The organism is Oscillatoria sp. CS-180, from assembly GCF_028330965.1.
Classification (GTDB): domain Bacteria; phylum Cyanobacteriota; class Cyanobacteriia; order Phormidesmidales; family Phormidesmidaceae; genus Halomicronema.
The window spans coordinates 1-57,671 of sequence record NZ_JAQMUB010000056.1 but is presented as its reverse complement, the minus strand read 5'-3'; the positions used below and the strand labels follow the sequence as shown (position 1 = coordinate 57,671).

Here is a 57,671-nt window from a genome sequence, read left to right as displayed (position 1 = left end):
ATGGCAAGTTAGTATCTGCCCTCAAAAATAAAGAAGTTGATGCTAGAGAGATCATTACTCCTTACAGTTTTGAGCATCCGAGATTGAAACATCCCTTGGGTTTCGATGTAATTCTGGCTGATGAAGAATTAGTAAGTGATCTTGACGAAGTGAAGCTAAAGCAACAGATAAAGATCAGTGCCTTGCATCGGCTACTAGAGAGTGTTAAAAGTAGCTACGATTACATATTGATTGATGCGCCTCCCAACTGGAGGATTTTTGCACAGAAAGCGCTTTATGCAGCGGATGTGGTTTTGATACCAGCTCGACATGATAATCTGCATTCTCTACAGAACGCTGGCATGGCAATTTCTCGCTTTCTCCCAGAGGTTAGAACAGAGCGCCAGAGGGCTGGAGAGTATGGGCCTATACCTCTACCTATTCTCATGAATAATGCGTTTAAGGTATCGGAAGCACAATTGCAGCTTATGCATCAAGCGATCGCCGAAATAATAAAGAATACGAGAAAAAACTCTGACGGACTTGATTTAACACCGTATTTTTATCCAAGACTGCGGCGAGGTCACAAGGACTTACGAACAAACCGTATACCCTACATGGCCTACATATCAAAGGCTGATTTCTTACATGTTCCAGCAGTATTTGCCTTCAAGACTGCGAGAGAGCAATATTTGAAGCTTGCTAAGGAGTATTTCATCTGATGAGCCTTTCTGATACTGGAAACTTAATGTGTTTGCCTTTTGAAGAAATTGAACCTGGGATACCAACTGAAGTTCATGCTTATTTAATTCAAGAAACAGCAAAATACCTTGAGGAACAGAGTCGTAACTGGGTACCGCTCATTGTTAAAGAAGTTGGCTTAGACCAGTATCAAGTTATCGGTAATTCATTTATCTATGCAGTGGCTTCAGAGGCAGGCTTGGAAGAAGTTTGGTGCATCATTGCTGATAGCACACCAGAGACAGAATCACTTACTCAAGCCTTGTGTCGAGAAATTATCCCCAAGGTTAATTTGTCTACAGCTAATCGAGATGAAATTTCAAGCGCTTTGGATTTCTTGATGCTTTTACCCAATAGCCCGTTAAAGGGTGTTAATCATGCCTCAGCTGTAGCCAGAATTGATGAAGCTCCTCGCCAATACTGGAAGAGTCTAACTCCAATTACAAAGCTCGGATGCCGCATCACAGTAGGGAAGAAACTGAAGTTTCTTGAGCAAGTGTTTTATCTGACGCCGCAGCCAATCCCTAAAGTTATTACAGACCGAAGATTGCTTGACTCATTTAGTACAAAAGAGTTAAAAGTTTTAGCTAAAAAACGAGAGATTCGAGGCTACTCAAAAAAGAAAAAGGCTGAGTTGATTGAGCTATTAGCCAATTTTAATGAAGAGAAAAGTTCTGATAAGCAGGTAGCTTAGGAATAGCTCAAGGCGTATCAAACTATTTATTTTTATGAATCTTAAAAACAAAATTGATGATGGCAGGTCGTGCCATTGAGGATCAATTGATAGGTCAATAAACATAAGTCAAACAAGGAATCCAGATTTGTCTCTGTTTGAGGTGACAGCAACGAGCAGGTTTTGAACATGACGACGGTAATGTTTGGGAACGGTGTGCTGGATTGGACCTGATGGACCCAGTATTATCAGTACTGACGCGATCGCAATCTCATGCTGACTTCTACCAAAGAACTGTTAGAGAAAGCTCAGAAGTATTCCTACGCTGTTGGTGCGTTCAATCTATATAACCTTGAAGGTGTCAAAGCCGTGGTCAATGCGGCTGAAGCTGACAAGAGTCCGGCAATCATTCAAATTTTGCCTCAGATACTGAAGTACGGGGGGCCTCCTTTAATTGCACTCTTTTTAGAAGCGGCGGACTCGGCCAGTGTTCCGATGTCAGTTCACCTAGATCACTGCGAAGACGAGGCAATCATTGAGCTGGCTCTGAAAGCAGGCGTGCAATCGGTTTTGGCGGATGGCTCGAAGTTTTCCTTTCAAGAGAACTTAGCTTTCACCCGTGAAATGACTGTTTTGGCCCATGCGAAGGGGGCGACTGTGGAAGCAGAGATTGGCAGAATCAGTGGCACTGAAGACGGTATGACGGTTGCTGCCAAAGAAGCCAAGATGACCGACCCTGACCAGGCGCAGGAATTCGTAGCCAAGTCGGGAGTTGATTTTCTTGCGGTCACCATTGGGAATGTTCATGGTCAGTATTACAGCGAACCCCGATTAGATTTCGAGCGTCTGATCAAGGTTCGTCAACGCCTCAAAATCCCCCTAGTGCTACACGGCGCGTCTGGTTTACCGGCCCTCATGATTCAGCGATCGATTGAACTAGGGGTCTGCAAGTTCAATGTCAACACTGAAGTCCGACAAAAATACCTCCAGTTTTGGCGAGAGTATGGAGAAACGAACTCGCAACGCGACCTCTTAGACTGCCAGAAAGCAGCCACGGGGGCAATGCAGGAAATCATTGCTCAAAAAATCAGGTTGTTCGGCAGTGCTGGCAAAGCTTGATGAGAGCCGATGTGAGACAGGGCGATCGCATCCGTTGGTTAACAGTTTTAGCCACTTGCGTTTGCCTGATTTATTACCACCCGTTTTCGTCCCCCTGCCAACTCTGTCACTGTAGATCAGAGACTGTCAGAAGTCTTCATCGGTCTGAGTCATCATCTCTTGCTGAACCGCCAACCCAATGTCTAGGGCTTCTTGCAAAAACTGCTGATATTCTGTTGCCTGATTGCTGACTTGCAGAGCCTGTAGGGCGGCTAGGTTTGTTTCGATGCTGCCCATGAGGTCACGTCCTTGCTGAAGTACGGTTTGGTGATAGCGCAGAATTCGCTCCGTCATCAATGCTGAGATCAGACTATCGCGGGTCGCGGCCAATGCTGACAGAATTTCGGCTCGGTTGGATATTTGGGCTGGTGCTGACGATTGTGCCCTTTGCAGTTCGTCCATCACCTGGATTGCCTGCACAATGTCGTTATGTCGATCAACTTCATCCAGTAGTCGTGACAGTGTCTTGAGGGCTTTGTAGCGCTGCCATTGATAGCCATTCCAGGCGATCGCCCCTGCGATCGTGATCCCTATTGCTACCGCAATCAGTCCAAATACATTGTTGAAACTGTCCCAACTTCGGACGATGACTAACCCAAAGCCTAAGCAAACAATAAAAACAACTGCCAGAACAGAAAACTCTGACACTAAAAACGACAGTAATTGACCCGGTGATCTAAGCGCCGAGGGTCGTACAACGCCGCCCATAAAGACTTTTCCGATTTCTAACTCGGTTAGCTTTTCAAGCTGATCTTGACTAATTCTTAAATCCTCTAAATCAGATTTCATATGCTGATTGAGTTGGCAAACCTAAATCCGACAAACCTGTTCTCTCTGCCACCAGTCTTTGTGAACAGCAATTTCTGCTTGAGCACACTCAATTTCCACCCAAAAGCGAGATCAGACTTCTAATCACTTGAGCGTAGAAATTGCTTTCAATTGGCCTAAACAACTGAAACGGCTCTCCAGGCGCACCAAAAAAAGGTCTTAGCGTCCAGCCGAGTTGACTGCCGACGAGACCATACAGAACAAGCCAAAACAGAAGCAGCCTTTGGCGAATCTGAGGCGTCTTTTCGTCAAATTTCATGACGGTTTTAACCCCTCGATAAAAGAGCTGAACGCCTACAAACCCGGTCAGAGCGAAAATTGACACATTCAGCAGCAAGAAGAAGTGATAATCCCGAATTGAAATTAGGAAGAAGAGAGTGATGGGCGCAAAGCTGAAGAGCAGAACGCTAATGACCGAAACGGTTGTCAAGCTCAGAACAGTGTATTGCTTGAAGTTGGCCTGTGAGCCAAAGAGAATATCGAAGAAGTAGAGCGTGGGCAGACAAATCAGCAGCGTCAGCAGATATAAAGCAGGTAGCTTGACGGTTGAAAGTAGCATCTGTTGCCAACCGCTTGAGGCTCCGACGATCGCGCCATAAATGGCAAAGAATAGCGAGCTAGCAACAATCAGTGAGACAATTTTCGATTCAAGTTTGGTTCCATTGCGAACTTCTTCTAAAAAGACTGGGCGATCGCGCAGTAGGGTAATCAGCGTTGAAAAATAATTCATAGTAGTCTGAGTTAGCTCCATAGTTATAGATTCATTCGGACGATAGCAATTTCCGTAGTCGGATTAAGTTGGATTTCGGTAGGCGATCGCATGAATGCTTTGCATAGCGTTTGAAAGCCACAACAGCATTGTGCATTGAGCGAAGAAGAGCAAAGGAGCACTTTCGAGTAACCTTTGTGACATTGAAGTAGTTGTATTGATGCAGTTGATCCCATCAGAGTGATGCAAAAGAAAACGCAAGAGTTCTCGCTGCGTGACGAAATCGATCTAACGACTGTCTGTGTAGCAGGTAATCGTGTCTGGCTTCGATCTATCAGTGACTATTTTGCCGAGGCAATCTTTAAAGAGTTCTCTGATGAAATTACCGAGTTCATGATTCCCAAACCAGCCGAGACCATTGATGACACTCTTGCGTTCATTCACTCCTCCATTCAGGGAATGAAAGAGAAGTATGAAGTGATCTTCGTGATTTTAGATAAGTCCAGCGAAGAGTTTATCGGGTGTTGTGGAGTTCACGGACAGGCGAATGCTAGAACGCCAGAATTGGGTATTTGGATCAAGAAAAGCGCTCATGGTTCGAAGCTGGGACGGGAAGCAATACACTTGACCTGTCAGTGGGCTTTGGAAACCATCGATTTCGATTATCTGACCTATCCGGTAGATCGGGCCAATATCCCGAGCCGTCGAATCCCTGAATCAATGGGAGGAATCATTTTTGAAGAGAAACAAGTCGAGACTAGGCGAGGAACCCAGCTTGACGAAGTCGTGTATAAAATTTCTCCTGACTTAATCACATCGTGTCAACTCAACCCTTAAGAAGGAGCCGCTAAGCTCGGGCTACAGTAGTATTGCAGGAAATCCATCTGCTTAAATCATCTATCCGGTTGGAACGGGAAGCGGTTAGAAGCTTCGAGGGTAAGACCGACATGACCATTGCAGAGATCGAACTACCGATAGAGAAAATCGTCAAATTTTGTCATAAGTGGCAGGTGACAGAATTGTCTTTATTTGGTTCTGTTCTACGCGATGACTTTCGCTCTGATAGCGATATTGATGTGATGGTGCAATTTCATCCCAGTGCCCACCCTACCTTCCGAGCGTTGGATCAAATGGAAGCAGAGTTACAAACCGTGTTCCATCGAGAAGTTGACTTGATTACCCGTCAGGGTATTGAAAGTAGCCGCAACTACTTACGCCGTCATGAAATCCTCTCCTCGGCCCAGGTAATTTATAGATGTGGTGCAGTTTGAAATACCGCCTTTGATTGAGGAATTAAAATCGCAGATTCCTCCAGAACCTCGACAATAACTAGCAGCGGCAGCAATCAAGGCAATATGATTCTAGTACGCTCGCTATGAGCAAACACCCTTCACTCTTGAATACCAAATTAATGGCATCACTCACTTTGCTGCTCCTCAAAGGTTCGGGTAATATCAGATTCAACAACTTTTATCGCTCTGTTTTTCTAACACTTTGTCGGACCGTTGCCTGATATTGCTGAGCCGGATGTAGTTTTGCAGTTTCGCCCGATCGCAACTGAGTCATCACGGTGTGACTAACCTCAACTTGAACTTCATAAGCAGTCATTTCAGAACTGCGATCGCTATGAGCTTGAATTTCAACAGTTGCCCAGGTGCGCTTTTGGTCTAGCTTTTTGAGGAGGACTTGCGCTCGAATCGTCGGTACCCAGCGCAGCAGCCAGCGCAAAATACGGTGAGTGAATTTTCCACCATCTTGAGCGATCAAGCGTTCACCTTTGGCGCACTGTAGCCATGACCAGCCGACCTGCATCCACAGTTCGCGTTCGGCCACTTGTCCCCAACGTGACAGCCCTCCCCAGCCTCGGTAGTGAGATCTGAGTCGGGTTACATCACCCCGGCGATACACCAATGCATCCAAAATCTCTGCGTTTAAATGTCCCCAGAAGTGCCCTTGGGGAAAATCGATGAGGGTTGGGGCGAAGTTATGCCCGCCAAAATGACCCACTTGCCACACCTGCATCTCGCTACTTTCGGCATAGTCTCGTCTCAAGGTCTCGAACAGTGGAGTGCCAAATCGCCCGCAGGCAACGTCGTAGTGGGTATGGGTGCAAACAAATAGGCTGCGAGTGGGAGTGCGGCGATCGCCCTCAAATTGTCCTAACCGCGATGGCCGAAATAAGAGTGCGTCGACAAGCTGAGACAGCGTTTCGGTGGGCACACAGTAGTGGCTAGCCTCATACTGAGCAAACAAGCGACTCGGACGGCGATAGCTGATGATGTGCCGATGTCCAGGCTGAGAATAGTCACGGTCAGGAGCGATCGCTAAAATCCTTACCTTTTGCCATAGATGCGGGCGCTTTTCTACCGCCTGAAATAACTTCAGCAGTTCAGCAGATTCATTGTGCCAAGGGTCCTTAGCCCACGGACGTGGCACTTCGATCATGATCCATAAATCGGCTGTGATCGCTGTGCCAATGGGATTTTCGCCATTCGACTGCGAGGTGACTGAGCAATAGCGGCAGGGCAAAGATACCTTGTTTTCGGGGGCCAAAGAAGTCATCACGAACTAACACTAGGGAGTTGAACTGGGTTGGACGCTAACGGTCGGAGCACAGGGAACGGAGCTGAGCGCGATCGCAGATCGTAATTAAGCCGCCTCGTCGATAGATAGCAGCAGGTTTGAGCTGCCGAAAAAGCCGTACGCACTCTTCATAGGTAATGCCGATGCTGCGGGCAATCTGGTAATACGTGAGGCGCGATCGCAACTGCTCTCCATTGGCAACCGGATCGGTGCCGCCATAGTCTGCTACTGATTCAAGATAATTGACGAGACGAGTGATCGCCCGTTGAGATACCAGCCCATGCACTCGTTGATGCAGCTGTTGCAGCCTTTGATTGAGGACAGTCAATAGATGCAGTGCCAGCTCAGGCGCTTGAGCGAAACTTTCTAGCAGGACCTGACGATTGAGGGTGAGTACGGTGGCTGGGGCGATCGCAACCACCGTTGCCGGAGCAATGCCATTACCAAATAGAGCCGGAGCCGCAAACATCTCTCCAGCTGGCAAAATCCGCAAAATGGTTTCTTTCCCCGACACTGCGATTTTGCTCATTCGCAACCGTCCCGAAACCAGTACGTGCAAACGGGCAGGCAGCAGATCGCCCTCATAAAATATCACCTCATCCGTCAGATATGACCTCAGATGACTCTGCTGGCTCAAATACCGAAGTAAAGACTCATTGAGATCAGCAAATAGCGAGATTTCCTGAAGCTGATTGACATCAATTTGAGAAGCCAAGGCTCAAACCACACGAAATGATAGAGTAAACCGTCTATTGATGAGAATAGTTTCTAACTGAAGGATTGTACAACTCAGTCCCTCTGTCCTCTATTTATAGCCCTGTGTAGCTTGGTCAAGTACATCTCAGTCTCAAGGGAGCAGGAGAGAACGGGGTGTGCTTGACTCACATACGCGCCGCTATATTACTCGTTCCTCTTTCAAACCGTTGCCAACAGTTCTGTCATTCATGAGCTATCTCATAGAACGTCTTGAGAATCTTTGCCAAACTCAAGTCAACTTTCTGAGGTGAATAAGGTGACTCAGACCCCAAGCAAGCCCAACTTCAAGACTGCTCCTGGCCACCAAGTTTTAGCCGCTGCTGGAAAAAAAGCGCTCCGTCCCGGTGGCTACACTGCAACGGAAAAGCTCTTTGCCTGGGCTAACTTTCAGCCTGGCGAAACCGTTTTGGAACTGGCAGCTAGTTTCGGCTACAGCGCGATCGCCCTAGCCCAGCGCTATGGTGTACGGGTCGTTGGCGTTGAGAAAAATCTGGATAGCGTAGCCCGGGCCCGGGCCAACATCGCTGCGGCTAGATTGACCGATCAGGTTGACATTGTCGAAGGCGACATTTTTCACCTAGACCGAATTACCGAACAGTTTGACTATGTGCTGGCAGAAGCAATTTTGACCATGCAGTCTGAGGCAGGCAAGGCCAAGATCTTGGCAGGGATTTGCGATCGCCTGAAGCCGAACGGTCAATTCCTGAGCCATGAACTTCGGGCTGAAGGTACTGACGCTAAGGCCATTCGTCAAGATTTATCGACCACCATTCGAGTCAACGCGGCGCCCCTCTCAGCCGACGGTTGGCTTGCCGCCTGTCAGCAAGCAGGACTGACCGTAGAGCAGCAGGACGCTGGCCCCATGTCCTTACTCAATCCCAGTCGTATCGCTCAAGAAGAGGGCGTTTCCACACTCCTCACCATTGGCTGGAACATGCTCACCCGCCCCATCCTACGTCAGCGCATCCTCGCTATGCGAGAGACCTTCATCCGTCATGGCAATGACCTGGGCTATGTTGCATTGATGGCAAGGAAGGCAAGTTAGGTTTGTTATGAGTTATTGGTTGCTGGTTCTTCGTTGTTGGTGTTTTTCTCAGTCGGTTTGAATGAGCAATGCGAAAAGGGTTTAGAGAATTAGAGGTCTATCAATTGGCAGAAGAGTTGTCTGATGAAATCTGGAAAATTGTCGTCAACTGGGATTTTTTTGCCAAGGATACGGTTGGAAAACAACTGGTTCGCTCCGCTGATAGTGTAGGTGCCAACCTAGCTGAGGGGGCTGGACGAGGTAGTTACAGAGACAATCGTCGCTTTATTACCATCGCCCGAGGCTCTCTAATCGAAACTCAACATTGGCTACGCCGAGCCCAAGCACGCAACCTACTCACCCCCGACCAAACTCAGAGACTTAAACCCCTCATCAACAAACTGGCCCCAAAACTCAACGCCTACCGCAACGCCATCACAAAAATGGCAAACAACCAACAACCAACAACCAATAACCAATAACCAATAACCAACAACCACTTCCCTCAATTTCCCAACAACCATGACTACCCTAATTTCTCCAGAAACCCTCTCCCTCCAACTCAAAGACAACATTGCCTATCCCGAATCCGGTGTGCTCAGTAAAGTACTCTGGAAAGATGAGATCTGTCAGTACAGCCTATTTTGCCTAGCCGCCAGCACTGAGATTTCTGAACACACCTCCACCCGCAATGCCACTGTGCAAGTCGTGGAGGGCAGCGGATTGCTGACACTCAATGGCGAGCAAATCTCATTGACTCCAGGCGTCTTCATCTTTATGGAGGCCAATGCGCCTCATGCGCTAGAAGCCACCTCGAATCTGGCTTTTGTTCTCACGTTGTCTAGTGCAGGTTAGTGTGATGACGATCGCTTCTGAAACAGTCTCCCGCTCAGGCAGACCGTGGTATCACCCCACATTTTCTCCCGAACATGGAGTATATGTGATGCTGGTGGTGTCTTTTCTGACGGGGGCTGCCGCTGCACAGCAGTGGACCTGGGCAACCACGCTGGCGTTGGTGTGTGCCTACTGCGGCTTTCAGGCCGAACATCCGTTTAGCTTACAGATCAAACAGCGGCGCAGTTGGAAACCGCGATTTTTAGTCTGGCTAGGGCTATATGGTGGAGGGGCGATCGCGATCGCCCTATGGCTCCTATGGCGCAGTTCTCATCCCTGGTCTTTAGCCACCATCTACATCGCTGCCGGAATCGCCACGATCATTGATGGCCTCTCAGTCCGGCAGCGGCAGCAAAAATCCGTTTGGAATGAGCTGATCACCTTTGCGGCCACCTGTGGGGCGGCTCCGTTGGCCTATGTTGCGACTATTGACACCCTTTCAACGAGCGCGATCGCCCTCTGGCTGCTGAATACGTTCTTTTTCTCCAGTGCCATTTTTACCGTGAAGCTGCGGAAAGAGCGCACCGCATCTGTGCTCGGAGGAATAGGGTTTCACGCGATCGCCACGGGATTTGTCATCCTTTTCTGGCAGCTTCACTGGCTTGCTCCCGTCACCGCAGCCGCCTTCAGCATCGCCCTCTTCAAGTTTGGACTGATTCTCTTGAATCAGGAGTGGTACCGCAACACCAAGATTCAGTATGTGGCGATGATAGAAACGCTTACCAGCACGCTGTTTCTAGCAACGACCGCTTTGTCGCTATTACCCGCCCACCTCAATTAGACTAGCGATCGCTCATGACAGTCAGCACACTGGCGAGAACTAGCCCACTGCCTTATCGAAGGACCGTTAGGTTAGTCTCATTGGGGTTGAAAAGCTGCCGTTGAGAGGCATTTAGAAACTCGATGCTGATCGGTTCGGAATTCTCGTCATAGCTAACAACGATGCTCCCTGGCTCTGCAATAGCATTGCTGGGAGAGACGTCTTTCATAACGAAAATCAGCACATCGGCTTCGGCATCGTAAACTTTAGAAGTAAGCTTGAAGGTAAGCGACATTTTGTCTCAACCCAATAAACGGTAGGGTTGGAGGTATCGCTGTAGCCATCATGACCAGGACGGTTGACAACGCTAGAACCTGGCAAGGTTTAATTCCCTTCCTACCCACTGCCCTGCATAAGCAAGCTATACTTTTTGCCTTGTGCCATAACTTCATGAAGTCCATGGAAACTCGTTCGTCAGAGACGTTGAACAGAGCCAACATACTTGCTCAGCTACAGGCTCTTAAGCCTGATCTAAACAAGCGATATGCGGTTAGTCAGATTGGTGTCTTTGGCTCGGTTGCGCGGGACGATATCGGCATAGAAAGTGATATTGATGTCGTCGTTCATATGCAGCCGGACATTCTTAAACGAGCTTGTCTCAAGGCTGAGTTAGAGACTGTTTTTTCCTGCAAAGTGGATGTCGTTCGCTACTGGCACGGCATGAATACATATCTTAAAACACGTATTGATCGCGAGGTCATCTATGTATGAGCGATCTTTGCTGCCAGAACTTTTTCTTGAGACCGAAGAAGCTATTCGGCGAATTGAGCGACGATTTTCTGACATTAACTCGCCTGCGGATTTCCTGGCAAATAACGCTGGTTTGGATCGTTCAGATGCGATCGCAATGATGCTCATCGCAATTGGAGAAAATATTCAACGCATCACCAAACGTATCGATCCAGGATTCTTTACTGAACATCCTGAAATCAACTGGGAAGGCATCAAGAGTATCCGAAACTTGCTAGCTCATGACTATTTCAACATTGATGCTGAAGAGATATATCACATCTGCGATCACGAGATTGGACTGCTCAAACAAGCGATTCAACAGATTCGTAGTGCCCTTTTCTAGCTCTAAAAAGAGCACTGGCGCAGCAAACTCCCGGCACTACAAGACAGTCTAAAAGTCCTGCAAATGTTTATATGGGGTTGATCGCGATCAGCGGCAGAATGCAAATAATGCATCGAACCATTGCAACAAGCCAATATTGCTGGCAAAAATCGTAAGTTTGGTTACCGTTTTTCTCCCAAGATCTCGCGATTCTGGTGGGGACGTTGTGAGCGGCTTGTGGAATGAGATTGTCCGAAGTTTTGGTAGTACCCGCTTTTCTGGGGTTGCTTGCTGGCGTCGCCCACGGCGTAATCACCCACCAAGCAGGGTTACCCATCGGTTTTGTTGAGCAAATCCACCAGATTGTTGAAGGTGAGAGTATTTCTTTGAAATAAGTCTGACAAAGATTAAAAAAGACTAAACTGTAATCGTCTATACAAAAAGCCTGACATCATAGACATGTCTACTCTAAGAAGAGGTGTTCTATGTATCAGTCCAATGCATCTAGTCTGTCTGCGGGCGATCGCTGGGTCATCGGTCTTATGGCTGCTGGTTTAACCTTTGTTGTCGGATATACGGTCACTCGCGTGTCTTTAGCATCTGCCACCTCCACTTCAGAGGGTGATGTTCAGCAAAACGTCATTCCCCACGAAGGTGAGCTTTGGAATCACTTCGGCGGATAGTTTTCAGAGAGCGGCGCTGTATCGTTTCTGCTTAACAGCGCCTAAGTTGAATCTTTTTAGCGGCCTCTCGATCAGGAATCACGCAAATGGGCTGCTTTACCGCTACAGCAAGCATAAAGTTAGGCACTGCGCACCTGTCACCACTTCTCTACGCTCCTCGGTGATAGTTCAAAAGGTGCTCAGGGATAGGAATATCAGCGGCGAGTTGGGGATCTGGGATAGGACTGCCCGGAGTGAGTTTGAGGGGTAACTGTCCTGCCCAAATGGGTAATGAGTGATCGGCAGCGTCATCTTTTGGATCACCTGTGCGAACTTTGGCAGAGCCTTCCTCAATGGGAAAGGCTAATACTGTTGTGGCGTTGACCTCTTGGGGCTTGGGCTTACGAGCCTGCTCCCAACTGCCAGGTACCATGTGTTCGGCCAGCACTTTAAGGGCGTGGGTCTTTGCTGCTTCTCCTTCAACCAGCGTGGCCCGACCGAACAATACGACGGATCGATAATTCATGGAGTAGTGAAAGAGCGATCGCGCAACCACAATGCCATCCAACAAGGTGGCGGTGACACAAACATCAATCCCCTGCTGCAAATTCTGGAGCATCCGGCTAGCGGTTGAACCGTGGATATAGAGGCGATCGCCCTCTCTGCCATATCCCATCGGAATGACAAAAGGCTGATTGTTGGCAATAAAGCCAACGTGAATCACCAGAGCCTCATCCAAAATTTGGTTGATGAGCGCGCGATCGTACTGTCCCCTTTTAGGAAGACGTTTGACCTTGCTGCGATCGGTGACTGGCAGCGTTTCTGAGGAAGTCATAGGAGATTCTCTCGATGAAGGGAACGGCTATAGAGGTAAGATAAACCTCGAATTGGTCTGACTCAATAGCCAATTTCATAGTTTTGAATAGATCCAATTTGAGTCCTATGGATTTAGCGTTATCCCTTGATCGCACCTGTGCCGTTCCCTTGTATCAGCAGCTTGCGGAGGAACTACGGCAGGCTGTTTTGCAAAAACGCCTCAAGCCCAACCAGAAGTTACCGCCGTCCCGAGTATTGGCTCAGTCTCTTGAAATCTCGCGGGTAACGGTAACGCAAAGCTATGACCAGCTGGTGAGCGAGGGGTATTTGGAGACGCGGCAAGGCGCAGGCACCTTTGTGTGCAACCAACTTCCTGAAACGTATTTACAGGCTGAAGCGATTGAACAGGACACCGCCGTATCAACGATGCCGACCCAACTGTCGCGATTGGGGATGGAGCTATTGAAAGTTCAGCAATTGGAAGGTCCTCAACCGCAACATGCAATTAACTTTCGCTATGGCAATCCAGCGACTGACCTATTTCCGCTGACATTGTGGCGACGTCTCTTAGCACGTCACTGTCGAACGTCGTCCACCGGCTTGAACTATAGCTCCGATGCCGCAGGATATTTGCCCCTCCGACAGGCGATCGCGGACTACTTGGGACGTTCTCGTGCCGTGCAGTGTCGTCCAGAGCAAGTCATCATCGTCAACGGGTCCCAACAGGCCCTAGACATAATTGCGCGGCTTACTCTTGATGCCGAAGATTGGGTCGCAATGGAAGATCCGGGTTATTTGGGAGCGCGGTATTGCTTTGCGGGTCGAGCCAATCTCCAGCCGATCCCGGTGGATGCCGCAGGATTAGACGTGGAGGCGCTGAGCCAGTATTCCCAGCCGTTCAAACTTCTGTATGTCACGCCTTCCCATCAATTTCCTACAGGCGTTACTCTTTCCCTTCCCCGACGCTTGGCACTCCTACAGTGGGCACAACAAACAGGAACGCTGATTTTGGAAGATGACTATGATGGTGAATATCGCTATGGTGATCGCCCCATTCCAGCCTTGCAAGGACTTGATTGCAACCACACGGTGATCTATGTGGGCACCTTCTCCAAAATTCTCTTTCCTGCCCTCCGGCTGGGCTACCTAGTTGTGCCAAAGGATTGGATTCCCCTGGTGAGTCGAACAAAATGGTTGTGCGATCGCCAGTCGCCCTTGCTTGAACAATACGCCCTAGCAGATTTTTTTGCTGAAGGACATTTTGAACGCCATATTCGACGGATGCGCCATTTCTACAATCAGCGGCGTCAAGTGCTAGTCAACGCATTGAAGGATCAGTTTGGCGATCGCGTCATGATCTTGGGGGAAAATGCTGGCATCCATTTGATGGTGAAGTTTGAAACGACATTATCAGATGAAGATGTGATTCAACAGGCGGCCAGCGTCGATGTCGGCGTTATTAGTGCCCAAGGCTACTATCTGACTGCACCTAAAACAGGCAAGTTTATCTTCGGTTACGCACAGCTCAGTGAAGCCCAAATTGAGCAGGGGATTCAGGCGTTGGCCCGGGTGCTATAGCTCTAGCCCTCTAGGTTCTAATGGAACTGGCGATGGCTATAAAAGCGTGAAGATATCAATTCGTTAGCCCGCAGAATTAGTCCAATCCACCCACACGACTAGGCGGCCAAAAGCGCACAACAGCCCTGCCAATAATATTTTCTGCAGGGACGAAACCCCAAGAGTGACTGTCGTAGCTGCTATTACGGTTGTCACCCAAAACCAAATAGGATTCGGGAGGCACCGTCTCAGGTCCAAACGTATAGTTGGGTTCGTCTTTAATGTAATCCTCTCTGAGGGGAACGCCGTTGACAAAAACGGTGCCATCGGTGACTTGGACGGTGTCTCCCGGTAAGCCAATGATGCGTTTGATGAAAGCGTCCCGTCGCTTACCTTCAGGGAAAAGATTGTCTGGCGGCCAGAAGACAACGATATCGCCATGCTGAGGTGGATTTAGGTGATAACTAATTTTTTCAACGACTAGGCGATCATTAATCTCCAAAGTTGGCTCCATCGAACCCGACGGAATGTAGCGGGCTTCCGCCACGAAAGTTCGGATCCCTAGAGCCAAAACGATGCTGAGACCGAGCGTTTGTAAACCCTCTACAACTGGGTTAATAGAACGTTCAGAGGACTGTTTCTGTGAATTATCGGGTGCTTTTGGAAGCTCAGTCATATCGCGCGCAGCGTCCGCCAAATGTCTAACGACTATAACCCATCGATCATACTCCATACCAAGTCTTTCAAGTTGAATTAAGGACGATACGAAAAGAGTCCTTAAGCGGTCAGAGCAACTGGTGTTTCGCGATGGGTAATTCGAGGAGGGGCGGTACAGCTTGAATGTTGACGGGATGTCTAGCCATGAAACCTTAGTCAATAGCAAAATTGTTTTTGGCTGAGGAAAATTTAACCAAAGCCTCAAGGGAGGAGCGCTATCCTTTGGCGATAATTGAATTGCTGTGATGCCTTTTTTGCGATGCATGCCCTTTTGACGGGACCTTTAACGACTGAGAGAATTGCGATCGCTATCAAGGATCTTCCGCTCGGGCTGCATGACACAACACTGGTTCAGCTTACAGACTTCCACTTTGACGGTCGTAGTTTGTCTAAGGAACTACTAGTAGCTGCGATCGCTCAATGCAATGCCATTCGTCCCGATTTGATCGTCCTGACAGGTGACTACATCACCCGCAATACTCGCGATATCTATCTGCTAACGGCCTATCTACGGCAGCTCAAGAGCCGACAGGGAATTTACGCCGTTTTGGGCAATCATGATTCGGCAAACGTCAGCATGAGGCTAACTATTCAAGAAGCCTTAGATAAAGCGGGCATCACTCCTCTGTGGAATGAGATAACCTACCCGTTTGGCAATGAATTGCCACTTGTTGGACTGGCAGATTTACGGTCCCGAGACTACTGCGCAGACCGCTTGCTGACTCGACTCCCTCCACAAACGCCCAGAATTGTCTTAGCACACAATCCTGACACGTTCGCTGAGCTGCAATCACAGCGGGCCGACCTTGTTCTATCCGGTCACACCCATGGCGGACAGGTGGCATTGCCAGGCATCGGGACGGCTCCAGGCTTGATAATGAAACTATCACCCTGGTTGCCCCAGCCAATCAAGAGCCGCATTCCCTTTTTAAATAAAGACTGCGATCGCGTCTTCAAGCATTGGGAATGGGCAGCTGGACTCCATCGATTAGGCACCAATCAACTTTATGTCAACCGAGGCTTGGGAACCTATCTGCCGGGGCGACTATTTTGTCCCCCCGAGCTGACTGTCATCACGCTCGTAAAATCGTGATTAATCGTTAACCAATAGGAGTGGGACGGCTGCCCACTGAATGGCGATCGATGACCTGATCGATCAACCCATACTCCATCGCGTCGTGAGGCGACATGAAGAAGTCACGCTCAGTATCAGCCACAATCTTATCGAGCGGCTGTCCAGTATTTTCGGCCAAGGCCTTGTTCAGCAGTTCCTTTAAATACAGAATCTCTTTCGCCTGAATTTCAATATCAGTCGCCTGTCCTTGTGCGCCTCCCAAGGGCTGGTGAATCATGATGCGCGAGTTCGGCAGACTCATTCGCTTACCCTTCTTGCCTGCGGTCAACAAGAAAGCTCCCATGCTAGCTGCCAAGCCGACACAGATGGTGCAGACATCGGGACGAATATGATTCATCGTGTCAAAAATACCCAACCCAGCCGAGACAGAGCCTCCGGGTGAGTTGATGTAGAGGTAGATATCTTTCTCGGGGTCTTCTGCTTCTAAAAACAGCATTTGAGCCACGATTAGGTTTGCCGAATCAGCCGTGACCTCCTGCCCCAAGAAAACGATGCGCTCTCGTAAGAGACGAGAGTAAATGTCAAAGGCGCGTTCACCGCGACCAGACTGTTCAATAACGGTTGGGATCATCGACGTCTATTCCATCAATTGCTTTATATGATTCTACCGATTTGACCGAACGGGCGAAGACTAGATTACCGCCCTTATGGCAAAGTCGTCATGCCTAAAGTCCTGATCGATAAGTTCACAACGGTAATTTGGAGTACTTGAATGAGCATGACTGCTGTATGCAGTTTGGATTTCGCAGAGGTCCCTCAGACAGATACTATAGGGAGCTAAGTGTGCTCGTCAGCCAATGATTCAGCCTATGACAAACGTATTGCGTCCCCTCGTTAGTTTCCTAAAAGGGACAACCCGTCCTTGGATAAGACGGCTGAAGCGCTTGATACCGCTGAGCAATTCTCAGTGGGCCAATCTATCATTACTCAAGACGCTGGTACAGAGAGATATGGAGGCGAAGTACAAAGGCTCCATTTTGGGGAACCTTTGGCCCCTACTGAACCAACTCAGTCAGCTTCTAATTTATACCTATATTTTTTCAATCGTCCTTAAGGTCAAGCTCAGCCTCAGAGGAATGCCCGAAGAGAATACTCTTGTCTTTGGGCTATGGCTATTTGCGGGTCTCATTCCCTGGCTTGCATTCAGCACCGGGGTCATGGGAGCTGCAGGCACCGTGGTAAGTCAGACTAATCTGGTTAAAAAAGTCGTTTTTCCACTGACTCTCTTACCTTTAGTCCCAACTATTTCAGCTTTTATGGACAGCACCTTTGGAATAGTTTTATTGATTACGTTTGTGGCCTTTCTCAAAGGCACTATTAGCGCATCGCTATGGCTACTCCCCGTCGTTTGGGTACCTCAATTCTTATTGACAGCAGGAATTGGCTTTCTCACAGCGGCACTGACAGTCTTTATTAGAGATACGCCTCAGACTTTGGGCGTCGTACTTAACCTGTGGTTCTATGCAACCCCAATTATCTATCCTGCGTCAATGGTTCCGCCAGGATTTGAATGGTGGGTATTTTGGGTCAATCCACTGACTGCGATTAGTGAGCTGTATCGAGATATTATTCTGGTGGGAGAGATCACACACTGGACTGAGTGGGGTATTGCTACTGGAATTTCGGCTGCTATCTTTCTAATTGGATATGGATGCTACCAGAAGCTCCGTCCTGCCTTTGCGGATGTGCTGTAAGTACATAGCTGGCGCAAAAGACCGTTACTGATAACTTGCCGTTAATGTAATTTCGATGGAATGAAACAACAAGACACTGTGATCTCTCTGCAAGGAGCTTCTAAGTGCTTCAAGCGGTATGAAAAACCTGTTGATCGTCTCAAAGAAATTATTTTTCCTCGGCGGAAGCATGCTGAAGAATTTTGGGCTTTAAAGGATGTTTCATTAGACATTTCTCCTGGAGAAACAATCGGTATTGTGGGCCGTAACGGAGCTGGTAAGTCCACTCTTCTGCAATTAATCTGCGGCACGTTACAACCGACGGAAGGCACGGTCAGGGTTAATGGACGGGTCTCAGCTTTATTGGAACTCGGTGCAGGATTCAATCCCGAATTTACTGGTCGGGAGAATGTCTACATGAATGGAGCAATCATGGGGCTCTCCCGCGAGGAGATTGATTCGCGTTTTGAGGAGATTGCAACGTTCGCCAACATCAAAGAGTTCATGGAGCAGCCTGTTAAAACCTACTCCAGTGGTATGTATGTGCGGCTTGCTTTTGCAGCAGCGGTTTATATCGAGCCGGAAATTCTTATCGTTGATGAGGCTTTAGCGGTTGGAGACATTGTGTTTCAGGCAAAATGCACAACTCGCATGAAAGCAATGATGGATAGCGGAACAACGATCTTGTTTGTCAGCCACGATCCAATCGCCATCAAAAGCCTATGCCAAAGAACGGTCTATCTGGATCAAGGACGGGTCAGAGCGATTGGAGAAAGTGGTCCAATCGTTGATCAATACATCAAAGATGCCTTTGAAGAATCCAGTATGTTTGGGGACGCGCCACCGCCACCAACCATTGAACCTGTACCGTCAGCATCTTCAATCTCTGAATTAAATGGTTCTGTCGAGGTTTACACCAAAGAATATAAGAACTACGATGCGCTCGCATTTCGGGGTTTAGGTATATCAACAGCCCAGTTTAAAGATTTTGAAACTCGCGTAGCTTCTCTACGTCATGGGGAAGGTAGTGTCCGCATTAAGAACATCATTGTGATGGATGATGATCAATCCCCCGTTGGACAAGTTCCATTTGGCACCTACGTTACGGTACGAGTTATTTGTGAAGCACAACGCACTTTACCGGAGGCAGTGATTGGCTTCTACGTCAAGGACATCAAGCAGATAGAAGTGCTAGGTAGCAATAGTTACTATCAAAATATCAATATTAAAGACCTTCAAGATGGAGAACTTTTCTGGATAGATTTTCGTTTTCAAAATCGCCTTCGGGGTGGGGACTATACCTTAACTGTCCTTATTGCAGATTCTATCTTGACGACAACTTACTATGATTGGGTTGACTGTGCTAGCGTTATCAAATGCCTGAACCCCCCTCAGAGACAGATTTGGTGCCAATACTGGCCGGAAATCGATTGTGAGTTGGCCCGGTCTTTGTCAGACAAAAACCAGGACTATGCAGTTTCTAAACCCTAGCGTTTCATCGTCAAGCTTTATCCAAAAGAAAATAAAAAACAATTGACAATGCTCCAACCGTTAGATGAATTGGAAAAATTTTACGAAGACGACGATCCCTGGGACTTTGAAACAACTCCAGATGATGCTAAGCGCAAGAGCGTCATTCTAAGTGAGCTACCAAAGAGAGACTATTCGCGTGTTCTAGATATTGGTTGTGGTCATGGCTTCGTAACGCGAGAACTTCCGGGCGATCGCATTATTGGGGTTGACATTTCTCACAATGCAGTTGACCAGGCTAACCGTTTCGTAGAATCACATTCGTCGCGATCGCTCGAATTTCTTCAAGGCTCTATTTTTGATCTGCCAACACTTCAGTTGGAACCATTCGATTTGATTATTATTAATGGGGTGCTGTATTCGCAATACATTGGTAAATCAGGATTACTTGTCTTTGATATTGTTGACAGTCTGCTGCAAGAGGGTGGCGTTCTCCTGACCTCTCATATCAATGAATGGTACGAGTATCGATTTCCGTTCCTGACTGTTTCGGAATACTTATTTGAATATCGGGAATATCATCAGCGCATAGAGGTGTACGTCAAATGAGTATTCTGATGTATCACAAAGTCCATTTAGAAACTCCGACGATGTGGTGGGTTTCGGTGGACAACTTCTACCGACAGATGTTAGCCCTTCAGGCGTCCAAGGTTGTTTATCTAGATGACTACGACCCGACCGATTCTAAACAGGTAGTGATTACGTTTGACGGCATCTATCGGAACGTTCTGATGTATGCCGCACCGATTTTGCAAAAGTTTGGCTACCCATTCGAACTCTTTTTGACTAGCGATTACGTCGGCGGTGACAACGCATTTGACACTTGTGAACCCCTTGCGGATTTCACCTCCAGTGAGGAATTAGCTCAGCTTGTTGAGATGGGTGGACGCCTACAATGGCATACGCGCTCACATGCCGACTTAACGCAACTTTCACCCGAAGCCGTTGATGCAGAGCTTCAGATACCAGAAGTATTATCAGGGCTAGATCCAAAAGGTTTTCGGTGGTTTGCCTATCCTCACGGTCGCTACAACGAAGCCGTGTTGGAGCAGGTCAAGCCTTACTTTGCAGGCGCAGTCTCTTGCGACCAGGGACATAAAAGTAATCCATACGCGCTACCGCGAATCACCGTTACTGACGAAACGAAGCTATTTACTAGCAAGATTTCCGTCATTATTGCGTCCTATAACTATGGCTCCTACCTAGCAGAGGCAGTTGAGTCTGTGCTGCGTCAGATTCGCCTGCCAGATGAAATATTGATCTCAGATGATGCTTCCACTGACCATACTCCAGAGATTGCTGAGTTCTATCGCCGTCGATACCCAGACTTGATCCGAACGAACCGAAATGAGACAAATCTAGGTATTGTCAGCCACTTCAATAAGGCTATTGAGTTGGTGTCTGGAGACTATGTAGTGTTCTTGGGCGCAGACAACCGATTTCGCAGTGATTTCATCGAACGTACAGCAGCCGTGCTAGATGGAAAAGAAGAGGTGGCGATCGCTTATAGCGACTTTGCTCTATTTGGGCAACGAGCATCCATCATTTTTGACCAGTTTCCTCCTGAACGACGGGGACCCATCAAGCTAAATTCGTTTTATACCATTCAGTTCCCTGACTTTGATGAGACTAGCCGTCGCCAGCTTTTAGAAGAAGGCAACTTCATTCACGGTTCTTCGATGTTCCGCCGACAAGCTTTTGACCAGGCAGGTGGCTATCTCGATAAAGAAAACCGTCCTGAAGATTACGACCTATTTCGGCGAATTGTGTCCCAAGGCTGGCAAGCTGAACGAGTTCCGCATCCTATTTTGGAATATCGTCAGCACTCTCGTGAACAAGCCAATATTCGCATGAACACAGCAGCCGAACTGCACGTTTATCGTCAGTGGACGGCTGATTTGCAAGCCTCAGTAGCTGAACTAGAGGGACAACTCCTATCAATACAGGCTGAACGAGAGGTTTTGCAGAATCAAGTCAGTACCATTGAGGCTGAACGAGAACTGCTGCGTAGCCAAGTCAACACCATTGAGGCAGAGCGAGAACTCTTACGCGAAGACATCAAAACGATTGAAGCTGAACGAGAACTCCTACGAAATCAGGCCAGTACGATCGAGGCCGAACGGGAGGTTTTGCACAACAAGGTCAGTACGATTGAGGCTGAACGGGAGGTTCTACACAGCAAGGTCAATACGATTGAGATTGAGCGTCAGCTACTTTCTGATCAAGTCAGTGCCGCTGAGACCGAGCGGGAACTCCTACAGGATGAAGTTAGTACCGTAACAGCCGAATGTGAGCTGTTGCGCGACAAGGTTAGCACTATTCAAACAGAGCAAGAGCTGCTTTACAACAAGTTCACAACCGTTGAAGCGGAGCGAGAACTCCTACGGAACAAGATTGCCACCATTGAAGCAGAGCGGGAACTCCTGCGAGGGCAGATCTCTAATATTGAGGCAGATCGAGAACTATTGCGCAGCCAAGTGAGCACCATTAAGGCTGAGCACGAACTACTCCACCATGAGATTGGAACGCTGCGTCAAATCATCAATAGCCAGAAACAACATATTGCCGGGTTGAGGTCTTGGCTGCCGATTGTCGCCGAAACCATATCTCCGCCCAAGAAAGCGTTACATAAACTGCGCCAGAAATGGAAAAAGATACGAGGTCAGCAACCTCCACCATACCGAAGCAATCCAGCTTTCCAATACCCGCTTTTTAATGTCGATTACTATCGAAAACAAAATCCTGATGTTCTCTCCAGTGAACTAGATCCCGTGTTTCACTATATCCATCACGGTGTTGCGGAAGGACGTAATCCAAATCCCTTCTTCGATACGGTTTACTATCTACGGGAATATCCAGATGTGACAGAGACATCGCTAAATCCTTTAGAGCACTACTTCATGCATGGTGCAGCAGAGTTACGTAATCCGTCTCCCCACTTCAATACGGCGTATTACTTAGAGCAATATCCCGATGTAGCCACTTCGGGATTGAATCCACTGGTACACTTCCTGCTTTATGGTTTGAGGGAGGGTAGATTCGCGTCACCGTCCTAAGGGTGCCTTGATCAGGTATCGGTGGAACGATCCGGTTGCTCAATGCAATCCTCTCAACCTCTTAGGCATTTATAACTCTGTTTGGTTTTGGGAAACCGGGACTTCTGATCATGCTGGACCAGCAACTTGAACATCTCTTACGAATCATTAGAGAGCGGCACCTTAACGGAGGTGCCTTTGTGCAGACAGATGTGCAGAAAATCTTTGAGCAATACGGCTTTCACCTATCCACAACTCATTTCTATTCGCCAATTACAAGCTTGGAGGAAGGCCAAAGGATTTATCAGCGCCAGCCGTCTTATCACACAGCGCTGAAACACACCCTGGGTGCTCATCAGTGGCAACTATTGGAATCACTGTTGGAATACATTCCCGAACTACAGAATATTCCTGCTGAGTCGGAACAGGCGGAGTTTTATTGGAACAATCCGATGTTTCCGCCGTTGGATGCGATCGCTTATTACGGCTTACTTCGTGCCAAACAACCCCGACGGGTGATTGAAATTGGCTCAGGCTTTTCGACACTATTAGCGTTGCAGGCAAAGCAGTATCAACACAGTCTAGATATTACCTGCATCGAACCCTATCCCATCCCAGCTCTGACACAAAAGGATGCCCAGTTAACACTTCTCACTCAAGTTATTGAGGAGACAAACTTAAGCTTGTTTGAGCATCTTCAGGCAGGAGATTTCTTGTTTATCGACACCAGCCATATGGTGAAATTGGGTGCTGACGTCAACTTTATTGTGTTTGAGATATTGCCCCGTCTTGCCCCTGGTGTTTGGATTCATTGGCACGACATTTTCTTACCCTATGAGTACCCTGAAAGCTGGTTAAAAGATATTGGTATTCAATGGAATGAACAATACATTGTGGCGGCTCTATTAGCTAATCCATCAGGCTACATAGTGCAATTGATGAACTATTGGCTTAGTCAAGAATACGAGCAAGTTTTACAGAATCGATGTCAGCATCTACCTATTTGGCAGATCACGAATAATTTAGGTGGAGCTAGAGGAGCCAGCTTGTGGATAATCAAGCAACCTGTTAGATAATGCCTATTCAATTTCTTAATCAATAGCCTTTAAACTTTTTCAGCGATTTAGAATTAAATTTTCAGCCCGGAATAAATTAGAAATCATTCGATTTCTAGTAAAAATAGTTTATGAGCTGGGATTTTGATTGGTCGCTTCGATAGAATTGGTGGTGCGTTGCCCTTGGTAACAGCAAATTCTGGTCTCTTAGCTGATTTCGGCTGAATTATCTCTGTTGTATGGGACAATAATTGGGATTTTTGGGCAACGTTCAAACCTTATACAGCGTCATGTTAGCTGTGCCCGTACTTTCAGACCATCATGCTGTTTGTGTCTGTATAGAGACTAGCAAAAGAGGATTCAACGAATCGACATGAGTGAGCAGCACCCAAAGCAGTATCCTGATGTCTCAATTGTCATTCCGACTAAGGACGGAGGCGATCTGTTTGAAGAGGTTTTGCAAAAGCTAGAAAAGCAGATTTATCCCGGCAATGTGGAACTTCTCGTCGTTGATTCCGGATCCTCGGACAAAACGGCAGACTATGCCCGGTACTACGGAGCCAAGGTGCACGACATTGATCCGCGTACCTTTAATCATGGCCTAACTCGCAATTTCGGTATTGGTCTGGCATCAGGTGAAATCATTGTGTTAATGACCCAAGATGCTGTTCCTGCCGATCGCTATTTGATTGACAACTTAGTTGCGGGTTTCAGAGCTGCTGATAACGTAGCAGGCGTTTATGCCCGTCAATTTCCTCGGCCTGAGGCAGATGTCATTACTCAACGAAACCTGAATGGGTGGTTGACAGGGCGATCGCAGATTGAGGTTCGTCACTTAGCAAACAGAGCTGACTATGATGTGATGAATCCGATGGAAAAGTATTTGTTCTGCAACTTTGACAACGTCTGTTCAGCGGTCTCAAAACGTGCGTGGGAAGGCTTACCGTTCGAGAAGAATTCCTTTGGCGAAGATATCGAGTGGTGTCGTCGAGCACTCCTCAATGATTGGACAGTTGTCTATCAGCCCACTGCTCAGGTGGTTCATTCTCACGATCGCTCCCTGGCCTATGAATATAAACGCACATACGCCTGTCATCGCAAACTTTACGAGCTATTTGGCCTCAGATGTGTGCCTTCTGCCAAGCATGTTGTAAATTCTATTGTGCAGGCGACCTTAAGTGATTGGCGTTACGTCATAGCCCACGAGCGCCGTCTGTTTGAAAAACTCCGATTGTTGCTCAAGATTCCAGCATTGAGTTTTGCCTCGGTGATGGGGCAATATCGGGGAGCCAAAGATGAAGCAAACCAGCAGGGAAAAGAGGTCAGAGGAGTCTAACTCAGCGATGAAGATTGTCTTAACGGTGCATCAATTCCTGCCTGATCACTCGTCAGGGACCGAAATTCTCACCTACCTGACCGCTAAGGAGTTAATGCATCGGGGACATGAGGTGATCGTAGTGACTGGGTATCACTGCGGCGAAGACTTGCCTCCAGAGAAGCGATTCGACGAGTACGTCCACGACGGCATCCGAGTACTGCGGTTTTACCACGGCTATGTTCCCTTTGCTGGACAAACAGTGCCCAACGAGATGGAATACAACAGCCTCTTTTTGGGTAACTGGTTTGAGGGTGTGCTTAAAGACTGGCAGCCAGACATCGTCCATATGTTTCACTTGGGCCTGCTGTCCGCTTCAACTATTGATGCGTGCGATCGCGCCAATGTCCCTCGGGTTATGACCACCACTGATTTTTGGTTGGTTTGCTTAGCCAATCAGCTGCGGCTACCTGACGGCTCACTCTGTAAAGGCCCCAATCTCAACAGCCTGAACTGCATTCGCCACATCATGGAATCTAGTCAGTCCGAACCCCTGAAGAAGCGCCTTCGAGCAGCGCCGGACTGGATAATGCAGCTATTTCTTTGGGCCGTCAAGTTTAATTGGCTACCTGAACGCTGGTATACCAAACCGGCCCAGGCCGTCATGAGACGACAGCAGTTTCTGGGCGATCGCATGAACAAGCTAAATCGAGTGTTGGTACCTACTCGGTTAATGAAATCTACGCTACAGCGCTACGGCTTAGAGCCTGAGCGGACCGTCTATTTGCCCTATGGTCTTAACCTAGAACACATTCAACCTACCTTTAACAAAGGCCAGTTTGAGCCTCTACGGGTAGGCTACATCGGCACGCTGTATGAGCATAAGGGCCCCCATCTGCTGGTCGATGCAGTAAAAAATCACCTGCCAGATGTCAAGCTCACGCTGGATATCTATGGCAAACTCAGCGACTATCCTGACTACGTTGCCAAGCTGAAGGATATTGCTCAGGATGATTCGCGCATTCATTTCAAGGGCACCTTCCCCAACGCTGAAATTGGTAATGTGCTGGCGGGGTTGGATGTACTCATTGTCCCGTCTATTTGGTATGAAAATACACCTTTGGTTATCTATTCTGCTCAGGCAGCAGCTTGCCCCGTGATTGGAACCAACGTTGGCGGCATTGCAGAGGCCATCACCCATGAAGAAAACGGTCTTCTATTTGAATTGGGTAACGTTGCGGAGTTGGCGGGCGCTATTCGACGGCTGGCCAGCGATCGCACCTTCTTGACCAGCCTTTCTAAAGCGGCTCGACGACCGACCACCATTCAGCAATACGTCGATGCACTAGAAGATATCTATGCTGAATGTGTTTAGAGGCAATCTGCTAAACTCCACGGTATCCCTTCGTATTCTTTTATCTTCAACCCAGGCTCTCAAGATTGAAACCTATGGGTGCTTCTGTCGGGCCTCTTCCTGACAAACTCTTTTCTAAGAATTCTTGCCCTATGTCTTCTTAAGATTGTCTTTATACATTAGCTCTCAGGATCAGCGGCGGCATGAGGATTTTAGTCATTGGCGGAACGGGCTTTATCGGCCATCAGCTCACTGCTGCTTTGGTGCAGCAGCAACATCAAGTGCGCGTTCTCAGCCGGAAGAGGCCTTTGCGATCGCTCCTTCATGACTGTGTTAACTACATCCAAGGCGATTTTCTAGACGAGACGCTGCTGCGTTCTAGCTTAGAAGGTATTGAAATCGTGTATCAAATGGTCAGCACGACGACCCCCAGCACCTCTAACGCTGATCCGACTTATGATGCTCACTCTAACGTTGTCGGAATGGTGCGCTTACTAGAGTTGTGTGTGGAAATGGGGGTTCGAAAAGTGATTTTTCCCTCGTCCGGCGGCACCATATACGGCATTCCGAGCCGAATCCCTGTTGCAGAAACTCATGCAACAGACCCTATTTGCTCCTATGGCATTACCAAATTAGCCTGCGAAAAATACTTACACCTTTTTCACTATCTGCATAAGCTGGACTACGCCATTTTAAGAGTCGCTAATCCCTACGGTCCCGGACAAAACCCTACAGGCAAAGTGGGGGTGATTCCCAGATTTCTAAATCGCGTCCTGAACAACCAGCCTGTCACTATTTGGGGAGACGGCTCAATCGTTAGAGATTACGTTTACATCACTGACGTGGTTGATGCTCTTTGCAAAGTACTAAAAGTCACTTCAGAGCAGAAAATTTTCAATATTGGAGCCGGAGCAGGCTTCAGTTTGAATGAACTCATTCAAGCTTTGCAGACCGTATCGGGTCGAGACATCAAAGTGATTTATCAAGAGGGACGCCCCTTCGATACCCCGGTCAATGTTCTGGACATCAACCGTGCCCGTGAGTTGCTGGCTTGGTCGCCTCAAGTGTCGTTAGAAGAAGGTCTCATGCAGACTTGGAAGTGGCTATACGGCACTTATGAGACGCAGAAAGACGCATCCTGAGTTTGCCCCGAGTCTCAGAAAAGGTAAAAAAGAGTCGGTCTATTCTGCTGGCTGCTGTCTTCATTATTAGCTATTAACTGACCGGTTGCGGAGATAGATGGGGACTATCGATAACAGCCCTAAAAAGCCTAACGCTAGGGTTAGGGGCCATAAGCCTTCTCCGCGAATGGCTTCTAGACCCGCTAGGCCAATCCAGGTGTAAGCCACTGTACCGGGAGCAATGCCGACTAGGGTTCCCAGTGCGTAGGCGCTGACCGATACCGAAGTCAAGCCAAATAGAAAATTCACCAGATTGAAGGGAGACAACGGTGCGAAGCGTACCGCTAAAACACAGTTGAAGGAGTGAGTATCCATCACCTTGTCAATGTTGCGATAGACCCGATGTTTGGAGAAGCGATCGCGAAACCAGTTCTGCAACAAATATCGGGCTACCCAAAAGGCAGCGATCGCACCGCCAGTAGCCCCTATCAATGACCAAAGCGAACCCCACCACAGTCCAAACTTGGCACCGCCAACAATAACTAATAGCGTTCCTGGAACACCCACCATTGTTGCCAGAATGTGAGCAATCAGAAAAACAGGAACCGTCCAAATCCCGAGAGAACAGAGCGCCTCGAACAAGGCTTGAGGATTCAGTAATAGCTCTAGATGCTGAATGCTGATAGCCAAAACAACGCCGAGGAGTATGAAAAGCCAAAAATAGCCTTTCCGGAACGCAGTACTCATGGCAGTAAATGGTTTAAACATCAGACATCAGAGGCAACAGTTTAATGTTGAATTCTCGGTTTTAAGTCTCGTGTTCGGCTTAAGTCGCGGATTTGGAAGCTATAGCGTCAGCCATTTAGGTTATGTCCCTAATAGCATCCGGGTGTTGAGTCCATAGTCAGATGGCTCGCCGTCTTGTCCTAACAGAAGTGGCGACGGCGATAGAACGGGTGACAGTTATAGTTCGAGACCGTTCAGCCTGCTATCCCTGATTACCCTTCCCTCACAGTCTCGTTACTGTCACCGGCAATACTGGGTGCCGACGCTTTCAGGGCTTTGCGAGCCACATAAGTAACGTACACGACAATGGCAACCGTTGTAAGGAAAGCAAGGATACGGATAATCCAAGTAATCGTAGGATTGCTGGGTGTCTCGCCTGCACCTAGCGTTGCCAAGTTACCTGCCAGCGAGCCCAGATAAACATACATGATGGTTCCTGGAATAATCCCCGTTGTTCCTAGGATATAGTCTTTGAGCGAAATGTTGGTAAGTCCCAAAGCGTAGTTGAGGAGGTTGAACGGAAAGACAGGCGACAGGCGAATGAGGAAGATGATTTTGCGGCCTTCATGAGCGATCGCTCCGTCAATCGCCTGAAACCGGTCATTAGTAGCAATTTTCCGGCTGACCCAATCCCTCGCTAGATAACGCCCAATGAGGAAAGCTGCCGTCGCCCCTAGCATGGCTCCCAGAAAAACCAGCAGAGAGCCTTTGACAACACCAAATACGAAACCAGCGCCCAGCGTTATGACCGAGGCAGGCAGCAACGACACCGTGATGATGACGTAGAGAATGATGAAGGCAATAGGGGCGATCGGTCCCAACCCATTAATCCAGGCCAGCGTAGCCACCAACCCAGTTTGAATCTGACCAAAAAAGCCTTGAATTTGACCAAAGAAGCCCTGACTAGCCTGTCCAGCAGTGTCTTGTGCTAAGGCAGGCAGCATGGGTAAAAACCACATGGCAATCATTGTCAATACGCTCAATCTCATCCAACGGTAAGACCGTCGCTTTAAGCTTAAGGGAATATGGGCAAGCAGAAAGGTCATGGGTTTGTCCTAGATAAAGAGCAACGGTCAAAGGGGGTGAAACAGCGAGAATCGACAGCCAGTCCTAACTGCTAAGTCAACGCTCCACCGCAGCTAGAGCCACTACCCGCAGTACAGCCGTAACAGTAAGGCCGAGTTTGAATCGTTTGAATAACCTCTAAAGTCCCTGCCTCAAGAAGCGTTTGAACAGTGACAGGAGTGCCATCAGGCGTTTGAGCCGGGACTTCAGCCATCTGGTTGAAATCACAGTCATACACGTTGCCCTTGTAGTCGATTGACAGTTCATTACGACACATCAATCCAGCAACTGTACTTGAATTGTGGTGGCTTGCTAAAAAGCGTGTGTAGGACTGGAGCAATCCCCGATGCTCTAGTTGAAAGCGCGTCCGACCAATCGGCAAATTGGTAATTGTTAAAAGGTGGTCAAACGAGATATCAAATTGCGTTTTTAGATACTGCTTATAGTCCACTTCTAATCCTGCCTGACTTGGTGTCAGTTTGAAGTTCTCGTCTGTTGGAACCGGAGGATTATAGACCAAATCCAACATCAAATTAGGATTGTGTCCATACCCCACGTCATTTAACCGTTGAAGAGCGCGGATTGAGGCATCGTAAACGCCTTGGCCCCGCATCTTATCAACATTGTCTTGTAAATAGCAGGGAAGGGACGCCACGACACGCACCTGATGTTGAGCAAAATATTCGGGCAAGTCCTCAAATCCTGATTCGAAGAAGATGGTCAGGTTAGAACGGACTATCACCTCTTTTTGATGCGATCTCGCCTTTTCAACTAAGGGTCGAAAACCGTAGTTCATCTCAGGTGCGCCTCCCGTTAAATCCACCGTTTGGATCTGTGGAAAGCGCTCAATCACCTGCAAAAGCTGCTCTAACACCGCATCAGATAACTCCTCTGTACGATGAGGTCCGGCCTCTACGTGACAATGCGTGCAGGCCAGGTTGCAGCGACGCCCTAGATTAATCTGTAAAACACGAATCATTTGCTTGGTCAACGGTTGGCCTAAGGCTGATTCGAATGAGCGAACGGCTGAGGTGTCTTGAATGCTTTCGAAAGATAGAACCATGTCGTCTCAGAACTTTTGAACTATGAGTGGAAAAACGTTTCTGGGTAACAATCTCCTTTAAGAATGACAGCCCAGTCGAGAATTGAACTTCTCGGCAACAGCTCTATTGAACGCAACTGACCTGAATCTTTCCTGAGAGGATTAGATGAGATTCCTGAAGGCAAAAATCAGCAGTTTCTCAGAATCCCTTGTTACCTTTGAAACCAGTTCATCTTTAACGATTTATGGCTTGGTTGCAACGTCGATTTCCAACTTTTTTGCGAACGCCAGATTTTAATTCCATTCGATTTCGACTAACCGCAGGTGTTGTCATTGCATCCGCCGTAGGCATCAGTGGCATAGCAGGCTGGCTAAGCTGGCGTATGCACCAAGCATTCTTGACCGGGCACGAAGAAGCAATCTTGACGCTGTCTCAGGAGTTTGAGGAGGATGTCAAGCTCTACGAGGATATGATGACGACCCAAGAAGCGGTGCAGAAGGTCATCGACTTGCGGGCAATGGGCGACACGGCCATCTGGGTAACTACTGAGAACGGGACGTTTGCGGCATCAGAAACGCTGTCGATGGGGTCATGGCAAGAATCAGGCCTGACGAGCTATTTGCAAGCGCTGCCGACTCATAATCGCTTAGAGGTTGTTTCAGTTAATGACCGCTTCCTAGCCATTTGTATCGGTCCGCTAGAAATCAATGGCAGCCCATTAGGAACTTTATTCATCGTAGAAGACATCAGCCAGAATCAGAAAACCTATCGGACGATGACTCGTAGCCTAGTCATCATCAGTAGCAGCACTGTATTATTGCTTGCTGGATTAATTGCTCTCTACGTCCAGCGATCGCTCCAGCCCATCAAATCTCTCAGTACAGAGGTGATGGGTGTGACAGCAGATTCACTTACTGCAACCCGCTTGGAATTAGACAAAGCCCCCACCGAAGTCAAAGAACTGGCTCGGGCGCTTGACCACACTTTGGAGCGCCTAGCTCAATCGTGGGAACAGCAGCGACGCCTAGTGGGCGATGTTTCCCATGAGTTACGAACGCCGCTTACCCTCGTACAAGGGTATTTGCAGAGCACGTTGAGACGATGCCAAACGCTGACGGCCCCTCAGCGCGATGGCCTGGAGACAGCCGCATCAGAAACAGACCGCACAATTCAGATATTAAATGACCTGTTAGTTCTTGCCCGCGCTAGTATGGGACATCTCCATTTGTCAGGCGAACGATTGGATCTTAAATCTGTGGTTTTGGAAGCAGTTGCAATGGCTGACACAACAGGTGATCGGGTCGAAGCAGATATCAAAAACGCGCCGATTTGGGTGCGGGCCGATGCCAGCGCTATGCGGCAGGTGCTGGTCAACCTCATCGACAATGCCCTCAACTATTCATCCCCCGAAGAGAAGGTCACTGTGAGCCTCTTCCAGCAAGACAAACAAGCTTGGGTGAAAGTTCATGATCGAGGACGCGGCATTCCTCTAGCTGACCAATCGGAAATCTTCGAGCCGTTCTATCGCGTCGATGTGGATCGTTGCCGCATGACGGGCGGCACAGGCTTAGGATTGGCGATCGTTAAATCCCTTTTGGGTCAAATGCAAGGAAGCATCAGTGTTCAATCCAAACTTGGAGAAGGCAGTACCTTCACTGTTAAACTACCTATCTGTCAAGGAGCGTAACCTATGAAGCCCAAAATTCTACTCATTGAGGATGAGGAGAAACTCGCCAAGTTTGTCGAGATGGAGCTTGGCTACGAAGATTACGACGTCACAGTCGCTAACGATGGTTTATCGGGTCTCATGGCCGCTCGCGACGCAGAACCCAATTTGGTATTACTGGACTGGATGATGCCCGGACTCAGTGGAGTCGAAGTGTGTCGCCGCCTACGGGCTACGGGCTTCAAAGAACCCATCATCTTGATGACGGCCAAAGACGACGTTGCTGATCGGGTTGCCGGGTTAGACGCTGGTGCTGATGACTACGTAGTCAAACCCTTCAGTATTGAAGAGCTATTGGCCAGGGTTCGGGCTCACCTCCGACGCAATCAACCGCAAGAAATTGATACGCTTCAGTTTCAAAACCTTGTTCTGAATCGGAAAACGCGCGAAATCAAACGCGGCGATCGCAGTATTGAACTAACGGCTAAAGAGTTTGATTTGCTAGATTATTTGATGAATCATCCCCGTCAAGTCTTGACCCGCGATCGCATTCTCGAAGAAGTGTGGGGTTACGATTTCATGGGAGATTCCAACATTATTGAGGTTTATATTCGCTACCTACGGCTGAAACTAGAAGCGGAAGGAGAAAAGCGGCTCATTCAAACGGTACGAGGTGTTGGATACGTTCTCAAGGATTAATTCACCTGCCCGCTCAGGGTTGCAGCCCTTCTTCCCACAACACGAGGCAACCATTCATCCCTCTTGCCTCCATCCTTTTATCTTCTCCTGTCCGTAGAAGCAGACTATATTTCCCTTATGTCCAGCTGGGAGTCGCCTCGCCTAAGAATGGCAACATGATGGAGAAACGATAGCCTGACTCAGTATTTCCTTGGAGCGCTAATGTCCCATCATGACGCTCAATAAGATAACGACCTAGCAGCAAAGACAGCGTTTCCCGTGACTCGATGACCTCACGGCGCGTTTTGAAAGTCTTAGCCTGATCTGGCTCGGGAGACACATCGGGAGTTCGTCCGGTTACCCGCGCTAGCAGCATCGACAGGACTTTAGCTTCTTCTTCCGTGTTGTCCAAACGGCGATACAGCGCCACTACAGCATTGTGCAATCCCTCTCCTAGCCACGGATGAGTCATCCGAATGCTGATGTGAAGATTGGTGTCTCGTTCAGAGCTATGAACTCGCAGGGTCCCCCCTTCACCAGACAGCCGCGCAATACTCAAGAGTAGGTGGTACAGCATCTGGCGAATCACGTCTCGATCCAACGTCCAGAGCCGTGAACCAGGTTCCACAGTCACTTGAACTGATTGGCGGTTGCTGTGCAAGACAGGCGCCAATGTTTGTCGGACCTGCTGACCAACAACATCGATATCAACGGAAGTTGGCTGTAAAGGCTGAATGCAAGCATCTAAGGCACTTAGTTCGAGCACCTCGTTAGCGGATTCCAACAGAACCTGACTGCTGTCACGAACGATGTCCGCATATTCCCGCTGTTTGGGAGTCAGCGGACCGTACACTTCGCGGCTGAGCATACTAGCCATGCCGACGATAGTCGTCAGGGGATTACGCATATCTTGAGTAAGCTGACTCATTAGCGTGAGCCGTACGGTATCCAGCAAAGAATTTTTGCCGTCATCCGATTTCAATTCAGACAGTGCCGACGGCGATGATAATGCCCGCGCAAGCTGACATCGCTCATATTCACTAACACTCCAACGGGCGAGCAGTTCCATAAAGGCGATCGCCTCCGCCGAAAACTTATGCGGAGTGGTATCCATTGCCGCCAATAATCCTATACAGGCTCCATCAGATGTCAGCAAAGGCATCCCTAAATAGGATTGAATGCCGTAGTCTCGCACCAGACAAGACTGGACATAAGGAGCATTTTCAGTCATACGAGACACAGCTAGGCTACGTTTTTTGCGTAAAACCGTTTTAATCAAGCTATCTTCCAAAGAGAGTCGCCGCGTCCTAGCTAAAGGATTCATCAAACCCAATTGAGATAATCCGACAGCTGCTTTCAAGACCAACGTATTTTGAGTCGAGATACCGACAAAACAGATGGGAATATCTAAAAATCTAGATGCTGTTTGAGTAGCTTCCTCAAACAGCGGAAACTCAATATTGAGTAGAGATGTTGGCTGTGCCTGAGATGCTTTAGCAGTCGTAGTGGGTTGATTAATAGGCGAATTAAAAGACGAAGGCGCAGATAACGAATTAATGTCTTGTCTAGTATTGAAAGAGATACTCGGTTTCATGAACGCTGCTGCTTTCTGGCTAATTGAGTGTGCACACAGCATTCCCGACCAAAATGCAGCCCTAAACCTATTTATAAAAGTTTCGAGAAGTTCCGTATATTCGTCTAGCTAGTAGCTGGTTGACTCCCTTTTGTCTAACGTTTTATAAAAGACTCTTTTGAATGTTTTCGTATCTTATCCGCTCAGACTTGCGTCTTCCTGTCTCTAACAGAATTTTCACGGAGGAGACATTAAACTTTCAGCGATACTTCAAAACCATATTCGTAAAGAAAAGTATCTCTCTAAAAATCCATCTTTACAGGCTTTTCGTAACATCATCCAACTTACGGTGAAGCAAGGTCTCGCAAGTTTTGTTTGCTCTATAAATGAGTTGTGTATATTCACTAGGGCAAGCCATCTCATTCGGTCCGCGCCCGCTAGTCATAGCCCTTACATGACGAATACGAGCTCCAACTTCAATCAACTTGAGTCTCTGACTTCCCAGCCCTTAAATGCAAAACCCTTTACTTACAGGGCAAGCAGAGGGTAATCAGCAATAGATTCAACCTATTTTTTTGGTTCGGTGTAACCTCTCGTGGTTTTACACTGAGGTGACACACTCAAAATTCCGTGGTTTCAACGTTAAACTTCATACACCCTTTGCCTAAACTTGTTGGTAGCTTGATGGAGTGCCAGGTCTAACTGTTGAAATCCCACAGGTTGTGACTTGAATGACCTGCCTCACTCCTAAAGTGCTTCTACCTTCCAGATTGGGGCTTCTGCCGACAAGGGTTCGTTTCTACCGTTTCTAGTAGATTTTGAATACGGAACAGTTTTTCTTATGCAGATCCTCTCACCAGGTCTTGGTATTAACTCGATTGCGCTTTTGGTGCAGGGAACATCGATCCTAGATTGATGATGTCAACAGCGTATACGAGTATTCTTCGCACCTGAACGAGCTTGTTTTTGAACTGACTTGACTGATTTTCTAGCTTTCTAGAGAACTTTTGAGTCCGCTAAAGGTCTACTCATTTAAAGCACGCGCCGAAGATTTTGACATCGGGTTGTGACGCTCTGAATTCATCTTGTACTCACTTCAGACGTTTCGAGTATTACAGGAAATGTTCAAGACGAGACTGATTGACTAGCAATCAAGTGACTATTTTGCTGTCACTCAGAACATCGCTCATTCAAGAGAATTCGACGTTTTTTGGAGAATTTTAAGTTCTTAAATCAATAACACTGCCAGTGCGATCGCGCTGTCTTCAGAAGGGCTTGGGACAAAACCTTAGTCGGCTCTTCTAAGGCTCGGTATGCGCTGAGATAGGCAGTGCAGAATTTTCACTCATTCATCACAGGAGTCAGTTCTGTCGCATTCAGAATCACTCTTTGTGATCTGCCTTAGTTATCAAGTCATTCTCAATCTCATTCACTGTTTGGAGACGTCATGAAAATTGCAACGTCTTTCTATTTCCTTGTGTCTTTGAGAAAGATTTGGCTCTGTTTTTGTCTACTAATCCATCAGGAGAAGTTTTGAAATGGACATGCAATCCACCGATTCAGATCTCGTTGAAGCCATCAATGAAACGGATATTGGGATGTTGAACACAACACTAGAGAACACCTCACACGACGCTCTAGAAGAAGCCGCAATCCTAGAGCTAGTCTCTGTTGACGAAGCGACCCATATTGCAATCCAAAACGGCTCTTGGTTTGATCCAAATACTTGGAAAGACCAACAGATTCCTGGTAAAGATGCCCGAGTTTTTATTCCTGAGGACGTTTCAGTTCTATACGACGATGCCAATCGCTCACCACTGTTTTCGCTGCGAGTAGACGGTGAGCTTGACTTCGCCACAGACATCGATACTGAAATGGTCATCGACACCTTCGTCGTCTCGCCAACGGGCAAACTCAGCATTGGGTCAGAATCCAATCCCATTCAAAGCGATGCGATCGCCAAAATTACCATCGCTGACAATGGCCTGATCGACACGCTGTGGGATCCGAAGCAACTTAGCCGAGGCGTGCTGTCTTTAGGAACCGTCGAAATTCATGGACAGGAAAAAGCCCCCTATCTGACAGCCGACGTTATGCCCGCTGCTGGCGACAGCACTCTCGTTCTGAGCAACAGTCCTGACAACTGGCGGGTCGGTGACACCCTCGTCATCGCTGGGTCAGGGTCAGAAAATGAGCTTGAAGAGACCGTCACGATTCAGGCGATCGCAGGCAATCGAGTCACGTTAGAACAACCCTTGCAGTTTGACCATGACTCTGCCGCAGAGACCGTAGACACCTATGTCACGAACGTCAGCCGCAACGTCGTCATCGGGACAGAGAATGCTGATAAGCTACCCTCTCATCAGCGCGGTCACGTTCTGTTTGCTAACAGCAACGACATCGACGTTCGCTACGCCGAATTACAAGAGTTGGGACGGACCGACCACTCCAAAACATTTGACAGTGCACTGTTAGATGAGGGCGATCGCACCAACATTCCAGGACGATATGCGCTGCAGCTCAATGAAGTTGGCTCTCAAGCCGATGGAGAATCGGCCACCCTCATCGGAAATAGCATCGTCGGTTCTCCTGGATGGGGTTATGTGCAAGAGAAAAGCCACGTCACTCTGGAAGACAATTCCGTGTACGACGTGCTGGGGGCTGGATTTGTCTCCGCAACCCCTGAAGACAGCGGTAGCTGGCTCGGCAATATTGCTATCAAAACTGAGCCGATGTCAGCCGATGCCGTTCCGGGCATGCCGCAGGAAGCAACTTCAGGCTTCTTAGCCCAGGGCCTAATTTCCAGTCAAAATAACGTCTCAACGGATCCGGCAGCGAACAGTGCCCTGGTTCAATCCGGTACATCTTTTGCGGGTGGAGCCGCTGGGGGCGGAGCGGAGCCGTTCGGGGCCATCCTCTCTTCTGGTTCAGAAAACCTGGGGTCCCGCAATGCTGAGATGTGGGAGTTCGAGGAATGGAGCCTCAAGAACTCTAGCTACCAAGGCAATCCCTTTGACCTGAAAGCGACCGTCACATTTACCCATGCCAAAACAGGCGAAAAGCGCACCACTGGCATGTTCTATGACGGAGATAACAATTGGAACTTCCGCTTTACGGGTGACCTTGAAGGGGAATGGCGATTTGAAACCAATAGCTCCGATAAGGACCTAGATGGCTTTACCGGAAAGGTCAATGTGCGTCCCAACAACAATTCCGAGGCGGATGGTTTCCTCACCAGCGTCGGCAACAAATTTGCCATCCAGACAGACGATGCCAACACGCTCGAAGGGTATCTGCTGAACGTTTACATGAACCAGAGAGATCACTTCAAGCAGGGAGCGCTGGACCAGTGGAATCCATCCAAAACAGACGCTTATCTAGCTGATGCTCGGAAGAATGGTTCGGAGGTTCTCTACTTCCAAATCAACAACAACTGGTTCGACTTTGGTTCTGAGGCCCATTGGGAGCACAACAGCAAAAATCCCGACCAGAAAACCTTTGAGCTACTGGAAAAGGTCATCACAGACGTGCACCAGAAAGGGGGACGGGTTCACTTTTGGGCTTGGGGAGATGAAGATCGCGGTTGGACTCCTGAAGATGGCATCAACAGTGAAGCTGACAAGCGATTGCAGAGCTATATTGCCGCTCGACTGGGACCCCTACCAGGATGGAGCATGGGGTATTCCTTTGATGCTCAAGAATTCACCGACGATAGTCAGATGGAGTCTTGGGCCAAGAACCTGCAAGACCAGATGGGATGGGACCACCTCCTCTTTGCTCGGGGCTATGCCGCTTCTTCAAAGGTTCCTGTTAATGGTCGTTCCTCAAGCAATGACTGGGTTGCCAATAACCTGAGCGGTAACTCCTATTCCTCGAAAGGTCGCTTTCAGGATGGCTTGCAAACATCACCCATTTCACCTCAGAGCATTGAAGAGGTGATTCAAGACATTAACAGCGATAGCAGCAATCCCCACTTTTACGAGGAAAGATTCACCTATAACCGAGCAAACGTCGGTAGCACTCAAGGTAGTCCTATTGACATGAATCGGACTCGTCAAATCTTGTGGTGGCAGGCCATGGCGGGCGGCGTTGGCGGCTGGTATGGTTTCTTCGATCGCGGCGGCAACCAAGGTCCGTCCTATTCCAATCCAGAGCAGTTGAGAACGCACAATACGTTCTGGCATGAAAACAATCGCTTCACCTTGGACCTGCAACAAGCCGACAACCTGGCCGATTCCTCCGACACTCACCTACTCAAGCGAGCTGATGATAGCCGCTACATCATCTACACGGAAGGGCGCGACGATGTGCAGGTCGATTTGCCTAAGTTAGCTGGCAACAGCAAGGTCATCGCAGTCGATACCAAGAAAGGCTACAAGGAAATCAATCTGGGCGACATATCCCAAGGAGACAATCGCAAGATTGACTTGCCTTACCGCTCTGACTGGGCGATCGTCATTGAAGCTGACGGTCCTTCTCAAGGCGGCGGCAGCGGCGGTGGCGACGCCGGCCCTCAGATTGACAAGACGCGACCCAATGCCAGCTTAAAAGCGTCCGACATTACCGCTGAGGGCGGAGCCTTTAAGACCATTGACGTGCAATATACCGATGATCGCGGTCTGGACATTGCCTCAATCAATAACGACGACATTGTTGTCACGAACAGCAAAGGCGATCGCCTGAACACGGTTCTTGCCGAAATTGGCCCAACCAATAACAGCAAATCTATCACAGCAACGTATCGCATCTCGGCTCCCGGCGGTGAGTGGGACGCTAAAGACAATGGTGAATACACCGTTCGTCTACAAAACAACCAGGTGAAGGATACCGCAGGCAACGCTGCCCAAAGTAGCGTTCTGGGTCGCTTTGATGTTGATATCGACGCGGACAATCCCACACCGCCCGACAACGGCGGTGGTTCACCTAAGGAGGGTGACCCTCTCGTATGGTGGACCTTGGATGATGGCCGGGGCAACACGGCTCAAGATGCCACCAAAAACAACCGCGATGGACAACTTCAGAAGGGTGCCGGCTGGACGGTCGACGGCAAACTTGATGGTGCCCTCAACCTGAACGGCAACAATCAGGTAGTCATTGATACGGATGCCGAGAAGTATCTCAACGGCCTGGACGCTATTACCGTTTCCATGTGGGTCAAGTCTGACCAGGTTGGAACTGATCGGGGTTTCCTCACCACGATTACCAATCCTCCCAATGGGCAGGACCCCAATGACCAAAACCTGGGAATTCGCTATGACGACTTTGGGAATAACGGTGGTGGCGACAATGTCATCAAGCTCGGTCTACGAACGACTGAAGGCTCCGTAGAGTACGAATCAGCTGCGAAGGTGCAAACCAAAGATTGGCAGCACGTTGTTCTGTCCTGGGAAAGCGGTAAGGCTCCCAAACTCTATATCGACGGCAAGCTCGACAAGCCCACCTCGGCAGCCCCCGCGATCGGCGGTACGCTCACAGGCGTAACCGACTTGATTGTTGGTAAGGGGCAGCGGGTGCCTGATGCTTGGGATGGCAATATCGATGATGTCCGCATCTATGACAGAGCCTTCAACTCATCTGAAGTTTCTGACCTCTTCCGCAGCAATGATGGCGTACCGACCAACCCAAATCCCAACAAAGCGCCTGACGCGAAAGCAGATGCTTACGAAGTGGCAGCAGATAAAACGCTGACGGTGAATGCCAAGAATGGCGTGTTGGCCAATGACAGTGATGGGGATGGCGATCGCCTCAGCATCAGCGAATCCGATACGACATCAGACAAAGGCGGTACTGTCAAAGTCAACCAAGACGGCAGTTTCAAATACACGCCCGCCGATGACTTCACTGGGACTGACACCTTTGAATACACCGTTAGTGATGGCAAAGGTGGCAAAGATACGGCTCAGGTTAAGGTCGACGTTTCTGCAGCGTCTAACCCCAATCCTCCATCCAATCCCAATCCGCCTACCTCCTCAGGCGATCTGCTTTTGCAATGGGCGTTGGACGATGGGCGCGGCAACACCGCTCAAGACGCAACGGACAATAACCGCGATGGCAAGCTGCAGAAAGGCGCTAGCTGGACGTCTAACGGCAAAGACAAGGGTGCTCTCAGCCTCAGCGGTAACAATCAGTTCGTTCTGGACAATGATGCCGAGAAGTATCTCAATGGGCAGGACGCCATCACGATTTCGATGTGGGTCAAGTCTGACCAGGTTGGAACCGACCGGGGTTTCCTATCCAGTGTTTCGAAAACGGGTAACGACCAGAACCTAGGCATCCGCTACGACGACTTTGGTAGCAATGGCGGCGGTGATGACGTCATCAAGATAGGCTTACGGACCACCGAAGGCGTTGTGGAATATGAGTCGGCGGCAAAAGTCCAAACAAAAGACTGGCAGCACATCGTTCTGTCTTGGGAAAGCGGCAAAGCACCCAAGCTTTATATCGATGGCAAGCTGGATAATCCAACGTCTGCGGCCCCTGCTATTGGCGGCAAGCTGACGGGTATCACAGACCTGCTTGTCGGGAAGGGACAGCGGGTCTCTGAAACCTGGGACGGCAACATCGACGATGTTCGCATCTACGACAAAGCCTTTAGTGGCTCAGAAGTTGCCGACCTCTATGGCGGTGGCGGCGGTGCTGGGCCCACGCCTCAACCCTCCGAAAATCAGGCTCCTGTTGTTAAAGCGGACGCCTATCAAATAGCGGCAGACAAAACGCTGACGGTTAATGCCAAGAACGGGGTGTTAGCCAATGATACTGATGCAGATGGCGATCGCCTCAGCGTCACTTCAGCCGACACGAAATCAGACCAGGGCGGCACCGTCAAGGTCAACAAAGACGGCAGTTTCAAGTACACGCCCACAGACGACTTCGATGGCACCGATACCTTCGAATACACCGCTGACGATGGCAACGGCGGCAAGAGCAAAGGGCAAGTCACCGTGAAGGTTGCCTCGGATGCACCCACCACACCGCCTGTCTCTGATGATTTGCTGCTGCGATGGAGCTTTGATGAAGGCAACGGCAACACTGCCCAGGACCTGACGGATAACAACCGCGACGGTCAGCTTCAGAAGGGCGCGAGCTGGACCAACAACGGTAAATTGGACGGCGCACTCAGCTTGAACGGCAAAAATCAGGCTGTTGTCGATGCTGACGCAGAGAAATACCTCAACGGGGCAGACGCCATCACCATCTCCATGTGGGTGAAATCTGACCAAGTGGGGACCGACCGAGGCTTCCTCACGGGTGTCTCCAAGCCTCCTAGCGGACAGGCTCCCAACGATCAAAACCTGGGTATCCGCTATGACGCCTACGGCAACAACGGCGGTGGCAACAATGTCATCAAGCTTGGACTGCGGACCACTGAAGGTTCGGTGGAATATGAGTCCGCTGCTAATGTGCAGACCAAAGAGTGGCAACACGTTGTTCTATCTTGGGAAAGCGGCAAAGCTCCCAAGGTATACATCGACGGCAAACTGGACAAACCCACCTCGGCAGCTCCCGCCATTGGGGGCACGATCACTGGGGTAACAGACCTCATCGTTGGGGAAGGTCAGCGGGTGTTTGAAGGATGGGATGGTGCGATCGACGACGTTCGCATCTACGATAGAGCCTTCAGCACATCAGAGGTTGACAAGCTCTACAAAGATGCTCCCATCGAACCGCCCAAATCAGGTCCTTCCAGACCCGATCCTGAGCCTCCCTCTGGTGGGGGTGGCGGCGGTACCGGCGGCGGTGGTACTGGCGGCGGTTCTGACACACCAATTGATCCTCCCAATCCCCCTTCTGGCCCCAAAGATCCAGATCAGGGACCGCCAAAGTTTGTTGACGATGACCCCAATTCCATCAGCAGCCTAGAGCGCAAAGTTCGTACGAAGGATCTGGGAGCACTTCAGGAAATCTACAATGTCACATTTGACGAGCGAGGCAAACCTGATGTCCATGTCGGACTAGCCTCAGAGGACACAATCCTGCTGAAGGTGCAGCAGAACGAACTGATTGAAAAGGCATTCACCAGCCAAGATTTCGTCTCTGAGTCATTCGACCTCAATCTCACGAAGAACAACATTGAAGTCGTACTAGAGAACGGTCAGGTTCTGAAGCCGTCTGCGGTGCATCGGAAGTCTAAGGTAGCTGATTCCACTCGGCGTGCTGAGAAGTTCATCGTGGATCACTACTATCACATCGAGTTGCCTAAGGAGCTGGACACAAGCGATGAATACACGATTCGCTTTAAGGACGGCAACCTGGACAACATTTCCTTCACGCCTGAAGACACGGTCTCCCTCGCTATCCACAATGCTCGGGCTTACGATGTCTCAACCACTAACAAGATTGCCAAGCTGTCTAGCTGGATGAGCAAATCCGGTGGTGGCGTTGATTACGAGGAGGGAACTGCTTTCCGAGTCATCGACGATGAGTCTGGCAAGACCGTTTACTCTGGCAAGATTGAGCTGGAGACCAAGAACGATACGCTAGCAGGAACGGACGTTTACACGCTCGACTTCAGTGATGTGACCAAGTCCGGCACCTATCGCATCGAAGTGGAAGGCATTGGTAAGTCTCTCCCCTTTGACATTCGCGAAAACGTGTGGGAATCAATGCTTGATCTGTCGATGGAGGGAATGTACACCCACCGAGCATTTGCTGAACTGGAGCAGCCCTATACCGACTTTGTGCGTCAGGGTAATTCCGACATCAAGTTCTATCAGAGCAGTGTCTCAGAAGCGGATATCTGGTTCTTCAACAAGGGCAATCGTTTCGACCTGCTGCCTAAGAATGCGGACCGCAGCAAATCAGTCAATCTGAGCGGCGGCTGGTTTGATGCAGGCGACTACGACACCAACTTTGCTCACTTTGAAGCGATCATGTCGCTCGTTGACCTGTACGATACCAACCCCGACTACTTCGCGAAGTTCGATCCCAACATCCCAGAGTCAGGCAACAAGATTCCTGATGTTTTGGATGAAGCACTGTGGGGTATTGAGCTGTACAAGCAGCTCCAGCAGCCCAATGGCGGTGTCTCCGCTGGGTTTGAGTTTGATAGCCACCCCGATGGCACAAGAAGCTGGGAGGAAAAGGAAGGGTTCATCTACGCTCCCGACTTCTTTAGCAGCTATCAGTTTGCATCCTCTGCCGCTAAGCTCGCTGAAGCATTAGAGCCCTTTGATGCCAAGCAAGCAGCGGACCTAGAGGAGCGAGCCATTCGCGCATTTGACTGGGCTGAGAAAGAGTACGCGAAGCTGCCATCTTCCTTCAATCGCGACTATGCGGCTAAGAATGCTCGTCAACTCGCCTCGGTTGAGCTTTACAGCCTGACTAAGGATGAGAAATACCACGATGTGTTTGCAAGTTTTGGCTATCGTCAACACACTGCATCTTCCTTCGTCTATGCCCAGCTGGATGACTCCGTTTACACTGCGGTCGATACCAAACTGCAAGACTTCTTGAAAGATAGCGTCATCAAGAAGGCTGACAGCATCATCGCAGACAGCCAGAAAAACGGCTTTGAAACGCTCAACGACACCACCTTTGGTCAGACTTGGGGTTGGAACACCGTTATCACGACTTACAAAGCCAAAGATCTGGCGATGGCGCACCAGCTCAGCGGAGATGAGAAGTATGTTGAGGTGATGGCAGATAGTCAGGCGTTCAACTTAGGCATGAACCCCGACAATATGTCTTACACCACTGGGACCGTAGAGCGAGGACTGGCCTATGACGAGCCGGACGATGTGCTCCATGCTGACGGTATCCATATGGATCAGATTCCTGACGGTATCACCCTGTATGGTTTCTATCCCTATGGCTGGTTTGGCTGGGATGCAGTGAACAAGGCAACTCAAAACACGGTCTTCAACGAGGGCACGAAGAACCTAGACTTCCCGCTCATCGAAGCCTTCAGTGACTACCACAACATGGTGCCGATAACGGAATACACCATCCACCAAACCATCGAGGACCAGGTCTTCGTTAACGGTTACTTAGCGGCTGAAGCGGAGGACGGCAAGGGACGCCAGGCCGACTCGCTGACAGGCATCGTCTCGACTCGACAGCTGGCAGGCGACCCTGACTCTGATGACAGTCTGACAAATTACGCCAAGGCGTCAGACGGCCTCACAGAGACGGCTATGGAGTCTGGCGCAGGCGGCAGCTTCCTACCGATGGACAGCAACTCGAATCAGGATGTTGATGCGATCGCCCTCACCCCCATCGGCAACAGTTCCCTAGAGGACACTGAAGACGCGGCCTTTGGCGATGATCTCGCCACTGTCACAGGCAAGTCTCCATTGGAGGTGGAACCTATGCCCAAAACGGTTGTGTAGCCATCCCTGATTAAACTTCCTCGGGCTGTAAAATATATGGCCTTCTAACTTGAAGAGAACTCGAAGAGACGCGATCGCGATCGCGTCTCTTTTCTTTTTGAGTAGGACTGATATAGCTTTAGCTATCTAGACTTGTGCACCCAATAGCGTCCCCCATCACCCATGCTAGTGAGACCGAGAGAAAAAACGAAAGTACAGCGATTGAGCGGTTTCCTTAATGGGAAATGCAACATACGTCAGGGGATTGATCGTCACGATGATGTTGCGAATGTCTCGTTTAGCCAAAGCAATCACCGCTTTGGCGACCCAGTCAGCCGACATCACTCCGATGGGGTTGAGATTGCTCTTGAAAGGGCCGAGGACAATTTTGCGGATGGTGCAGGGGGCATCATGACGCTTCAGTGTAATTAGATCACCAACAAGGCGTTTAGAAATTTCATACAGCGGGCTGAACGCAGGACCGACCTCCGCCTCGGACGTATTGACCCAAACCTCCTTGGTCGCCGCTCCCGTAGAGGTCGCGGCGGTTGTTGCCATAAAGGCATCCATCAGGGCCAGCACGGAAAGACTGTTGACTTCGAGAGAATGGGCGATCGCATCCGGATCACGTTTTCCATGCACGTTAATGCCGTGATTAATGATAAGAATATCGACTTTCCGAAACAGGTCCTGTAGCTGAGTTTCCCGTCCCGGTTGCCAAGTCGCACTCCGAACCGCATTCGGAAACTGCGCGTTAGGGGATGTCGTCAGTGCAATAGGTTTAGCCCCTTGACGCACCAATTCAGCCATCAGCGCCCGCCCCATGGTGCCGGAAGCACCGGTGACCGCCACTGTTTTGTTCTTCAAAGAAAGTGCTGTCCCCAAGAACTTATCCAAAAAGGTAAAGTGCCCTGCGTAATAAGCATTGACATTATCAAAATGATGCTTCCAATGGTAACTGCGGTTGACTCGCCAAATCCCTGGAATTTCAGTTAACGGTCCCGGCTCATGAGTCAGGTCCGTTTCCACCAGCAGGCCCTGCGATCGCAGAACCGCTCCTCCCAAAAAGCCGGCACTGTAGATGAACCCTACCCATAGCCCCGGAATCCCAGTGATTGAAGCCAAGATGCCAATAGCAGACATCATTGCCAGCGATTCGGGTACGTCATTATAAAGCTGAGCCTTACTGTAAATATCAGCGCTGATCGGCGTAAAGTCTTTCTTGTAAGCACGGTGATGCCAATTATGTAGCGTTTGAAGGGGTGGCCATGAATGACTGACGACATGGTAGATGTCTCGCACCATTTCCACAATGACAATGGCTGCCATTGCCCACAGGCCCTGTCCTATTAACGTTTGCAGTACCATTTCCTCACTCTGCTGATCCTGATTTATTAAAGATGAGCGTTCAAATAACGCTCTAAAATCGAAATTTATACCTTCCTTGCACTCAGCATTATCCATGACAGGCACAGCCTTTGCGCCAACAGCTTTACGTCCCTTTGTCTTACGGCTCTCACCAGGGGATGATCTCAAAGAAAGTTTGCAGCAGCTTGTGCAGCAGCATCGCATTGCTGCCGGTTGTATTTTGACGACGGTCGGTAGTCTGCAACAGGCCAGCCTACGCTTTGCGGGTCAAGACACGGCTACCCTCTTCCACGATCGCTTTGAAATTGTCTCTCTGGTCGGCACGCTATCCCTGGAAGGACTGCATCTGCACATGGCGATCGCTAACGCCCAAGGCCAAACCTGCGGTGGCCATATTATGCCGGGTTGCCTTGTTTATACGACTGCGGAGATCGTGATCGGCGTGCTTGCCGGTGTGGAATTTCAGCGACGCTTGGACGAAGCGACGGGGTATCGGGAGTTGAAGATCAGTCAGTAGGGAGGGACGTAGAAGGGGAGAGGCGTAGAGGAATTTATGGAACCAGCAGATCTCCATCTCCTGGCTGTTACCTAACTCAACGCGGCTCGGATTGCTTCAATTCGCTTACGGTTGACGCCAAGGTCAGATTCGCCCAGACGGGAAGCAGAGCGGACGTGAATTGTGCCAGGTTCATCTGCGGGGAAATAGAATTCCACGTCGTCTACGAACCCCATTAATTTGCTGGTAAATTCGGCGTAGAGATAATTATCAGCCTGTTCAATGACTTCACTGCCAGGTTGAGCTTCCACAACTTGCCTCAGAGACGCCATCGCCTGAGCTGAATCACCCGAGTAGGTGAGGGGAGCGATCGCGTGTTGAGCGTCCTCATCTCCTTGGCTGACAACGCAGTTGGGGCTTTTGGGGCAAGCGGTTAGGCGACCCGCTTTGACGCCAATATTGCTAGGGCGAGAGCCACTAAACAAGGCTTTGAATCCGGGTAGTGCAGCAATCATAGGTGAAGTTTCAGCGTGGGCAATTTGAGGAAATCCAAGAAAAATGAAGGCTCCGAATAAACTGACGAGCACAGCAGTTTTGAATGCCTTGACCATAAGATGGAGGATGTACCACTCACAACATCCATCAGCAGTTTAGCGGAATCTCAGGCTAGAACTATGGCGATCGCCCTTGATTATGCACCGATTCTCGACACATTGCGGGCAGATTTACCGACACTGTTCGAGCAAGACATTTCCTACGACATCTACACCCAGGACATCTTTTTCAAGGATCCGGTCAATCAGTTCAAAGGGAAATTCAACTACCGCATTATTTTCTGGACGCTCAGGTTTCACGGTCGCCTCTTCTTCTCAGACCTGCACTTCGACCTGCACGATGTTCGAGTTGAAGACGAACGGACGATCCGTGCTGACTGGACAGTCCGAGGAACTCTACGCTTGCCCTGGCATCCCAAACTTTTCTTCAACGGTTATTCGATTTATTCGCTCAATGAAGCTGGCAAAATCTATGATCACCGGGATACTTGGGATCGCCCACCGGGAGAAATCTTAAAGCAGTTTGGCTGGTAACGTAGCGTTGCCGAACAATGATGTCTGGATGTCTGTAGGCATAGCTTTAGCTACTTCAGGAAATCTCAGGAAAGAACTTACAGCTGGTAGGGTGTCATTAGCGCAACGTAACGTACCACAGCAGGTCTTTTTATAGCCCTGTACAGTTGGTTAAGTCCATCTCAGTATCTTAAGGGAGCAGGGAATGGGGAACAGGGAATGAGGTGTGCTTGATTCAAATACATGCCGCTATAACCGATGACGCGCCCTAGCTAGACGTTATGATCCTTCAACTTATTGATTTGCAGCGATTCCCAAACCATCGCTAAGCCAGCAAGACCGAGCAGGACAAACGCTCCCATCCAGGCCCAGTTGCCGAAGCTCTCCCAGTCAATTTTGCGGACAGCCCGATCCACAATTACAACACCAGCCACAACAAAACCGCTCAAGGTCGCCTGGATCAGTCCAAAGGCCCAAAATTCCAGTGCAGTTGCGTGTCGAGCAAGTAAAGCTGCCCCAGTTGCCCCCGTCAGAAACATTGCGCTGTAGATTTGGCAATGGAAAGCATCCAGCGGCCACGGCCAGAACAGTCCAAAACGGGCTGGCAACAGCAAAAGCCCCAAGCCATACACACCCAAAAAAATCGCCTGTAGCCACAGATACCGCTTCCAAAGGCCGGGCACATGCTCGCTCGCAGCAAACATGTGCTTGCCATAGCGACCAAGGTAATAGCTTGATCCTAAGCAATCTGCGCCATAGACGCCGAACCAAATGGCTGTGGCCCGTCGCGCAGGATCAAACTGTCCCACATGAAGAAAAGAGACCACCAGAACAACCGTCGTAAACACCCACATTAACGGCACAATCAGGCGTGCAGACAGTGCTCGTCGCGTTACCAGCAAAAACGAAAGCCCGATCAATGCGGTGAGATAAACAGCCCCTAAAAACCGAGTATTGAACGGCGTTAACGACCAGACCCAGCGAGGTCGGGCAAACTCTGGAACAAAGAATAAACCACCGCCCACCAGTAATAACAAAACGCTAGAAATAAGCGCCATGATGAAGAGGGGAGCCGGAATCAAGGCAGTGGGTTTCTTGATTGCGGTCTTCGAGGGCATTGGTAACATCGGCATCATCTAGAGCCTCAGAGTTGATCAGGTTTCAATTGCGAGTTTTGTGAGTTCTACTGACTGGCTCCGCCCGGGTAGCGTCTCCGGAGGAGAGATTTCAAGTGAAACAGCCCCAGCAAAATTCAAAACTGTGAACTTAAAACTCATCCATTCCTATCCATCCCCACCGCCTTATCGTTCTACAGCGCCCAACTGCTTTAGGATTGTGATCTGAGCCTCCGTCAATCCCACGACCCTCGTAATGTCCATACCTTCGTAGGGTTCTTGCGTCTTTAAGGTTTGTAAACACTGCCCCGTCGCGACTGACCATAGCTTGATCGTCTTATCATCACTGCCACTGGCCAGGGATTGTCCGTCTGGACTAAACGCCACCGACCAGACACTATTACCGTGACCTTTCAGGGTGTTCACACAGTCACCCGTTTGGGCGTGCCAAAGTTTGACTGTATGATCAGCGCTGCCGCTGGCAATCTGTTGCCCGTCGGGACTGACGTCTACCGACATGACCCAGTTACGGTGACCGCTGAGTATCTGCTGACATTCACCTGTGTTGACATCCCAGAGGCGTACCGTTTGATCAATGCTGCTGCTCACCAGGTAGTCACCTTGAGGCGCAAACGCGATCGCCCACACCCCACTCAGATGGCCGGATAACGTTTGTAGACATTCACCCGTTTTGATATCCCAAAGCTTGAGAGTGCGATCATAGGAGCCACTGGCAAGAATCTGCTTTTGAGGGTGAAAGGCAACGGCACAAACCCAATGTCGATGGCCGGTCAGGGTTTGACAGCAACGACCTGCCTGCACATCCCAGAGGCGAATGCTGTGATCGGCACTGCCACTTGCTAGGTATTGGCCGTCAGCATCAAACGCGACTGACCAAACCGCCTGTGTATGACCAGATAGGGTTTTGTAGGGCTTTTGAGAGGACAGTTCCCACAGGCGTACGTTGCCATCTTCATTACCACTCGCTAGTAAATTGCCCTGGGGGCTAAACGTCACTGACCAAATCGCTTTCTCAGCCCCCGACAGAGTGTGGAGGCAGTTGCCCGACGCTACATCCCACACCTGTAAGCGGCGATCGCCATGTCCACTCACCAAGGTATCTCCCTGGGGATTAAAGGCCACCGACCAGACCCAGTTGCTGTTCCCGTGGAGCGTCTTGAGACACTGACCATTGGTCATGCGCCAGAGTCGCATCGTCCGATCTTCACTGCCGCTGGCAAGATAGTCGCCTTGGGGGCTAAAAGCCACTGCCCAGACCCAATTTTGGTGCCCTGATAAGACCCTCAGACACCGACCCGTCTTGACATCCCAAAGCTGCACGGTTTGATCGGCACTCCCGCTAGCCAGCATGTCGCCCTGCGGACTAAAGGCCACTGACCAGACCCAATTGCGGTGGCCTGCTAATGTGTGCTGACAGCGCCCCGATTGCACATCCCAGAGTTTGATCATGCGATCAGCACTCCCGCTAGCCAGCCTGTCACCCTGCGGGCTAAAGGCCACCGACCAGACCCCATGCTCATGGTCTGAGAGGGTCTGTAAACACTCTCCAGAGTTGATGTCCCAAAGCTTGACAGTGCGATCAACACTCCCACTAGCCAGTGTGTCTCCCTGAGGACTGAAGGCCACTGACCACACGCCTCGGGCATGTCCCTTTAAGGTCTGTAGACAGTTGCCAGTTTGCACATCCCAGAGTTTGATGGTGTGGTCGGCACTCCCACTGGCAAGGTATTGACCATCAGCACTGAACGCCACCGACATCACCCAGTTGCTGTGACCTTCTAGGGTCTGTAGGCACGTTCCTGTGCTGGCCTTCCAGAGTTTGAGAGTACAATCGGCGCTACCGCTGGCTAATTGCTGCCCATCGGGGCTAAAGGCCAGAGAACAAATCCAATTACGATGCCCCCGAAACGTTAGTAAGTGCGTGTCAATGTCTCCTGAGGACAAATCGAGCTGCCAAATCCAAATTTCACTATTCGTATCGCCCGTTGCTAAGGATTGTCCATCGGGGCTAAAGGCCAGCGTCCGAATACTGCCAAAGGGCTGGTTGAACAAGGCATTTGAGAGGTCTGAGTTAGCAAAGCTGGTATCGCGCAGCGTCAGTCCTTGGCAGTTGGCCTGCCAAAGAATCAACTCAGAAAAGTCATAGCTCTGTAAGTCAACCTGGAGATGACGCAGCAGATTGAAGAGATTACCGCCTGCATAGCCCGTTTCTTGAGCTGGTTTGCCCTTCAGGCTTGCTAGCATTTCGCTGAGATGAACTGACCAATCAGCCGTGACTGGATAGTCTGCTTGCAACCGTTCAGCAATGGGCTGCAAAATCAGGCGGGTCTGGGCCTCGTAAATATAGTCTTTGGCATTGGCCTGCACAAGGGCATGGCTGCGGAGTAAATTCAGTTCGTGATGGTTAATTTCACGGCACACTTGCTCAATCAGTTCGCCAATCAGATAGTCCATGATGACTGGCTGCTGAGTGATGCGGGCCTGTTCTTTTTCCACCAGCGATCGCTGAGCCAAGGCGTCAATGGCCTGCAAGATGTCCCCCAACCCAGTCGGATCTACTAAGTCAGATCGGAGCGTTTGCCAAGCGATCGGTTCGCGGTTAATCGCCAGCCAGTACATGATTGTGCGTTCTAAAGACGTGAGGTGCTCAAGCTGCTGGGCTAACAACTGGCGGATATCGGAAAACAGAAAAGGGGTTTGCTGGCGCAAGGCTAAGAACTGGGCAAGACTGCCCTCAAAGTAATCTTTGACCACAGGCGCGATTATCTTGAGGGCTAGCGGATTACCGCCATAGGTGTTGACTAGGTCCAGCCACTCGGCCTCTGATCCGGTAAATAGCCCCTTCGTTTGCAGCAGGTCTCGACTATCAGCGACGGGCAGACCGGCAAGGTTAAGGCAGCGTACGGGCAAATCATCCCCCACCAGTGCCGCCAATTGGCGAGGCCATTCCCGAGAAGTTAATAAGAGACAGCTATTGTGATTCGTCTCCCCAACAGTTTGAAAGAGCTGTCGGTAAGCGCCATAGTCTTCTGGGGCAGGGCGATCGCGCTCCTGCAAAATCGATTCCACATTATCGAGGATGACCAGACACCGACTATTGCGCAGCACCCGAATGAGATGCCGAATCTGATTGTCGAAACTATCAGGCAGTGAATCTTGAGGGCGATCGCTACCCGATTGATGAGAAAAAAATTGCAGCAAATCGTTCAGCAGGTCTTGAATCGCGGGTGCATTCCGCAGACTTCGCCAAATCAGATACTCAAACTCGCCTTGAATATGGTGGGCCAATCTTACCGACAAGGTTGTTTTCCCCATGCCCCCCATACCCAGAAGGGTCACCAGTCGGCAGCGGTCAACGCTGACCCAACGCTGCAAGGTGGCTAGCTCAGCGACTCGGCCATAAAAAACAGAAGCATCAGGAGCCTCACCCCAGTCTTGCTGTGCGGAAGGTAAGGTCACTGTAAGCGAGGCTGAGGGCGGCTTCGTCGGAGATGTCTGAGGACCTTCCAAATCAGCAATGGATTGCCAGTCCAGATTGAGGACCTGACACAGTTCTGAAAAGGTTGCAAAGTCGACAGGCTTACCCGCCAGGAACTTTTTAACCGTTGCCAAAGAAAATCCGGCTTCCTCAGCCAGCGCTCTCTGAGTCGGAAAGCCATTCCGCGCGATCGCAAGCCGAAGCCTATCACGGTAATCGCTACGGGCTTTGAGTGAGCGTGGCATGATCGTTCACCTCGGCAAACTCAACAGGGGTGCTCATACAGTGAAATCGTCTCACCCCAATTTTGGCACTGGAGCGCGTCCTTAAGCCAAAACCAGGACTCTATCTATAACCCAGGCCTAAACCATTTCTAGCACTGAACGATGAGGCGGTGCTTAAGAGGGATAACTCGTTCATCTCTAGAGTCAGTAAAGACTGCTTGGCCCCCATTTTTTCCATATCGATATTATTAATGATTTCAATGTTGCTGAAGGGGACCTGCTTTAAATTGAATTCGCTCTACTACCCGAAAGCAGATTCGGCAGCATCAGTGACGTAATGGACTAGCTGAGCTACAACAGTTCGACCGGTGCTCTATCGCTTGACACGACTCAGATTGCCACTCTAGAGAATCCCGTCGGCGGCTTTAACGTAAACGAGCACGTTGCAGTCGTTTAGTCAGCGGACTCAAGCTGAGTTGAAAAATCACTGAAGTCAAAAGGCAGTAGCTTGCATTTGCAAACTACTGCCTTTTTGACAGAATCGCACGATTGCCATTCTTGCAAGATGTAGAGCGTCTATTTCAAACCATTAGCAATGGTGAAGTTGTCGGCTATGTTACCGCTTCGCCTTTATCAAAACTAACGGTTAAAGAGTTGTTGACTCAAATGCTGAAACCTCCAACTAATCCAGAAAATATGGAAGGTTGGCTATTAGCGTTCTCCTCTTCTGGGGTGCAAGTTTGCGCTCCGAAAGAGGAAATAAGGGGATCTCCAGGAAAGCATTTACCGCTGGTAGGGGGGCATTAGCGCAGCGTAATGCACCCCAGCCGGGTCTTTTTATTTTCAGAGATCTCCTAAGCCCTTCATGAGACCAGCACGAAGGAGGATTCCGTTAGCGCCTCAGCACCCACCCCAAGAACAGTAGCGAGGGTTTGACCGTTGAACTCAATCAACGCATCTTCGGCTTCTTGACCGATTGTGAGTTGATTGAAGCTCAAAGTGCCAAAGAGACCGATGAAGTCGGTATCCACTTCAAAATCGGTGATGGTGTCTGTGCCGTCGCCAATAGCAAGGACAAAGGTATCGCTACCGCTGCCGCCAGAATCATCATCACCCGTTAGGGTATCGTCGCCGTCGCCACCCCAGAGCAGATCATCTCCATCGTCGCCCCAGATGACGTCGTCACCAGCATCACCATAGAGCGAATCATCGCCGCTTTTGCCACCAATGCGGTCATTCCCATCGCCACCATAGATGGTGTCATTGCCGCCGGGTTCGCCGACTTGAGGAGAGCGGCTGTTGCGATCGCCCCGCAGCACATCATCGCCAGCTTCTCCAAAGAGGACATCATCGCCGAGTCCGCCCGCCACCGTATCATCACCATCCAAGGCATAGATCACGTCGGCAGTATTCTCGCCAACTAAAGTCTCAGCGGCATCTGAGCCTTCCGTGACAACAGCATCCTCTGGAGCTGCTACAACATCTAAGAACACTGCTGTCGGCACGCCCCAGTTGCCTGCCGCATCCTGACCTTCGATAAATAGGGTATACCGTCCAGACGCTAAGTTAGCGGTATCAATAGTGGCCGTCAGGGACTCAACAGAACTGTCAAAGGCACCATCTGCAGCTGTCATGTCGAACAGTTCAGCCTCCGGTATCCAAGCCGGAACGTTGATGGAGTAGCGCCCAGCTGCAATGTTTTCGAAGGTTGAGGGGGTTTCATCCTGACCACCCCCGATCGCATCACTGTCGGCATAGCGGCTATCGTCGGCGACAGCCAATAGCTCCACCGAAGTCCCCGCAACCACTTGGGGACGATCCAGAGTCACCTCTATCGCCTCTGGGCCGAAGGGCGTTTGATACGGACGACGTGCTGCTTTCGTCATGTAATACATGGCCGGAATGTTGTCCGGCAGGATTTCATTTTCGAAATCCTCACTCGGCTGGAAGAAGCTCGTGCCAATCTCCAAGGTAAATCCAGGAATTCCGAAAGTGGCATAGGCCCAGTCATCTGTCGCCCCTCCCACAGCCCCAAACACCTGAGCGGGCAGCGCGTCATAGGGTTCTCCAACGGCTCCTGTAAAGAAGCCATAGCGATCGGCGAGATTGCTGAGTTCAGCATCATTGGGAGCAATCAAGCCCTCAGCCCAACCCCAGGAGTAGAGAATCGCTTCCGCAAAGCTGTGATAGTCAATATAAATGCCGGAGATATCATCGGGAACCGGAGCATAAATTCGCTCCAGCTCGGGTGTCGGGTCGTTGAGGAGTTCGGGTCCGTTCGGTTCAAACAGCGTAGCCACATACTCACCAACCGCCGCACTCTCTGGCTCTGAAAAAGGCCCCGAGCCATGGTAGCTATTCGAGGCTGGATTATCCGTAGAGCCAATCCCTGTCGTGCCATCGCTGGCAACTCCGTTGGCCCACTCAAATCCATAGTTGCGGTTTAAGTCAACGCCGAAGGTCGGGAATGGAGCTGGCTCATCACCTGGTTGAGGATTGGGGTTCGTGTTTTTCCGCCACAAATAGCCCTGTTCTGCAATCTTGCGACCATCCGGATTAACGATGGGGACAATGTGCACCTCGTTGTAGTCCAACAGCCAAGTGGTGTCAGGATCAACACCGTAACCCGCCACCAGATCCTCAGCAAAGCGCGTTACCAGCTCTGTTGTGGTGTACTCTCGGGCATGAATCGTGGCCTGCATAAAAAACACAGGCTTGTCGCTACCGTCGGCTGGAGTAAACGACTCATTAGTCAGCTTTAGGGCAAAAATGTCGTAGCCTTCGGCACCGCCCGGCGTGATGCGATCGTAACTGTCGCCAATATCAATCCAATCGGCTAATTCAGGGTTTTCCTCCGTCAGCGCCTCTAGATCGCTGTAGGTTTCTTCGACAGTACGATAGCTAGGAAAGAATGGAATGCCCGCATCGGTAATGATGCCTTCGATATCGTCCACGACAACAGCATCGTAGTCAGAATCAGTGCTGCTAATCTCAACACCAATGGAGGTAGCTTCTTCCCCCTCTTCGATATCGTCTTGAACAGCCGTCAAGGTCACGAGCTGGGGAGTGTCCCAATTCTCAGGGGTAAACGTAACGGCATCGACTGTTTCCACCTCAGTGGTATCAGGGGTGAAGCTCACCGTCACCGCTTCGGTTGGGGCCGTAGCCAGCTCCACAATTAGGGTCTGTTCCGTTCCCCCTTCGCTTAGGCCGAATTGATCACCGGGAACGGCAATCAAAACGTCTGGTGCTAAGGGAATTCCGGCGACGTTGTCGAGTACCCAAGCATCACCATCGTCGTTTTCCAGCACAAAGCTGACGTAAATCGACTCCCCGACATAAGCGCTTAAATCGACATCGAAGGTTTGGAAATCCTCGGTGAAATCAACTGAGGTGTAAGTGGCAACGGTTTCGTAACTAGCCTGATCGGTTTGGCCACCCGTCGAGACCCGCACAGAGAAGTCCGTCGGCGTGTTGCCCAAAAACGTCAGAGCATCAAATGACAGGGTGCTGTTGTCGGCGTCAGGCTGTAGCAGGGTCGTGACTAGCCAGTCCTGCGCGGATCCACCTTCGATATCCTCGCCAAAGACAAAAGCAACGCTGTTCCCACCCAGCGACCCCACTGACCAAGCGTTGTTGCCTGGAAAAAGCGGTTCCTCGGCGTCAGACTCACTGACTCCATCAAAAGACGTCCAGCCAGGAGGCGGAAAGCCACCATCAAAGCCTTCTTCTAGCACGGCAAAAACGGAGGCGTAGGCAGCGATCGCCTCGGGTTGAAACGCTAAGTCAGATCGCGCCTGTCCCGTAGTGACATCTAAGGTCCAATCACCCCCTAGCTGAGCACTGCCAACGGGAGTGCTGGAGGCCGCCATTTCAGCGCCAACAAGAGATTTCAACTGCGTTAGGAACGCGGCTCCAGAGGCTTCAGCCGCGACATTACATCCATAGAACAGAACTTCAGCATCCGATCGCAGAGCGCTGCGCCAGGATTTCAGGGCATTCGCATAGCGATCCAGGGTTTTGAGTGTGAGCTGGGTATTGCCGAGCTGCAAGGCTCCAGAACGCCCATGGGAAACGATATGAATGCTGGTCAGATCAGCGTAGTGCAGCAGCGCAGTTGTGATCTGGTGAATACCATCTTGCTTGGGATCCAGAAGTATGACGTCTGAATTAGGAGCTGCCCCAGCTATCAAACTAGCGGAATCATCAATGGACAAATCGATGAACACTAGGCGATCGCAAGATGCAGAATTGGAGAATTTAAATGTGGAATCTTTCACGATTAAAACCGTTGGTAAATGCCATCCTTGACTCTTAAATGAATAGATGCTGCCGTTCAACCCGTGAGACACATTGTCAAGATGCAGTACTAGATTTCAGATTTTAATCTGAGTAAAACGAGCAAAATGCATTTGCAAAGTCTCCTATTTGCAAGACCCAATCTGACACAGCATCAAAACGTGACTCAAGCCTATTCAAAACCTGTTTAAAGCCTTTAAAGATAGGCTTATTTTCATATAGCCGTCGGCAGTTCCATTGAGAACAAGATGGCGAGCATCTCGCTAGTATGCTAAGTATCGGGCGTGACTTGGTGACCTAGCTAACGCTAAAGCAATAAACCCAACCGACGTGAAAACAGGTCATTTAGCTTTCCTGAGTTGCCAATCTCCCCGATCCACACCTTCGATGTGGTCACATTCGATACAGATTACGAAGACTTAACGGTTATATCCCAATCAGAATCTCAGTATATTTACTTGGGATTCAAACCAAGACAGCCTTTGGATTTATTGTTATAGTCAAATAAAATTCAATTAGCAAAACTTAGCAGACATTATAGGAATTGGGATATCCCTCATATCCTTTTTCAACTAATCAAATTTAACCAGACAATGCAGTTTATTTTGAGCTAAGTTGCATCCCAACGATCAGGTTTGTTAGGAACGGTTCCAACCAATCACAGTGGCAAAGCTGCTATATGATGCAGAGACCTAGCACATTAATGAGCATCTTTTGAAAGACGATGTTGGCTCCTTTACCTACTTTTCTAGCTACTGTAGTCAGTATCGTTCCGCTGACGCACCTCTCAATCAGTCCGCTATCCGAGATGCCTAATGGCAGGCACTATTACTCTGAGACGTCGGCCTCAGAGTTTCTAGATGCTCCCTATGTCTTATTCCAAAAGTGGGGGCGTATTGTTGTTGGGATTGACAGTTCTTCCCGTTCAGGGACAGCTTGCTTTAAGGGGTTCATTGAGGACAACGCAATTGTTGATGCAACCCGTGTTTCACCTCCCTACACACCTGATGCCGCGTGGGACTATCAATCTGGTGAAATGCTGAATTTGAGCCATTACTATAGAGTCACCGATCCTATCTCAGACGCGGAACAAGCTGCTCTAGAAGTCTGCCTAGAGGTCTTTGCCCGGTAGCACTCTATTTCGGCGCAAATATATAGCGTTAGCCTTCTAGGTTTACACACCTAATAGCCTCTGAGGACAGAACTGACGACGGCTATATATCGATTCTCGTTTATCAGCTCTACAGATGTCGTAGCTCAGCAAAGTAATGGCGCAATGTTCGTTCAATCTTAAAT

47 protein-coding genes (1 of these 47 running past the window's edge) are annotated in these 57,671 nt (G+C 49.6%); 30 read left to right on the top strand and 17 right to left on the bottom strand.

Annotation, left to right across the window (positions count from 1 at the left end):
• From PN498_RS13675 to PN498_RS13665, 3 genes are all read left to right on the top strand, one after another.
• On the top strand, nt 1–701 hold the 3' portion of the coding sequence (locus tag PN498_RS13675) for a ParA family protein (RefSeq protein WP_272063366.1). The gene continues 640 nt to the left of window position 1, outside the view; only the last 701 of its 1,341 coding nucleotides appear in the window; the start codon falls outside the window, past its left edge; the stop codon is at nt 699–701.
• A complete protein-coding gene (locus PN498_RS13670) occupies nt 701–1,414 on the top strand; it encodes a Rho termination factor N-terminal domain-containing protein (RefSeq protein ID WP_272063365.1) in 714 nt (237 codons plus the stop codon). Before PN498_RS13675 ends, PN498_RS13670 begins: the two co-directional genes overlap by 1 nt.
• Nucleotides 1,415–1,666: 252 nt before the next feature.
• Nucleotides 1,667–2,512 carry a class II fructose-bisphosphate aldolase gene (locus PN498_RS13665; RefSeq protein ID WP_272063364.1) on the top strand — a complete coding sequence of 282 codons (846 nt, stop codon included), beginning with the start codon at nt 1,667–1,669 and terminating at the stop codon, nt 2,510–2,512.
• Between the two features lie 126 nt (nt 2,513–2,638).
• Here PN498_RS13665 and PN498_RS13660 read toward each other — a convergent pair whose 3' ends face one another.
• Together PN498_RS13660 and PN498_RS13655 are read right to left on the bottom strand one after the other, a co-directional pair.
• Complete coding sequence (locus PN498_RS13660; protein ID WP_272063363.1) at nt 2,639–3,340, bottom strand: hypothetical protein; 702 nt, start codon at nt 3,338–3,340, stop codon at nt 2,639–2,641.
• 88 nt (nt 3,341–3,428) lie between these two features.
• Nucleotides 3,429–4,109 carry an actin-binding WH2 domain-containing protein gene (locus PN498_RS13655; protein WP_272063362.1) on the bottom strand — a complete coding sequence of 227 codons (681 nt, stop codon included), beginning with the start codon at nt 4,107–4,109 and terminating at the stop codon, nt 3,429–3,431.
• A 222-nt stretch (nt 4,110–4,331) separates the two neighbouring features.
• On the opposite strand from PN498_RS13655, the gene PN498_RS13650 reads away from it, so the two are divergent.
• Both PN498_RS13650 and PN498_RS13645 read left to right on the top strand, forming a co-directional pair.
• Entirely contained in the window at nt 4,332–4,925 is a 594-nt protein-coding gene (locus PN498_RS13650) for a GNAT family N-acetyltransferase (protein ID WP_272063361.1), read from the top strand.
• A 110-nt stretch (nt 4,926–5,035) separates the two neighbouring features.
• Entirely contained in the window at nt 5,036–5,359 is a 324-nt protein-coding gene (locus tag PN498_RS13645) for a nucleotidyltransferase family protein (RefSeq protein ID WP_272063360.1), read from the top strand.
• 199 nt (nt 5,360–5,558) lie between these two features.
• Here PN498_RS13645 and PN498_RS13640 read toward each other — a convergent pair whose 3' ends face one another.
• The gene (locus PN498_RS13640; RefSeq protein WP_272063359.1) at nt 5,559–6,650 is read right to left on the bottom strand and encodes a sucrase ferredoxin; all 1,092 of its coding nucleotides are present in this window, start codon (nt 6,648–6,650) and stop codon (nt 5,559–5,561) included.
• A gap of 37 nt (nt 6,651–6,687) precedes the next feature.
• Nucleotides 6,688–7,386, bottom strand: a complete 699-nt coding sequence (locus PN498_RS13635) for a Crp/Fnr family transcriptional regulator (protein ID WP_272063358.1) — start codon at nt 7,384–7,386, stop codon at nt 6,688–6,690.
• A 297-nt stretch (nt 7,387–7,683) separates the two neighbouring features.
• On the opposite strand from PN498_RS13635, the gene PN498_RS13630 reads away from it, so the two are divergent.
• From PN498_RS13630 to PN498_RS13615, 4 genes are all read left to right on the top strand, one after another.
• Nucleotides 7,684–8,472: an SAM-dependent methyltransferase gene (locus PN498_RS13630; protein WP_272063357.1), complete on the top strand. Its 789-nt coding sequence runs from the start codon at nt 7,684–7,686 to the stop codon at nt 8,470–8,472.
• Nucleotides 8,473–8,540: 68 nt separating this feature from the next.
• Nucleotides 8,541–8,933 (top strand): four helix bundle protein, encoded by a 393-nt coding sequence (locus PN498_RS13625; protein ID WP_272063356.1) that lies wholly within the window; start codon nt 8,541–8,543, stop codon nt 8,931–8,933.
• A 40-nt stretch (nt 8,934–8,973) separates the two neighbouring features.
• Nucleotides 8,974–9,306: a cupin domain-containing protein gene (locus tag PN498_RS13620; RefSeq protein WP_272063355.1), complete on the top strand. Its 333-nt coding sequence runs from the start codon at nt 8,974–8,976 to the stop codon at nt 9,304–9,306.
• Nucleotides 9,307–9,310: 4 nt separating this feature from the next.
• Complete coding sequence (locus PN498_RS13615) at nt 9,311–10,126, top strand: YwiC-like family protein (protein WP_272063354.1); 816 nt, start codon at nt 9,311–9,313, stop codon at nt 10,124–10,126.
• Nucleotides 10,127–10,178: 52 nt separating this feature from the next.
• Here the strand turns inward: PN498_RS13615 and PN498_RS13610 are convergent, their stop codons facing one another.
• Complete coding sequence (locus tag PN498_RS13610; RefSeq protein ID WP_272063353.1) at nt 10,179–10,400, bottom strand: DUF2283 domain-containing protein; 222 nt, start codon at nt 10,398–10,400, stop codon at nt 10,179–10,181.
• Between the two features lie 164 nt (nt 10,401–10,564).
• On the opposite strand from PN498_RS13610, the gene PN498_RS13605 reads away from it, so the two are divergent.
• From PN498_RS13605 to PN498_RS13590, 4 genes are all read left to right on the top strand, one after another.
• Nucleotides 10,565–10,876, top strand: a complete 312-nt coding sequence (locus tag PN498_RS13605) for a nucleotidyltransferase family protein (RefSeq protein ID WP_272063352.1) — start codon at nt 10,565–10,567, stop codon at nt 10,874–10,876.
• The gene (locus PN498_RS13600; protein ID WP_272063351.1) at nt 10,869–11,240 is read left to right on the top strand and encodes a HepT-like ribonuclease domain-containing protein; all 372 of its coding nucleotides are present in this window, start codon (nt 10,869–10,871) and stop codon (nt 11,238–11,240) included. Before PN498_RS13605 ends, PN498_RS13600 begins: the two co-directional genes overlap by 8 nt.
• Before the next feature lie 221 nt (nt 11,241–11,461).
• Nucleotides 11,462–11,614, top strand: a complete 153-nt coding sequence (locus tag PN498_RS13595; protein WP_272063350.1) for a hypothetical protein — start codon at nt 11,462–11,464, stop codon at nt 11,612–11,614.
• 90 nt (nt 11,615–11,704) lie between these two features.
• Nucleotides 11,705–11,902 carry a hypothetical protein gene (locus tag PN498_RS13590; RefSeq protein ID WP_272063349.1) on the top strand — a complete coding sequence of 66 codons (198 nt, stop codon included), beginning with the start codon at nt 11,705–11,707 and terminating at the stop codon, nt 11,900–11,902.
• Between the two features lie 148 nt (nt 11,903–12,050).
• Here the strand turns inward: PN498_RS13590 and PN498_RS13585 are convergent, their stop codons facing one another.
• Nucleotides 12,051–12,716 (bottom strand): pyridoxamine 5'-phosphate oxidase family protein, encoded by a 666-nt coding sequence (locus PN498_RS13585; protein WP_272063348.1) that lies wholly within the window; start codon nt 12,714–12,716, stop codon nt 12,051–12,053.
• Nucleotides 12,717–12,823: 107 nt separating this feature from the next.
• On the opposite strand from PN498_RS13585, the gene pdxR reads away from it, so the two are divergent.
• Complete coding sequence (gene pdxR, locus PN498_RS13580; protein WP_272063347.1) at nt 12,824–14,275, top strand: MocR-like pyridoxine biosynthesis transcription factor PdxR; 1,452 nt, start codon at nt 12,824–12,826, stop codon at nt 14,273–14,275.
• A gap of 76 nt (nt 14,276–14,351) precedes the next feature.
• Here pdxR and lepB read toward each other — a convergent pair whose 3' ends face one another.
• The gene (lepB, locus tag PN498_RS13575) at nt 14,352–14,930 is read right to left on the bottom strand and encodes a signal peptidase I (RefSeq protein ID WP_272063346.1); all 579 of its coding nucleotides are present in this window, start codon (nt 14,928–14,930) and stop codon (nt 14,352–14,354) included.
• Nucleotides 14,931–15,230: 300 nt separating this feature from the next.
• On the opposite strand from lepB, the gene PN498_RS13570 reads away from it, so the two are divergent.
• Entirely contained in the window at nt 15,231–16,064 is an 834-nt protein-coding gene (locus PN498_RS13570) for a metallophosphoesterase (protein ID WP_272063345.1), read from the top strand.
• Nucleotides 16,065–16,071: 7 nt separating this feature from the next.
• On the opposite strand, the gene clpP is transcribed toward PN498_RS13570, so the two are convergent.
• On the bottom strand, nt 16,072–16,677 hold the full coding sequence (gene clpP / locus PN498_RS13565; protein WP_272063344.1) for an ATP-dependent Clp endopeptidase proteolytic subunit ClpP: 606 nt from the start codon (nt 16,675–16,677) through the stop codon (nt 16,072–16,074).
• 238 nt (nt 16,678–16,915) lie between these two features.
• On the opposite strand from clpP, the gene PN498_RS13560 reads away from it, so the two are divergent.
• The 8 genes from PN498_RS13560 (at nt 16,916) to PN498_RS13525 (ending at nt 27,210) form a co-directional block, all read left to right on the top strand.
• Nucleotides 16,916–17,800, top strand: coding sequence for an ABC transporter permease (locus PN498_RS13560; RefSeq protein ID WP_272063343.1), 885 nt, complete (start codon nt 16,916–16,918; stop codon nt 17,798–17,800).
• A gap of 60 nt (nt 17,801–17,860) precedes the next feature.
• A complete protein-coding gene (locus tag PN498_RS13555) occupies nt 17,861–19,270 on the top strand; it encodes an ABC transporter ATP-binding protein (protein WP_272063342.1) in 1,410 nt (469 codons plus the stop codon).
• A 48-nt stretch (nt 19,271–19,318) separates the two neighbouring features.
• Nucleotides 19,319–19,858, top strand: coding sequence for a class I SAM-dependent methyltransferase (locus tag PN498_RS13550; RefSeq protein WP_272063341.1), 540 nt, complete (start codon nt 19,319–19,321; stop codon nt 19,856–19,858).
• Nucleotides 19,855–22,365, top strand: coding sequence for a glycosyltransferase (locus PN498_RS13545; protein ID WP_272063340.1), 2,511 nt, complete (start codon nt 19,855–19,857; stop codon nt 22,363–22,365). Before PN498_RS13550 ends, PN498_RS13545 begins: the two co-directional genes overlap by 4 nt.
• A gap of 110 nt (nt 22,366–22,475) precedes the next feature.
• Complete coding sequence (locus PN498_RS13540; protein ID WP_272063339.1) at nt 22,476–23,420, top strand: class I SAM-dependent methyltransferase; 945 nt, start codon at nt 22,476–22,478, stop codon at nt 23,418–23,420.
• A 352-nt stretch (nt 23,421–23,772) separates the two neighbouring features.
• Nucleotides 23,773–24,735 (top strand): glycosyltransferase family 2 protein, encoded by a 963-nt coding sequence (locus PN498_RS13535; RefSeq protein WP_272063338.1) that lies wholly within the window; start codon nt 23,773–23,775, stop codon nt 24,733–24,735.
• Nucleotides 24,736–24,742: 7 nt separating this feature from the next.
• Nucleotides 24,743–26,089, top strand: a complete 1,347-nt coding sequence (locus PN498_RS13530) for a glycosyltransferase family 4 protein (RefSeq protein ID WP_272063337.1) — start codon at nt 24,743–24,745, stop codon at nt 26,087–26,089.
• A 182-nt stretch (nt 26,090–26,271) separates the two neighbouring features.
• Nucleotides 26,272–27,210, top strand: coding sequence for an NAD-dependent epimerase/dehydratase family protein (locus PN498_RS13525; RefSeq protein WP_272063336.1), 939 nt, complete (start codon nt 26,272–26,274; stop codon nt 27,208–27,210).
• Nucleotides 27,211–27,276: 66 nt separating this feature from the next.
• On the opposite strand, the gene PN498_RS13520 is transcribed toward PN498_RS13525, so the two are convergent.
• The 3 genes from PN498_RS13520 to arsS all read right to left on the bottom strand — a co-directional run bounded on the left by PN498_RS13520 (nt 27,277) and on the right by arsS (nt 30,103).
• The gene (locus tag PN498_RS13520; protein ID WP_272063335.1) at nt 27,277–27,936 is read right to left on the bottom strand and encodes a TVP38/TMEM64 family protein; all 660 of its coding nucleotides are present in this window, start codon (nt 27,934–27,936) and stop codon (nt 27,277–27,279) included.
• A gap of 251 nt (nt 27,937–28,187) precedes the next feature.
• Nucleotides 28,188–29,021, bottom strand: a complete 834-nt coding sequence (locus PN498_RS13515; protein WP_272063334.1) for a TVP38/TMEM64 family protein — start codon at nt 29,019–29,021, stop codon at nt 28,188–28,190.
• A gap of 71 nt (nt 29,022–29,092) precedes the next feature.
• Nucleotides 29,093–30,103, bottom strand: coding sequence for an arsenosugar biosynthesis radical SAM (seleno)protein ArsS (gene arsS / locus PN498_RS13510; protein ID WP_442951421.1), 1,011 nt, complete (start codon nt 30,101–30,103; stop codon nt 29,093–29,095).
• 224 nt (nt 30,104–30,327) lie between these two features.
• Between arsS and PN498_RS13505 the strand changes: the two genes are divergently transcribed.
• Both PN498_RS13505 and PN498_RS13500 read left to right on the top strand, forming a co-directional pair.
• Entirely contained in the window at nt 30,328–31,770 is a 1,443-nt protein-coding gene (locus tag PN498_RS13505; protein WP_272063333.1) for a sensor histidine kinase, read from the top strand.
• A gap of 3 nt (nt 31,771–31,773) precedes the next feature.
• Nucleotides 31,774–32,448 (top strand): response regulator transcription factor, encoded by a 675-nt coding sequence (locus PN498_RS13500; RefSeq protein WP_272063332.1) that lies wholly within the window; start codon nt 31,774–31,776, stop codon nt 32,446–32,448.
• Between the two features lie 115 nt (nt 32,449–32,563).
• On the opposite strand, the gene PN498_RS13495 is transcribed toward PN498_RS13500, so the two are convergent.
• Nucleotides 32,564–34,021 (bottom strand): GAF domain-containing sensor histidine kinase, encoded by a 1,458-nt coding sequence (locus PN498_RS13495; RefSeq protein ID WP_272063331.1) that lies wholly within the window; start codon nt 34,019–34,021, stop codon nt 32,564–32,566.
• Nucleotides 34,022–35,538: 1,517 nt separating this feature from the next.
• On the opposite strand from PN498_RS13495, the gene PN498_RS13490 reads away from it, so the two are divergent.
• A complete protein-coding gene (locus tag PN498_RS13490) occupies nt 35,539–44,328 on the top strand; it encodes a LamG-like jellyroll fold domain-containing protein (protein ID WP_272063330.1) in 8,790 nt (2,929 codons plus the stop codon).
• Between the two features lie 165 nt (nt 44,329–44,493).
• On the opposite strand, the gene PN498_RS13485 is transcribed toward PN498_RS13490, so the two are convergent.
• Nucleotides 44,494–45,675 carry a bifunctional sterol desaturase/short chain dehydrogenase gene (locus tag PN498_RS13485; protein ID WP_272063329.1) on the bottom strand — a complete coding sequence of 394 codons (1,182 nt, stop codon included), beginning with the start codon at nt 45,673–45,675 and terminating at the stop codon, nt 44,494–44,496.
• A 94-nt stretch (nt 45,676–45,769) separates the two neighbouring features.
• Between PN498_RS13485 and PN498_RS13480 the strand changes: the two genes are divergently transcribed.
• The gene (locus PN498_RS13480; RefSeq protein ID WP_272063328.1) at nt 45,770–46,192 is read left to right on the top strand and encodes a PPC domain-containing DNA-binding protein; all 423 of its coding nucleotides are present in this window, start codon (nt 45,770–45,772) and stop codon (nt 46,190–46,192) included.
• Nucleotides 46,193–46,263: 71 nt separating this feature from the next.
• Here the strand turns inward: PN498_RS13480 and PN498_RS13475 are convergent, their stop codons facing one another.
• Nucleotides 46,264–46,758, bottom strand: a complete 495-nt coding sequence (locus tag PN498_RS13475; RefSeq protein ID WP_272063327.1) for a DUF1499 domain-containing protein — start codon at nt 46,756–46,758, stop codon at nt 46,264–46,266.
• An 87-nt stretch (nt 46,759–46,845) separates the two neighbouring features.
• Between PN498_RS13475 and PN498_RS13470 the strand changes: the two genes are divergently transcribed.
• Nucleotides 46,846–47,259, top strand: coding sequence for a DUF2358 domain-containing protein (locus PN498_RS13470; protein ID WP_272063375.1), 414 nt, complete (start codon nt 46,846–46,848; stop codon nt 47,257–47,259).
• Nucleotides 47,260–47,510: 251 nt separating this feature from the next.
• On the opposite strand, the gene PN498_RS13465 is transcribed toward PN498_RS13470, so the two are convergent.
• Together PN498_RS13465 and PN498_RS13460 are read right to left on the bottom strand one after the other, a co-directional pair.
• A complete protein-coding gene (locus PN498_RS13465; protein WP_272063326.1) occupies nt 47,511–48,356 on the bottom strand; it encodes a hypothetical protein in 846 nt (281 codons plus the stop codon).
• 183 nt (nt 48,357–48,539) lie between these two features.
• Nucleotides 48,540–52,097 carry an NB-ARC domain-containing protein gene (locus PN498_RS13460; protein ID WP_272063325.1) on the bottom strand — a complete coding sequence of 1,186 codons (3,558 nt, stop codon included), beginning with the start codon at nt 52,095–52,097 and terminating at the stop codon, nt 48,540–48,542.
• A gap of 537 nt (nt 52,098–52,634) precedes the next feature.
• Between PN498_RS13460 and PN498_RS13455 the strand changes: the two genes are divergently transcribed.
• The gene (locus tag PN498_RS13455; RefSeq protein ID WP_272063324.1) at nt 52,635–52,883 is read left to right on the top strand and encodes a hypothetical protein; all 249 of its coding nucleotides are present in this window, start codon (nt 52,635–52,637) and stop codon (nt 52,881–52,883) included.
• A gap of 56 nt (nt 52,884–52,939) precedes the next feature.
• Here PN498_RS13455 and PN498_RS13450 read toward each other — a convergent pair whose 3' ends face one another.
• The gene (locus PN498_RS13450; RefSeq protein ID WP_272063323.1) at nt 52,940–56,356 is read right to left on the bottom strand and encodes a DUF4347 domain-containing protein; all 3,417 of its coding nucleotides are present in this window, start codon (nt 56,354–56,356) and stop codon (nt 52,940–52,942) included.
• Between the two features lie 743 nt (nt 56,357–57,099).
• Here PN498_RS13450 and PN498_RS13445 point away from each other — a divergent pair.
• Nucleotides 57,100–57,507 (top strand): hypothetical protein, encoded by a 408-nt coding sequence (locus tag PN498_RS13445; RefSeq protein WP_272063322.1) that lies wholly within the window; start codon nt 57,100–57,102, stop codon nt 57,505–57,507.
• The last annotated feature ends 164 nt before the right edge of the window (nt 57,508–57,671 follow it).

What these genes read in the sequence shown, in the direction of transcription:
- PN498_RS13670 (WP_272063365.1), top strand. Translation starts at nt 701, where the DNA reads ATGAGCCTTTCTGATACTGGAAACTTAATGTGTTTGCCTTTTGAAGAA.
- PN498_RS13665 (WP_272063364.1), top strand. Translation starts at nt 1,667, where the DNA reads ATGCTGACTTCTACCAAAGAACTGTTAGAGAAAGCTCAGAAGTATTCC.
- PN498_RS13660 (WP_272063363.1), bottom strand. Translation starts at nt 3,340, where the DNA reads ATGAAATCTGATTTAGAGGATTTAAGAATTAGTCAAGATCAGCTTGAA.
- PN498_RS13655 (WP_272063362.1), bottom strand. Translation starts at nt 4,109, where the DNA reads ATGAATTATTTTTCAACGCTGATTACCCTACTGCGCGATCGCCCAGTC.
- PN498_RS13650 (WP_272063361.1), top strand. Translation starts at nt 4,332, where the DNA reads ATGCAAAAGAAAACGCAAGAGTTCTCGCTGCGTGACGAAATCGATCTA.
- PN498_RS13645 (WP_272063360.1), top strand. Translation starts at nt 5,036, where the DNA reads ATGACCATTGCAGAGATCGAACTACCGATAGAGAAAATCGTCAAATTT.
- PN498_RS13640 (WP_272063359.1), bottom strand. Translation starts at nt 6,650, where the DNA reads ATGACTTCTTTGGCCCCCGAAAACAAGGTATCTTTGCCCTGCCGCTAT.
- PN498_RS13625 (WP_272063356.1), top strand. Translation starts at nt 8,541, where the DNA reads ATGCGAAAAGGGTTTAGAGAATTAGAGGTCTATCAATTGGCAGAAGAG.
- PN498_RS13620 (WP_272063355.1), top strand. Translation starts at nt 8,974, where the DNA reads ATGACTACCCTAATTTCTCCAGAAACCCTCTCCCTCCAACTCAAAGAC.
- PN498_RS13615 (WP_272063354.1), top strand. Translation starts at nt 9,311, where the DNA reads ATGACGATCGCTTCTGAAACAGTCTCCCGCTCAGGCAGACCGTGGTAT.
- PN498_RS13610 (WP_272063353.1), bottom strand. Translation starts at nt 10,400, where the DNA reads ATGTCGCTTACCTTCAAGCTTACTTCTAAAGTTTACGATGCCGAAGCC.
- PN498_RS13605 (WP_272063352.1), top strand. Translation starts at nt 10,565, where the DNA reads ATGGAAACTCGTTCGTCAGAGACGTTGAACAGAGCCAACATACTTGCT.
- PN498_RS13600 (WP_272063351.1), top strand. Translation starts at nt 10,869, where the DNA reads ATGTATGAGCGATCTTTGCTGCCAGAACTTTTTCTTGAGACCGAAGAA.
- PN498_RS13595 (WP_272063350.1), top strand. Translation starts at nt 11,462, where the DNA reads ATGAGATTGTCCGAAGTTTTGGTAGTACCCGCTTTTCTGGGGTTGCTT.
- PN498_RS13590 (WP_272063349.1), top strand. Translation starts at nt 11,705, where the DNA reads ATGTATCAGTCCAATGCATCTAGTCTGTCTGCGGGCGATCGCTGGGTC.
- PN498_RS13585 (WP_272063348.1), bottom strand. Translation starts at nt 12,716, where the DNA reads ATGACTTCCTCAGAAACGCTGCCAGTCACCGATCGCAGCAAGGTCAAA.
- pdxR (WP_272063347.1), top strand. Translation starts at nt 12,824, where the DNA reads ATGGATTTAGCGTTATCCCTTGATCGCACCTGTGCCGTTCCCTTGTAT.
- lepB (WP_272063346.1), bottom strand. Translation starts at nt 14,930, where the DNA reads ATGACTGAGCTTCCAAAAGCACCCGATAATTCACAGAAACAGTCCTCT.
- PN498_RS13570 (WP_272063345.1), top strand. Translation starts at nt 15,231, where the DNA reads ATGCATGCCCTTTTGACGGGACCTTTAACGACTGAGAGAATTGCGATC.
- clpP (WP_272063344.1), bottom strand. Translation starts at nt 16,677, where the DNA reads ATGATCCCAACCGTTATTGAACAGTCTGGTCGCGGTGAACGCGCCTTT.
- PN498_RS13560 (WP_272063343.1), top strand. Translation starts at nt 16,916, where the DNA reads ATGACAAACGTATTGCGTCCCCTCGTTAGTTTCCTAAAAGGGACAACC.
- PN498_RS13555 (WP_272063342.1), top strand. Translation starts at nt 17,861, where the DNA reads ATGAAACAACAAGACACTGTGATCTCTCTGCAAGGAGCTTCTAAGTGC.
- PN498_RS13550 (WP_272063341.1), top strand. Translation starts at nt 19,319, where the DNA reads ATGCTCCAACCGTTAGATGAATTGGAAAAATTTTACGAAGACGACGAT.
- PN498_RS13545 (WP_272063340.1), top strand. Translation starts at nt 19,855, where the DNA reads ATGAGTATTCTGATGTATCACAAAGTCCATTTAGAAACTCCGACGATG.
- PN498_RS13540 (WP_272063339.1), top strand. Translation starts at nt 22,476, where the DNA reads ATGCTGGACCAGCAACTTGAACATCTCTTACGAATCATTAGAGAGCGG.
- PN498_RS13535 (WP_272063338.1), top strand. Translation starts at nt 23,773, where the DNA reads ATGAGTGAGCAGCACCCAAAGCAGTATCCTGATGTCTCAATTGTCATT.
- PN498_RS13530 (WP_272063337.1), top strand. Translation starts at nt 24,743, where the DNA reads ATGAAGATTGTCTTAACGGTGCATCAATTCCTGCCTGATCACTCGTCA.
- PN498_RS13525 (WP_272063336.1), top strand. Translation starts at nt 26,272, where the DNA reads ATGAGGATTTTAGTCATTGGCGGAACGGGCTTTATCGGCCATCAGCTC.
- PN498_RS13520 (WP_272063335.1), bottom strand. Translation starts at nt 27,936, where the DNA reads ATGAGTACTGCGTTCCGGAAAGGCTATTTTTGGCTTTTCATACTCCTC.
- PN498_RS13515 (WP_272063334.1), bottom strand. Translation starts at nt 29,021, where the DNA reads ATGACCTTTCTGCTTGCCCATATTCCCTTAAGCTTAAAGCGACGGTCT.
- arsS (WP_442951421.1), bottom strand. Translation starts at nt 30,103, where the DNA reads ATGGTTCTATCTTTCGAAAGCATTCAAGACACCTCAGCCGTTCGCTCA.
- PN498_RS13505 (WP_272063333.1), top strand. Translation starts at nt 30,328, where the DNA reads ATGGCTTGGTTGCAACGTCGATTTCCAACTTTTTTGCGAACGCCAGAT.
- PN498_RS13500 (WP_272063332.1), top strand. Translation starts at nt 31,774, where the DNA reads ATGAAGCCCAAAATTCTACTCATTGAGGATGAGGAGAAACTCGCCAAG.
- PN498_RS13495 (WP_272063331.1), bottom strand. Translation starts at nt 34,021, where the DNA reads ATGAAACCGAGTATCTCTTTCAATACTAGACAAGACATTAATTCGTTA.
- PN498_RS13490 (WP_272063330.1), top strand. Translation starts at nt 35,539, where the DNA reads ATGGACATGCAATCCACCGATTCAGATCTCGTTGAAGCCATCAATGAA.
- PN498_RS13485 (WP_272063329.1), bottom strand. Translation starts at nt 45,675, where the DNA reads ATGGTACTGCAAACGTTAATAGGACAGGGCCTGTGGGCAATGGCAGCC.
- PN498_RS13480 (WP_272063328.1), top strand. Translation starts at nt 45,770, where the DNA reads ATGACAGGCACAGCCTTTGCGCCAACAGCTTTACGTCCCTTTGTCTTA.
- PN498_RS13470 (WP_272063375.1), top strand. Translation starts at nt 46,846, where the DNA reads ATGGCGATCGCCCTTGATTATGCACCGATTCTCGACACATTGCGGGCA.
- PN498_RS13465 (WP_272063326.1), bottom strand. Translation starts at nt 48,356, where the DNA reads ATGCCCTCGAAGACCGCAATCAAGAAACCCACTGCCTTGATTCCGGCT.
- PN498_RS13460 (WP_272063325.1), bottom strand. Translation starts at nt 52,097, where the DNA reads ATGCCACGCTCACTCAAAGCCCGTAGCGATTACCGTGATAGGCTTCGG.
- PN498_RS13445 (WP_272063322.1), top strand. Translation starts at nt 57,100, where the DNA reads ATGTTGGCTCCTTTACCTACTTTTCTAGCTACTGTAGTCAGTATCGTT.